Below are 57,671 nucleotides of genomic sequence, written 5' to 3' on the forward strand. Positions count from 1 at the left end.
GCCGGACCCGACAGCCCCGCCATTGAAACCAGTTTCGCCTTCCAGGAGGCTTTTTCGCCCAAGGAAACCTTTGCCGATCTGCCCGATATCCTCGCCTGCGCTGGGGGAGAGCCGATCCGCATTGCGCTTTACGAGCGCAAGGACGGCGCGCGGCGCATCCTGTCTCTGAAGATCTTCCATGCCGGGGGCCATCTTGCCCTGTCGCGGCGTGTACCGCTTCTGGAAAATCTCGGCTTCCAGGTGGTGAGCGAGCGCACCTTCGACCTTATGCTGACGCAAGGCGGCACGCGCATCGTGCTGCATGACATGGAGCTTCAGCTTCATGACGATCGCTCGATCGATATGGAGCGCGAGGCGCCTTTGGTGGAGGAAGCCTTCCTCTCGGCCTTCGATGGCTCCGCCGACAATGACAGCTTCAACCGGCTTGTTCTCCTGACCGGGCTCTCCGTGCGCGAAGTGACCGTGCTCAGGGCCTATGCGCGTTACCTGCGCCAGACCGGCATCGTTTATTCGCAGGCCCATATTGCCGATACGATGGTGCGCTATCCTGAAATCAGCCGCGATCTGTTTGCCCTGTTCAGCGATGGGTTCGATCCGAAGCTTGGTGACAGCGAGCGCGAGGCGCTGCTCACCCGCCATCATGCCGCCATCGAGGAGGCCTTGACGGCGGTTCCCAATCTCGATGACGACCGCACGCTGCGCCGTTATGTCAATGCCATCGATGCAACGTTGCGCACCAACTATTTCCAGACCGGTGCCGATGGCCTGCCCAAGCCGATGATTGCCTTCAAGCTCGATCCCAAACTGCTCGACGGCCTGCCGGAGCCAAAACCCTTCCGCGAAATTTTTGTCTATGGCACGGAAGTGGAGGGCGTCCATCTGCGCTTCGGCAAGGTGGCCCGCGGCGGGTTGCGCTGGTCGGATCGCGGTGAGGATTATCGCACGGAAGTGCTGGGGCTCGTGAAGGCCCAGCAGGTGAAGAACGCTGTGATCGTGCCGGTTGGCGCAAAGGGCGGTTTCTTCCCGAAAAAGCTGCCGTCGCCCGCCCAGCGCGATGCCTTCTTTAATGCCGGCCGCGACGCCTACAAGACCTTCATCCGCACGCTCCTGTCGATCACCGACAACATCGTCGGCGGCGAGATCGTCGGCCCCGCTGACACGCTGCGGCTCGATGGCGACGATCCCTATTTCGTCGTCGCCGCCGACAAGGGCACGGCGACCTTCTCTGATACGGCAAACGGCCTGGCGCAGGAGGCCGGTTTCTGGCTGGACGACGCCTTTGCCTCCGGCGGTTCGGCAGGCTACGACCACAAGAAGATGGGCATTACCGCCCGCGGCGCCTGGGAGGCGGTCAAACGCCATTTCCGCGAGATGAACGTGGATATTCAGACCACGCCGTTTACCGTGGCCGGCGTCGGCGACATGTCGGGCGACGTGTTTGGCAACGGCATGCTGCTGTCGCGGCATATCCGCCTGATTGCCTGCTTCGACCACCGCGACATCGTCATCGACCCGGATCCGGATACGGAAAAGACCTTTGCCGAGCGCGAACGGATGTTTGCCCTGCCGCGCTCCAGCTGGCAGGATCTTGACCGCTCGGTTCTGTCCAAGGGTGGCATGGTCATTCCACGCACGGAAAAATCGGTGAAGCTGACGCCGGAGGCGAAGGCTGCCATCGGGATCGACAAGGATATCGCGACACCCTTCGAGATCATCACGGCGATCCTCAAGAGCCCGGTCGATCTCCTGTGGTTCGGCGGTATCGGCACCTATATCAAGGCCATGTCCGAAACGGATGCGGAAGTCGGTGACCGCGCCAATGATCCGATCCGCGTCACCGCCGGTGAAGTCCGGGCGAAGGTTATCGGCGAGGGCGCCAATCTCGGTGTCACCCAGAAGGGCCGCATTGCCTATGCGCTCTCAGGTGGACGGTGCAACTCCGATGCCATCGACAACTCGGCCGGCGTCAACTCGTCCGACGTCGAGGTCAATATCAAGATTGCGCTCAGCCCCGCTATGCAGGATGGCCGCCTGCCGCGCGACAAGCGCGACATTCTCCTGGCCTCCATGACGGCGGATGTCGGGGCGCTCGTTTTGCGCAACAACTACCTGCAGTCGCTCGCCATTTCGCTGACGACCCGGCGCGGCGTGCGCAACCGCGAGGAACTGTCGCGGCTGATGTCGGCGCTGGAAGGGCGCGGCGAGCTGAACCGCAAGGTGGAAACGCTGCCGGATGATGCCGAACTTGCCGAACGTTATGCGGCCAGCAAACCGCTGACGCGCCCGGAAGTGGGCGTGCTTCTCTCCTATGCCAAGATCGTGCTCTTCGATGCGATCGTGGCAAGTGACCTGCCGGATGATCCCTATTTTGGCGCTGTGCTGACGGCCTACTTCCCGGGCCCCATGCAGGCGGCTTATGCAAATGACATTGCTCACCACCGTCTGCACCGCGAAATCATCGCAACGGTGCTGGCGAACGAGGTGATCAACCGCGGCGGTCCGGGCTTTGCCCAGATGATGAGCGATATCAGCGGTCGCGCGCAGGTGGATGTGGTGAAGGCCGCCTTTATTGCCCGCGATGCCTATGATCTGCCAAAACTCTGGGCGGCGGTCGATGCGCTGGATGGCACGCTGGATGGCGAGGTGCAGAACGATCTTTATGAGCGTATCGGCGAAATCTTCTTCGGCGCCACCATCTTCATCCTGCAGACCGGCATTGTTGCTGCTCCGGTGGAAGATGCCATCAAGCGCATCCGCGCCGGCATCGACGGCTTGCGCAGCACCATCCGCAGCACGGCGGCAGGCGAGGGTGCCGCCCCCATCGAGGGCGTGCCGGCCGCGCTTGCAGGCGAACTCGACCTTCTGCCGAACCTGGTTCTCGTGCCGGAAATCATGCTGATTTCCGAGCGCAGCGGGGCCCCGCTGTCACGGGCAACGGAGGTTTATTTCCACGCCACCGACACGTTCCGGGTCAACCGCTTCCTGGAGGCGGGCGAGCGGTTCGGCACGGCCGATCATTACGAAAACCTCGCTATCATCCGCGCCCTGCAGCAGATTGCGGCGGCGCGGCGCGATATCGTCACCGTGGCGCTAAAGACCCATGGTGCCGACGACAAGCCGCTGGAAGCCTGGCTTGCCGACGACCGGGTTCGCCTCAACCGCATCAGCAGCGAATTGCTGGCCTTGAGCGAAGGCGGCGATACGACATTGGCCCGGATGATGGTGGCGGCCAGCCTGTTCACGGACCTTGCCCAGACCGGGGTTCGGTGATCCAATGGCGCTCTGAAACGGGAGGAGCGCCGTGACGTTTGAAAACTCCGGGACGGTGCCCAAGGTGCCGTCCCGCGGAATCTGGGGCTGGATGCTGTTCGACTGGGCAGCCCAGCCCTTCTTTACTGTTGTCACCACCTTCGTCTTCGGGCCGTATTTTGTCGCCCGCCTGACAGAGGATCCGGTGGCAGCCCAGGCCATGTGGAGCAACATGGCAACCGTTTCCTCCATCGTGATCGCGCTTCTGTCGCCGGTCCTCGGTGCGATTGCCGATCAATCCGGTCCGCGAAAGCCGTGGATCGCCTGTTTTGCCGTGGTGAAGATTGCATCGCTTGCGATGCTCTGGTTTGCAGCGCCTGGTTCAGCCCTCGTCTGGCCGGTTACCTTCATGATCCTTGCCTCGATCGCGGCGGAATTTTCCATCGTGTTCAATGATTCGATGATGCCGCGGCTGGTGCCGGCAAGCGAGGTGGGCCGTGTCTCCAACACCGCCTGGGGGCTGGGTTATCTCGGCGGCATGGTGGTGCTGATCTTCGTCGTCGGTTTTCTGGCCGCCGATCCGAAGACGGGCGTGACGATCCTCGGCATGGCGCCGCTCTTCGGGCTCGATCCGGCGCTCGGCGAAGATGCGCGCATCACGGGACCTCTGGCTGCCGGCTGGTACCTTCTCTTCATCCTGCCGATGTTCTTTTTCACGCCGGATGCCAAACGCGGCGAACCGATGAAAAAGGCGGTTCTTTCAGGCGTGCGCGAACTGTCCTCCACGCTTTCCGAACTTTTCACGCGACGCAGGACCATCCTGCGATTTCTCATCGCCCGCATGCTGTACCAGGACGGCGTGAACGGTCTTCTGATCCTCGGCGGCGCCTTTGCGGCGGGCATGTTCGGCTGGGCGACGCTCGAAATCGGCCTGTTCGGCATCCTCATCAATGTCGTCGCGATCTTCAGCTGCCTTGCTGCCGGCCACATCGACAGGCTGTCCGGCTCAAAAACCGTCGTCATCCTCAGCCTTGTCCTGTTGCTCATCGCAACGCTCGGCATCATCTCGACGGCGCCCGGTTACATCCTGTTCGGGCTTGTACCGCTGTCGCCTGTCGATACCGGCGGGGTTTTCTCGACCTCGGCCGAAAAGGTTTATCTGCTCTTCGGCGCACTCATCGGCATGGCGTTCGGACCCGTGCAGGCCTCCTCGCGCTCCTATCTGTCACGCAGCGTGCATCCGGATGAGGCCGGGCGCTATTTCGGCATTTATGCGCTGTCCGGCCGCGCCACGAGTTTCATGGCAACGCTCTCCTTCTCGCTCGTCACCTATGCCTCAGGCTCGGCGCGGCTCGGTATGGCCATGCTCATTCTGTTTCTTCTCGCCGGCCTCGTTCTTCTGATCGGAACCCGTTATCCGGCCGTGGAGCGCCCGGAAGAGCGCTGATCCTCAACGAAAAATGCCCGGGCGTAACCCGGGCATTTTGCAGGATGGTTTGAGGCTCGACCGTGATCAGTGGCGGAAATGGCGCATGCCGGTAAACACCATGGCAACGCCGTGTTCGTCAGCGGCCGCAATCACCTCTTCGTCGCGCATCGAGCCGCCCGGCTGGATGAGGGCGGTGGCACCGGCGGCAATCATCGACAGAAGACCATCGGCAAACGGCAGGAAGGCTTCGGAGGCAACGGCGGAGCCTTGCGTCATCGGTGCCGCCCAACCCATCACCTTGGCGGCCTCTTCGGCCTTCAACGCGGCGATGCGGGCGGAATCGACGCGGCTCATCTGGCCGGCGCCAATGCCGGCGGTCTGGCCGTCCTTGGCATAGACCACGGCGTTCGATTTCACATGTTTTGCCACCTTGAAGGCAAACTTCATGTCGATCAGTTCCTGCTCGCTCGGCGCGCGCTTGGTCACGACACGCAGATCGAGGTCTTCCACCATGCCGTTGTCGCGGGTCTGGACGAGAAGTCCGCCAGAGACGGTCTTGGCGGTGAGGCCCCGCGAGCGCGGATCCGGCAGGCCGCCGGCCACGAGCAGGCGCAGGTTCGGCTTTTTCGCAATGATCGCTTTTGCTTCTTCCGAGGCATCCGGAGCGATGATGACTTCGGTAAACAGCTTGATGATCTGTTCTGCCGTTGCGGCATCCAGCATCTGGTTGAGTGCGATCACACCGCCGAAGGCAGAGGTGCTGTCGCAGGCAAGCGCCCGGCCATAGGCATCAACGAGCGAGGAACCGATGGCGACGCCGCAGGGGTTGGCATGCTTGATGATGGCGCAGGCAGCACCCATCTCGGCCGGAAATTCGCTGACCAGCTCATAGGCGGCATCGGTGTCGTTGATGTTGTTGTAGGAAAGCTGCTTGCCCTGGATGAGGGTTGCCGTGGAAACGCCGGGGCGCTTGTCGCCGGTGAGGTAAAAGCCGGCGGACTGGTGCGGGTTTTCGCCGTAGCGCATTTCCTGGGCGAGAATGCCGCCGACGGTGCGGTAGCGCGGCATCTCGATATCGAGCGCTTCGGCAAACCAGTTGGAAATCATCGTGTCATAGGCGGCCGTGCGGGAATAGGCGCGGGCCGCAAGTTTCTGGCGGAAGGCGTAAGCCGTCTTGCCCTCGTCGGCGCGCATCGCCTCGATCAGCTGCGGATAATCCTGCGGATCGGTGACGATGGTCACATAGGCATGGTTCTTGGCGGCGGCGCGGATCATCGCCGGACCGCCGATATCGATGTTTTCGACCGTCGTCGGATAGTCGCGGCCGGCAGCCCGGACTTCTTCGAACGGGTAGAGGTTGATGACGGCAAGATCGATCGCGCCGATCTTGTGCTCTTCCATCGCCTTCACATGCTCGGCATCGTCGCGGATGGCAAGAAGCCCGCCATGCACACCCGGATGCAGCGTCTTGACGCGGCCGTCCATGATTTCCGGAAAGCCGGTGACATCAGACACATCGGTCACATCAAGGCCCGCCTCACGGATCGCCTTGAACGTGCCGCCGGTCGACAGAAGCTTCACGCCGTGATCTGCAAGCGCGCGGGCCAGCTCCACGATGCCGGTCTTGTCGGAGACCGACAGAAGCGCCGTGCGAATTTTCACTTTGTCGGGGGCGGGGATCATCTTGGAAACGACGGCCATCGGGGAACTCCGTGCTGGGTAACTTGGCCCCGTCTGCGGCGGGCGCCTCAATCCGCGCCGCGTTAGCACAGCTTGGCGCCGGAGGAAACGGCTGGCGGCCGCCTGACGCGCGCAGACGGTCGTTTTGCGCTCAAACCTGCTGCTTCAGCATCCAGCGCAGGTCGCAGGTGTCCGGCAGGGAAAACTCGACGACCAGCTGATGGCTGCCCCGTATTCCAGAGACATCGGCGAAGAACACGTCTTCCTCGATGGCGACCGTCTGGCCGGGCACGGAAAACAGCCAGGTTTCTCCATCGGGGGCTGCCATGCGGATCGTATCGGCCTGCAGCCTCTGCATGAGGATGGCGGGATGCACGTGGAAGCGCAGCGTGCCCGGCACGGAACGACCGGCCTTGCCGCCCGCGCCGTCTGGCATGAAGAAGTGATCGTGCCCCTTGATCTTGTTGCCCTTCGCCGCAAGGCCGATTTCGCGCTGGTGGATGTAGCCGAAGTTTTTCAGATACCCATCATGGGAGGCCTTCACCCAGTCATTGCCATAGGCATCGTCCCAGCGCCGTGCCTCCACGGTCTCCAGCCCATCCACCATCATCGGCCCGAGAAAACTTGAGGTGAGGATGCGCGCCGAGGAGGTTTCGCCAAGCGTTGCAGTGGAATGAGCCGCCGTCGAGCGCGACAGCAGGCGAAAATCGCGGCCCGAAAATTTTGGCGCCCCGGCATTGACGATGAAACGGTTGCGCCCGGCTGACATCTCAAACGACAGGCACCCGGCATGCGCCGACCGCGACAGTTCCGGCGAGGTCGGCTTTCCGGCATCGATGAGAAGGATCGTCTCTCCGGCGGTCAGGCGGTGATACTGGCTGTGGGGCAGGGCCTTGAACGGCTTTCCACCGGTTTCGTCATAACGCAGCACCGACATCAGCTCGGTGGCGGGCGTGGCGCTTGCGCCATTAAACAGGGCGAGATCACCGTCCTGGTGGCGAAAGAAACGCAGCGCCGGAAAGATCCGGTCGATCGTCGGGATGAGCTTGCCCGGCACGTCCTGGCCAAGATTGATATAGGTCTGGCGCAGCGGCAAGAGGTCGAGCAGCAGTTCGAGTGCCGCACGCGGATTGCGCGAGGCGTGCCCGCCATCGGCAAGGATCTGGCGCTCAAGCTCCCGGTCGAGTTTGTGGCCCTCGCGGCGGATGGCCTTGTCTGTCGAGGGAATGGCAAGCGAGGCCATGGCGAGCGCGATATGGATGCGCAGCCGTGTTTCGCTGTCTCCAAGGCAGCCGGCCACCTTGCTGAGGTAACGGCGGTGGACGGCAAGGCTTTTCATGAAGCGCCGGTAAAAGCCGCTTTCAGCCCCCTGCAGCACAACCGGCGAATGACAGAGAAAGGCAATCATCCGTTCGGTTGCCACTTGCGGTTCCCAGGCAATGCCGGAAATCTTGCGGTTGTGCAGGTTCATCCAGGACGAGACGAGGCTGCGGGCGCGCGTGCGCGCCTGGGGCGTGCGGATCGCGCGCATATGGCGCAGGAAGGCGAAGGAATGCAGGCGATCGGCAAAGGCGCGCGAGGGAAGTTGCATCAGGAAAGGAGAGATGTCGCCGGCCTCCAGCAGCTTTCCGGCGAGCGCAAAGCGCCCTTCCATGATTTCCTCGGCAATATAGGGATCGACGGACCGCAGGTCGGTGGGGGCCACCACCAGCCGGTCCGGCACGTCGAGCAGCACGCGGCAGCGCGCCATGCCAAGCGTGGTCATGCGCCGGCAGAGGCGCCTGCGGGCCTCCGTCGTCCAGAGAGCAACATGGTGTCGGCGCTCTGCCATGAGCATCGTCAAATCCGGAAATCCCTGATGGACCCCTCCCGCCTGCCACTTCTCCTGAAACGGCCGCAGTCCATTACAAGTCCCGAATGTGCGCGCTTATGGTGAATAAATCCTTACCCGCGCTGCAGAACGCAGGCGAAAAACCCGTCCATGCCACCGGCATGGCCTTCGCTCGGCAAGATCATGGCAGGCGTGGTGCGGAATTCGCCAAGCGGGTTGATCGCCTCTTCCAGCCCCGGCCAGTCCTCGCGCCGGATCGGCACGCGCTTGACGGAGGCATCGTCGCGCAGCAATTGCGCCACCAGCTGTTCGCCTTCCAGCGGATCGAGCGAGCAGTTGGAAAACACCACCAGCCCGCCGGGCTTCACCAGCGTCAGAGCATGGCGCAGCATGCGGGCCTGCAGTTCCGCCAGCTTTTCGATGTCCTTTGCGTCCTTGGTCCAGAGCACGTCCGGGTGCCGACGGGTGGTGCCGGTAGACGAGCAGGGGGCATCGAGCAGCACGCCATCCAGAAGCTCTTCCGGCTTGAAGTCGAAGAGGTTTGCCTGAACGATCTCGGCGGACAGATTGAGGCGGGCGAGGTTTTCTGTGAGACGCACAGCACGATTGCCCGACATCTCGACCGCAATGACTTGCGCACCGAGCGCGCAGAGCTGCGCCGTCTTGCCGCCGGGTGCGGCGCAGAGATCGGCAATGCGCTTGCCCGAAATCGGGCCGAACAGCTGGGCGGGAATGCTGGCGGCGGCATCCTGAACCCACCAGGCGCCATCCTCGAAACCATCGACAGCGGGGATGCCGCCCTCAAAGGCTGCAAGCCGCAGGCTTCCGGTCGGCAGAAGGCGAGCGTTGAGCCGCTCGGCCCAGGTTTTCGCGTCGGCCTTGACGGTGAGGTCGATTGGCGCTGGCGTCAGTTGCGCCTCGGCAATCCGCCGTGCCTCAGCCTCGCCATAGGATTTGACGAGGCGGGCGTAAAACCAGCCGGGCACCGGAGAGATAGCCTCGCTTGCGATAAGGATTTCGTCGCGCTCGCGCACCATGCGGCGCAGAAGAGCGTTCACCAGCTTGGCAAAACGCCGGTTGCGCGGATCGCGATGCGCCTGCTCGACGGCAAGGTCGACGGCGGCATGCGAGGGAATGTCGAGATAAAGAATCTGTGCGGCTGCCGTCGTCAGAACGTGCTGGAGCGCACGTGCGCCCTCCGGCAGTGGCTTGTCGAGCATCATCGACAGGCTCTTTTCGATGCGCGGCAGATGGCGAAGCGTGGTGTTGAGGATGGCGCGCAGCAGTGACCGGTCCGCCTCGCTCAAGGCCCGGTAGGCCGGATTGCCGTGGCCGGCATCCAGCATGCCATCGAGCGGCGTCTTTTTGTCGATGACGGCGGCGATGATCTTGGAGGCGGCGATGCGCACATCAAGGCCCGGCTTGTCGGCAAACACCGGATGTCTTGGCGCTCCGTCTTCGCTCGGGCGTGGCGTGGAGGGCTTCTGTCGTTTCTTCTTGTTGTCGTCTGCCGTCAAGACCAGGGACCTTTGCGCGGTTCGTCATCGTTGCGGCGTGCCGGACCGGTTGTCGGCACGGAACGCGATGTGCGCGTGGGTCTAGCAGTCGTTGCAGGGCGCGTCGAGGTCATGGGCATGCTCGATGCCATGGAATGCAGGGCGGCGATGCGGTTTCCAGTGTCGGGATGGGTCGAAAACAGGTTATCCATCCGTTCACCCGACAGCGGATTGATAATGAACATGTGGGCTGTGGCCGGATTGCGCTCGGCATCCTGGCTGCGGATCGTCTGGGCCGCACCGGCGATCTTGCCAAGCGCCGAGGCAAGCCAGAGCGGATTGCCGCAGATTTCAGCGCCACGTTTGTCGGCCGAATATTCGCGCGTGCGGCTGATCGCCATCTGCACGAGCATGGCCGCAAGCGGCGCCACGATCATGGCGACGAGCACGCCGATGAAACCGAGCGGATTGTTGTTCTCGCGGTTGCCGCCAAAAAAGAAGGCGAAATTGCCGAGCATGGAAATCGCACCGGCAAGCGTTGCGGTGATCGTCATGGTCAACGTGTCGCGGTTCTGGATATGGGCAAGCTCATGCGCCATCACGCCCGCCACTTCCTCCGGCGAAAGCCGTTCCAGAAGGCCGGTGGAGGCGGCAACGGCGGCATTTTGCGGGTTGCGGCCGGTCGCAAAGGCGTTCGGCTGGGCATTGTCATAGATATAGACGCGCGGCATCGGAAGTCCGGCATTGGCCGAGAGATCGCGGATCATATAGTAGAATTCCGGCGCATTGTTCGCGTCAACCTCTTGCGCGCGATACGCCGAAAGCACCATCTTGTCGGAATTCCAGTAGGAGAACAGGTTCATGCCGGCAGCGACCACAAGCGCGATCATCATGCCGGCGCGGCCACCGATCAGGAAGCCGACGCCCATGAAGAGAGCCGTCATGAAGGCCAGAAGCATGGCGGTGCGGATCATGTTCATCGTCGGTTCTCCGAGGAAGGGGATCGCGGCGCTTCATGCGCGCCGCATTTTATCGTAAAGGCGCATTGATCGTAGAGGAATGTGGTTATCCGGGGCGTGTTTTCAATATTCCCCGCAACGCAAGGACGTTTTGCCATGCAGATGCCGGACAACGACAATATCGAAACCGAGACCACGGCGGACCCGGCTCCGAAGGTGCTTTCGCCCGCCGCACAGCGTGCGCTTCAGGAAGCCGAGGAGCGGCGCGCCCGCGAAAAGCCGGTGGAGATGCCGGCAGAGCGCGGCGGGCGTGGCGGTGCCGATCCGGCTCGGTTCGGTGACTGGGAAATCAACGGGCGCGCCATCGATTTCTAAAGGCGCTGCGACCGGTGCGGGTTCAGGAGTGCGCGACGACACGCGCCTCCGGTGGGCGTTCGGCCGAAGCGTCGGGCTGAAGCTGTCGCGCGCCATCGCCCGGTTCGGCCATCTCTGCGGCCTCGTTGACGCGCAGCCAGCGTTGAAGGGCGGAAATGACCATAAGCCGGATGCTGGCCTTTCGAATAAGCGCGCGGGCCAAAGCCGTGCCCTGTCCGGCAAAGCCCATTTCGGCCATCACCTCGGACGGCCCGATGCGACGGGCGATCATGATCTTTTCAATGCGGGCAACCGTCAGCGGCAGCAGGTAGCGGCCGTTTGCGATCATTTCGTCGCTAATATCGGGGCTGTTCTGGAAGGTCTCACTGGGCTGCGCACCATCCAGGTCGCCCCCTTTCCCGTAGACGCCGGCAAGAAACGTCCGGCGCTCGTCGGCAGTTGCTCTTTGCCAGTGCTTCTGGAGTTTTTCGAGCGCGCTGCGCTTGTGTTTCTTCGCCATGCCTATCCATTTCCGGCGCCTTGGCCCCTGCCGGGTCCCGGCGATTCGATCTGCCGTCATCCTCATGGCAGTCATGGGACGAAAGCAAGGGTTGCGGCTGACCTCTGTGCGATAGGGGTATGGTGTCCGGATCAGCCGGTCGTATCGGAGGGCAGCGGATCGAGCATGGCTCTCAACTCGTCCGGCTGGCGGATCCCGAACAGATACCAGTCGATCAGCGATCGCCCGATGGCATGGGCCTCGTCGCCGTCAACGGCGAGCGCCCGCTCAGCACAGACCTCTTCCAGCACGTCGCGGAGGATACGCAGATCCTTCGTCTCCAGCGTGTCATAGGAGGAAAACGGCATCTCGCCTCCGTTGGATTACCATGGCTTACAATAGGTGCTCGGATGGCGGCGGTCAAAGCAAAGCCTGCCTTGCAGACGTCCGGGACGCTGCGGGTGTTGTCGTGCAGCCACGGTCAAACTGTCATGAAATGAACACCAGTATTTGCGGATCCTGTTTCGGGACCGATCTATCGTTGCACTTCAAAGCAAGAGCCTGCGTCTAACCTGATCCAGTATCAAACTGTTAACGGTTTACTGCCTAACGTGGCGCAAGTGTGCCTTGAACGGCATGAAACCTTTGCAGCATGACCATGTCTGCCGCCGATCTGCCGGCCGTCGATATGATATCGGAATCCAGAATGCCCCTAATTGCGATTCTCGATGACCAGGAAACCAACCGACGCATCTTCGAGAGGCTAGCATCCTCGATCGAAGATGCCGTGGTTATCCGCGTCTTTGCGGATCCGGAAAGCGCCATCGCCGCCTTTGAGGCGGGGCTGGTTCCGGATCTCATTGTCACCGATTTCAAGATGCCGGTCATGGACGGCGCCGGTTTCATTCGTGCGGTGCGCGCGCTGCACGGTTTTTCCGAGATCCCGGTGATTGTCATCACTGTTTATGAGGAGCGCAGCTTTCGCATGCGCGCGCTGGAGGCCGGCGCCACCGATTTCCTGCAAAGCCCCATTGATCATCAGGAATTCATCACGCGGGCACGCAACCTGCTGAAGCTGCGCAAGCAGCAACTGCTGCTGGAAAGCCGCGCCCGCTATCTGGCCGTCGAGCTTGCATCAAGCGAACAATCGCGCCAAGCGGTGCTGCGCGATTCCAGCGAAAGGCTGGCGCAGGTCATCGATACGGTGCCGGCCATGGTCAGTGCCTGCGATCCGGAGGGCCGCATCCTCTTCGTCAATGCTTTTGTTGGCGAATTCATGGCGCGCGATCCGGCAAGCCTTGTCGGCAAGAGCAGCGACCTTCTGGTCGATGCGGAAATTGCCGGGCCGAACCGCATGCTGGATCGCAAGGTCATTCTCAGCGGCCAGCCCCTGCAAAGCTTCGAGCGCGAGATGACAAGTGCCATCGGCGACAGGCGGGTTTTCCTGACGACCAAATCGCCGCTTCGCGACAGCAGCGAGACCGTTGTCGGCGTCGTCACCAGCGCACTCGACATCACCGAGCGCAAGCGGGCCGAAGAACATCTGTTGCATGTGGCGCGCCACGATGCCCTGACCAACCTGCCCAACCGCAACTTCCTGCTGGACCGGTTGCGCCGGGAGGTTGCCCGCGCACGGCGTGGCGATCGGTCCTTTGCCCTGCATTTCATCGATATCGACGAGTTCAAGAGCATCAACGAACTCCTCGGGCACGATGCCGGCGACGAATTCCTGAAGGAAGTCTCCCGCCGCCTGCAGCATCTGGCAGGGCCGGACGATATGGTGGCGCGGCTTGGCGGCGATGAGTTTGCCATGCTGCAATCGATCGGCAGCGGCGATCCGGATGCCACCGCCCGTGCCCGTCAGGTGATCGAGGCCCTGGGCCAGCCGTTCACCAGCGAGGGGAAACGGTTTTCCTGTGGCGCAAGCATCGGCATTACCGCGCATCCGGTCGATGGCACCGATGTCAGCAAGCTCGTCAAGAATGCCGAGCTTGCCATGTACCAGGCCAAGGAAAATGGCGGCAACCAGTTCCGTTTCTTCGAAACGAACATGGCCGAGCGCATGCGCAACAACGCCATTCTTGATGGCAAGCTGCGAACCGCAATCGATGAGGGGCAGTTTGTCATCTATTACCAGCCGCTGATTTCGGCCGCCTCCGGCACAGTGATCGGCGCTGAGGCGCTGCTGCGCTGGCAGCACCCGGAACAGGGACTGGTGACGCCGGGCAGTTTTCTGCCGCGGGCGGAAGAAAACGGCCTGATCGTGCCGATCAACGAATGGGTTTTGACCGAGGCTTGCCGGGAGGCCCGCAACTGGCAGCGTCTGGGGCTTTCAGACCTGCGGATCAGCGTCAACCTGTCGCCGGTCCAGTTCCGTCGGGTCAACGTGGCCGACCTCATCATGCGGTCGCTTGCTGCCGCCGACCTGGATCCCAGCTTTCTGGAGATCGAGATCACCGAGAACATCGTCATCGAGAACACTGCGAGCGTCGTATCCGCGTTAAAGCAGATCGGCGCCTCGGGGGTCGGTATTTCCATCGATGATTTCGGCACCGGTTATTCGTCGCTGAACTATATCAAGCAGTTTCCCATCGATCGCATCAAGATCGACCAGTGTTTCGTCCGCAACATGGTGGAGGATCCGAGCGACCATGCCATCGTGCGCACGGTTGCCAATCTCGGTCACAGCCTTGGCCTCACCGTCGTTGCTGAAGGTGTCGAGACGGAGGCGCAGGCAACGCTGCTGAAGGTCGATGGTTGCGATGTCATGCAGGGTTATCTCTTCGGGCGCCCAATGCCGGCTGCGCAGTTTATCGATCTGGTGCGCGGGCAACAGAGCCTTGATCCGCAGGGGCTGGGAATCAGTGCATGAGGCAGGCCCTTCCCCTTGATCCCCGCCGGCTGTTTGGCCAGCCGCTCTCGGTCTCGCTGCGTCATTTGCGGGCAATGCTGCGGTCACGCCCGGATACCGAGCATGAGCTGACGACAAACCGCCTGATTCTCTCCTCCGGTATCATCATCTATCTGGTGCTTGCCCAGATCTTCGGGTCTGATGCCGCCTCTTCAGCCCTCGACGTGGCGGCCGCACCGGTCGTGTTGTTCGAGATTTTTGCCTTCGGCCTTTTTCTGCATATCCTGTTTTACCCGGGCGTCAGCCATTATCGCCGGGTCGCCGGCATCGTTGCGGATGTCGGGGCGTTTTCCTATGGGCTGCATGTCAGCGGCGAAGCGGGCGCTGCCCTGTTTCTCGTCTATTTCTGGGCCGTCCTCGGCAATGGTTTTCGTTTCGGCATCGTTTATCTGGCCATTGCGGCTGTGGCGGCCGTCACCGGTTTTCTGGCCGTGGTGCTGACCACACCCTATTGGCAGAACGAGATCAACCTCTCCATCGGCCTCATCGGCGCGCTCATCGTCATTCCCGCCTATACGGCAAAGCTCGTGCGCAAGTTATCCGAGGCAAAACGCGAGGCGGAAGAGGCAAGCCGCGCCAAAAGCCTGTTTCTGGCCAGCATGAGCCACGAACTGCGCACGCCCCTCAACGCCATCATCGGCCTCAGCGATCTCCTGATGGGCATGGCGCTGAAGAGTGAGCACAAGGATATGGTGCGCACCATCAGCCGCTCGGGCCGCTCGCTCCTGTCGCTGATTGAAGCCCTGCTTGATCTCTCCCGTATCGAGGCGGGCCAGGTGAAGATCCTGCCGGAAAAGGTGGACCTGCCGCGCCTGTTGCAGGACGTGAAGGCCATGGCTGGCGTGGCAGCCCATGCAAAGGGCCTCAGGCTTTCCCTGCATGTCGGCGCCAACACACCGCAATTTGTGCTGGCCGACCGCCGGCATCTGGAGGAAATCCTCCTCAACCTTGCCAGCAACGCCGTCAAGTTCACCGAAAGCGGCCATATCCGGATCGAGGTGGACTATAAGTCCACCGCGGATGGCGCAGGCCTGCATGTGGAGGTCGCCGATACCGGGATCGGGATCGATCCCTCCGCCCATGGGCGCATCTTCGAACGCTTTACACAGGCGGATGGCACGATCATGGACCGCTTCGGCGGCACCGGGCTTGGGCTTGCCATCGTGCGCCAGCTGGTCCGCGCGATGGGCGGCGAAATCGGGGTTGTCAGCGCACCGGGCGAGGGCAGTTCCTTCTTCTTTCACCTGCCGGTCGAGGCCGTGTTCGAAGAACAGGAAGAGATCACGCTTCCGGTCTTTGTGTATCTCGGGTCGAGCCCGCTGTCGGCTGGGGCCTATCAGGATGCGCGGCGGGTTTCGACCGTCGAAGCGGCGGTGGCGGCGGTGCGGACATTGCAGGGCGAAGGGGTGAGGCGACCGCTTGTGCTGGTCGATTCGCAGATCCGCGATCCCTCGCCGGCGCGCGTGGCGCGGCTGCTGCTCGATGCCTTCCCGCTCGACGATGCCCCGCTTCTGGTTCTCGTCAAGCGCCAGCCAGCGGACGTGCGCCTGACGCCCGTCATGCGCCACCTGTTTTTCTCCGTCGTCGCGCCCGACGAGCCAAACAACCTGTCCCTACTCCTGGCCATGACCAGGGAAAGCGCTGACAGGCAGGCCGAGATGCAGGTGCCGGTACGCACCGGGCGGCGTTTCAGGCTGCTGATTGCCGACGACAACAAGACCAACCAGATGGTGCTTGGCAAGATTTTGGAAACCAGCGGTCACCATTACGAAGTGGTGGAAAACGGCGAGGCCGCCGTCGAGCGCATGCTGAAGGGCGATCTCGACCTCGTGCTGATGGATCTCAACATGCCGGTGATGAACGGTATCGAGGCAGTGAAATTCTATCGTTTCGCAGCGCTTGGCACGAAGGAAATCCCGGTCGTTGCCGTCACCGCCGATGCCACGGACGAGGCGCGCGAGCGCTGCCTTGCAGCCGGCATGGCGGAATGCCTGACAAAACCCGTCGAACCAAGGCGCCTCCTCGAAACCATTGCGGCGATCATCGGCGACACCATGCCCGAGGTGGTTGCCGAAGTGGTGGACGCGCCCGTCGCTTCGCCTGTCGCGGCTGACCGTCCGATCATCGATGCGGCCACCTGCGAGGCGCTGGAGCAGTTGGGTGGCACGGAATTCGTCGATCAGTTGCTGGAACAGTTCGTCAGCGATTCCGCCGATGCTCTGAGCGAGCTTGCCCATGCGGTTGCGGAGGAAAACGTCCAGAGCTTTCGCAACTGCGCCCATGCCCTGCGCAGTGCCGCTGCCAATGTCGGGGCGGCGCGCATCTACCAGCTCTGCCTGGAATGGCGCGAGATCAACGATCCAGAGCTTAGCCAGCGCGGCGAAATCCACCTCAACCTGCTCAACAGCGAGTTTCAGCGGTTTCAGCGGGAAGTGCAATCGCGCCTTGCTTCGTAATACGCCCCGTTAACCGAGGCTCGCCTCGATGCGCTTGGTCTGGGCACCGCGCAACCGGTCGATCTTGCGCAGATCCGCATCTTCAAGTGCCATGGCCGCATCCACCCAGAGATCGACCACATCGATCAACTCCTGATGGGTGAGCGGATTTACCCGGCGGCGCACATCGCGCATGGTGCGCTGGATGGCGTGCTTGCGGCTGTTGCGGGCGATGTATTCGCGAACGCCCTCTTCGCCCTTGCCATCCTCCACCACCATGTCGACGAGACCCATCTCGAAGAGATCGTCGGCGGTATAGATCTGCCCGCCCATGATCATCTTCGTGGCGCGCGTCGGGTCGAGGCGTCGTGACAGGAAGCTGTAGGCGCCCATGCCCGGGAAGAGGTTGAACAGGATTTCCGGCAGGCCGAACTTTGCCTTGCGCTCGGCAATGATGATGTCGGAGGCAAGCGCTGCCTCGAAGCCGCCGCCGAGCGCATCGCCCTGCACCAGCGAGATCAGGAAGATCGGCAGATCGAGGCTCTGCGAAGAGGAATAGACGAGGTCGACGCAATCGAGTGCATAACGGCGAAGGCCCTCACGATCCCTCCTGCGGATATGCTCGGCAAAATAGCCGAGATCGCCACCGAGGTTGAAGATGTTCGGCTGCTTGGAGCCGTTGACCAGATAAAGCAGCGGCAACTCGTCGCCCGGGCGCTCGAACAATTGCTGGATGCGGCCACGAAGGCTGCTCAGATCCTTGAGAAGGGCAGGCGTGTAACTTGGCGCCTGCGTCGGGCGCATGAAATACCAGAGGGTTTTCTGGGCAGGATCAAGGCGCACCTCAAGCTGCTCATAGGAGGCCGTGGCAAAGCTCAGCTCGATCGGCAGGGCGTCACCGCCTCGCGGCAAGATCTGCCGTTCCGCACTGACTTTGGAGGGATGCTGAACGACAATGCCGCCGGGCGCCTCGCGTCCGTCGCCTGCCTGTCGCGTCCGCTCCGTTACATCCACCATAGTCTCGACCCCGTTACCAATAGCCGACAGTGTATCAAACTGTGTTGCGGTGCGAAGGGGGCGAACGCGAAGTTTTTAAAATCTGATTAAGAATTACAGTTAATGAACTTTATTTTATTTAGCTAATGCAATAGTTTGTGTGCCTGGTTTGGTGATAATCCACCAGGCACACATCCCTGTGAGGGCTCAGACGATGCCGCCGGAGCCTCCTTTGACTGCAGGACGCTGGGCTGCAACTGCCGCGCGATAGCCGCTTAAACGATAGGCTGCGATGGGATCTATCGCCCCGCCGGCCCGCCGACGCGCTTCTGCGAGAATAGGCTCGACATCGGTGCGATAAGCGCGCTTCAGGGTGTCGCTTGCCATCAGCGCATCGCTTTCCTCCTGAAAACCGTCAAGGCTGGCACGGTCCACCAGCAAGGCCTGCGCATAAGCGCGCCGGATCTCGTTCGCCGAGGAGATCAGGCTTTCGATCGGATCGGTGACATTGTGGCTCTGGTCGATCATGTGGGCGGGGTGGAAACCTTTCACGCCGCGATGATCCGCATCCACAAGCTCATTGAAGACGAGGAACAGGCGGTAAGGATCTACCGAACCGGCATCCAGATCGTCATCGCCATATTTCGAATCGTTGAAGTGGAAGCCGCCGAGCTTTTTAAACTGGATGAGGCGGGCGACGATCATCTCGATATTGGTGTTTGGCGCATGATGACCGAGATCGACGAGGCAGAAGGCCTTGTCACCGAGCGTCTGGGCGATCAGGTAATTGGTGCCCCAATCCTGCACGACGGTCGAATAAAAGGCCGGCTCGTACATCTTGTGTTCGGAAAACAGCCGCCAGTCCTCCGGCAGCGCCTTGTAGATCTCGCGCATGGCATCGAGATAACGCTCGAACTGACGCGTGAAATTCGTCTGGCCCGGAAAATTGGAGCCGTCGCCGATCCAGACAGTGAGCGCCTTGGAGCCGAGCGCATCGCCGAGTTCGATACATTCGATGTTGTGCTCGATCGCCTGCGCCCGCGTTGCCGCATCCTTGTGGCTAAGCGAGCCGTATTTGTAGGAATGCGCCTGATCGGCGGCGTCCGAAAACGTGTTCGAGTTCATCGCATCGAAGCCGAGGCCAAGAGACGCCGCCTTGTCCTTCAGGACTTTTGGGTCCGCCTTGTCCCAGGGGATGTGGAGCGAAACGGTGGGCGTTGCCCGCGTCAATTGCTGGATCACGCCGCAATCGTCGAGCTTGTCAAAGATGTGTCGCGGTTCGCCGGGGCCCGGAAAACGGGCAAAACGCGTGCCGCCGGTGCCGACACCCCAAGAGGGAACGGCCACGAAAAACTCGGACACCTTTTGCGTGATGGCATCGATATCGATGCCACTGCGCGCGAGCTTTTCGCCCAGTGCTGAATAATCAGAAGCGAGCGCGGCTGCGTGTTGGTCATTGTGTTCGGCGATCTGATCGCTCGAAATTGTCGGTTCGGTCATTGTGTTTCCTCCCAAAGGATTGCGTCCCCTCATCCGGTAGCCTCCCTCTCCCGTCTTGACGGGGAGAGGGGCTTAAGGATCAGGGAAGCAACGCCCTTATCGCGTAAAGCTCTGCGCGTTGCCGGCGTCCACGTTGATGATATTGCCCGTCGATTTCGCCGAAAGATCCGACGCGAGGAAATAGATCGCCTCCGCAATGTCTTCCGGAAACACGTTGAGCTTCAGCATCGAGCGCTTGCGGTAATGTTCTTCCAGATCGTCCACCTCGATCTTGGAGGAGGCTGCACGCTGTTCGCGCCATTCGCCGTTCCAGATTTTCGAGCCGCGCAGAACCGCATCGGGATTGACCGTGTTGACGCGGATGCCGGCGTCTGCACCTTCCAGCGCAAGGCAGCGCGCCAGATGGATTTCGGCAGCCTTTGCGGTGCAATAGGCAGACGCATTGGGAGAGGAGGCAAGGCCATTCTTGGAGGCGACGAAGACGACGTTTCCACCGAGCTTCTGGCGGCGGAAAAGACGAAATGCTTCACGTGAAACAAGGAAATAGCCGGTGGCGAGAATGCTGATATTCTTGTCCCACATGGCAAGCGTGGTGTCTTCCACTGGTGCCGAAGAGGCAATGCCGGCATTGGAGACGAGAATGTCGACGCCACCGAATTCGACGGACGCTGCTGCAAAGCTGTCGATGACAGCAGTTTCCTGCGTCACGTCAAGCTTTACCGAACGCACGGAATCGGCGCCGTGGCGTTTGGAGAAATCGGCAAGCGTCGAGGAAAGCGCGTCCGCATCGATATCGGCCAGCACCACGCAGGCGCCTTCCGCCACCAGCCGTTCCGCTGTTGCGCGGCCGATGCCGCCGGCACCGCCGGTCACAAAGGCGACCCGGCCGGCAAGGCTTTTGGGCTTCGGCATACGCTGCAGCTTTGCCTCTTCCAGCAGCCAGTATTCGATATCGAAGGCTTCCTGCTCCGGCAGGCCCTGATATTCCGACACGGTTGAGGCACCGCGCATCACGTTGATGGCGTTGACATAAAATTCGCCGGCAATACGGGCCGTCGCCTTGTCTTTCGCAAACGAGAACATGCCGACGCCGGGAACGAGGAAGATCACCGGGTTCGGGTCGCGGATCTTTGGCGAATTGTCGTGTTTGCAGGCCTCGTAATAGCGGGTGTAGTCAGCACGGTAGTCTTCAAGCGCCTGGTCGAGGCCGGAGAGAACCGCGTCGACATCCGGCTGTGCCGGATCGAAATCAAGAATCAGCGGGCGGATCTTGGTGCGCAGGAAATGGTCGGGGCAGGACGTGCCGAGCGCGCCGAGCGGCTTCAGGTCGGCGGAATTGACGAATTCCAGAACCGCATCCTGATCGTCGAAATGGCCAAGCTTGCGCTCAAGCTTGCCGATGCGGCCGCGGATCTCCGGCATCAGGCGGGCGGCAATCGCGCGGCGTTCTTCGGCCGGCAGGCTATGGGTGACGGCGCCACCGAAGATCAGCTTGCCCTCAGTTTCCTTGGCAAACCACTCGATCGCCTTGTTGATGATCTCGAGCGTCAGCAGGTAGCAATCCTTGGCGTCGTTTGCCCAGGTAAACAGGCCATGGCTTTCGAGCACGACGCCCTTTGCCGTCGGATTGGCCTTCACGAAGGCTTCGAGATCGAGACCCAGCTGGAAACCGGGGCGGCGCCAGGGCAGCCAGCCGATATCGGCGCCAAAAATCTGTTGCGTCAGTTCCCTGGAATTTTTCGAGGCGGCAATGGCGATGATCGCATCGGGATGCATATGGTCGACATGGGTGAACGGCACAAAACCGTGCAGCGGCGTGTCGATGGAGGCCGCGCGCGGATTGAGGTTGAAGGTGCAATGCGGCAGGAAGCCCACCATGCGGTCCTCATCCTCGACACCCTTGTAGATGCCCTTCAGCGCCTCCAGCTTCTCCTGGTACAGCGTTGCAAAACCATCCAGCTTGATCGTGCCCACATCGCCGCCGGAGCCCTTGACCCAGAGGACCTGAACCTTTTCACCGGTCAGCGGATCGGTTTCCATGACCTTTGCAGACGTGTTGCCGCCGCCGTAATTGGTGATGCGCTTGTCGGCGCCCAGAAGGTTGGAGCGGTAAAGAAGCTTGCCCGGCTCATCCAGGTTTGCCGCATGGGCATCGTCCCAGCGGCTTTCGAGAAGGTGTGTTTGGCCCGTCATGGAAATCCTCCCAGATCTGTTGTTCAAGGCCGCTCATTCCAAGCCACCTCGGTTGGCTTCAGGATATCGCGCAGGCACATCACGATTGTCAATCAAAAACGATCATAAGTTTTCATTGTGCGGCGCAACATAGAGATTTGTGATTGATTATGATTGACAGCGATCTTTTGCTAAGACTATATCGACAGCAAGGAGGACCCCATGCACGAACGTGAACGCCATCGCATCATCTTGAGCGCGATCCAGGAAAAGCCTGTGATCACGGTGCAGGATATTGCTGAATTAACGGAGGCTTCCGAGGCGACGATCCGGCGTGACATTGCGGCCCTTCATGTGCAGGGAAAGCTGCGCCGGGTGCGCGGGGGGGCGGAGGCCATGCATCCGCCGCAACTCGGCAATCTGGCGGCGCGACCGTTTCGCGTGTCGGAATCAGTCAATATCGATAAGAAACGCGCAATTGCGCGCGCAGCCGTCGAACTCTGCGAAGAAGGTGATTCGATCATCATCAACGGCGGCACCACGACATTCCAGATGGTGCATTTCATGTCGGCCCGCCGACTGCAGGTGATGACCAACTCGTTCGCCATTGCCGAACATCTGGTGAAGCAATCGAAATGCACGGTGACGGTGCCGGGCGGCGCGATTTATCGCGACCAGAGCCTGATCCTGTCGCCCTTCGAAAACGATGCGATCCGCAATTTTTATGCGCGCCGCATGTTTGTCGGCGCGCAAGGCATTTCGGCGCTTGGCGTGATGGAGCCGGATGCGCTGGTCATCCAGAGCGAGCAGCGGCTGATGCGCCAGGCGGATGAGCTGATCCTGCTGGTCGACTCAGGCAAGTTTGCCCGGCGCTCCAGCATGATCCTCTGCCCGCTGGAAAATGTTTCGACCATCATCACCGACGACGGCATCACCGATGAGGCGGCCGCGATGGTGGAAAATGCAGGCGTGAAGCTGATCACGGTCAAACCCGTGGCAGCCGCCGGCAGACAGGATACTTCTTCGGTCGCGTGAGGAGACGACCGGCCGAAGAAGGGGAGAGAACGGTCTTTAATTGGGAGGAATGAACATGAAATTATCGAGAAGACATCTGGGTACGGCAGCGCTTGCGCTGGCAGCCTCCGTTTCCATGGCAGGCTTTGCCTCTGCCGCCGACATCAAGATCGCGCTGGTGGTGAAGTCGCTCGGCAACGGCTTCTTTGAAGCCGCCAACAAGGGCGCCGAAGAGGCCGCCAAGGAACTCGGCGGTGTCAAGATCATCTATACCGGCCCGACCACGACGACGGCCGAAGGCCAGATCGAAGTCATCAATTCGCTGATCGCGCAGGGCGTCGATGCCATCGCGATTTCCGCCAACGATCCAGATGCCGTGGTGCCGGCCCTGAAGAAGGCGGCCCAGCGCGGTATCAAGGTTATCTCTTGGGATTCGGGCGTGGCACCGGCCGGGCGCATCATGCACCTCAACCCGTCGTCCAACGAGCTGATCGGCAAGATGTGCCTGACGCTCGCCAAGGACCATCTGCCCGGCGGCAAGGGCGATTTCGCCATCCTCTCTGCCACCACCACCTCGACCAACCAGAACATCTGGATCGGCGAGATGAAGAAGCAGCTGAAGGATTTCCCCGGCCTCAACCTCGCAACCACCGTCTATGGCGATGACCTCGCTGACAAGAGCTACCGCGAAGCGCAGGGCCTCCTCACCTCGCAGCCGAACGTCAAGGTGATCGTTGCCCCGACGACGGTTGGCGTGCTCGCTGCCTCGCAGGCGGTAAAGGATGCCGGCAAGATCGGTCAGGTCTACGTGACAGGCCTTGGCCTTCCTTCCGAAATGGCCGGGGCCATCAAGTCGGGTGCGACCAAGGAATTTGCCATCTGGAACCCGATCGACCTCGGTTATTCGGCAACCCAGATCGCCTATCACCTCGTCAAGGGTGATGCGACCGGCAAGCCGGGCACCGAAGTGAAGACGGGCCGCATGGGCTCGGTCAAGATCGGCGACAATGGCGAAGCGGCAATGGCCGATCCCTTTGTCTATGACGCAAAGAACATCGACCAGTTCTCGAAGATCTTCTGATCCTCGAATCTCTCTTGAACGGCGGGCGTATTCCGCCCCCTCATCCGCCTGCCGGCACCTTCTCCCCGCTGGGGAGAAGGGACGTTCCGCAATGCCCGACTTCACCTCTCCCCTTGGGGAGAGGGTGGCCGAGCGTAGCGGAGGCCGGGTGAGGGGGCGCTACGCCCGACGCGATCAACCTTCATTGAAATGGCCAGGCATTATGAACGGCGCACCTCAGATCCAAGACAGCCCCCGTCGCGCGACGCTGCCGACCGATGCCAAGCCCGTTTTGGAAATGCGCGGCATCAGCCAGATCTTTCCCGGCGTCAAAGCGCTCGACCAGGTCTCGATCAGCCTTTATCCGGGGCAGGTGACGGCGCTGATCGGTGAAAACGGTGCGGGGAAATCGACGCTCGTCAAAATCCTCACCGGCATTTATCGCCCGAACGAGGGCGAAATCCTGATCGACGGCAAGCCGATCAGTTTTGCCAGCGCCCAGGCCGCGATCGATGCGGGTGTCACCGCCATCCACCAAGAAACCGTGCTGTTCGATGAACTGACGGTCGGCGAAAACATCTTTCTCGGCCATGCGCCGCGCGGCCGTTTCGGCACCATCGACTGGCGCACCATCCATGCCCGTTCGCGCGACCTGCTCAGCCAGCTGGAAAGCGATATCGATCCGACGATCCGGCTGAAGGATCTCTCGATTGCCCAGCGCCATCTGGTGGCGATTGCCCGAGCGCTGTCGGTCGAAGCGCGCATCGTCATCATGGACGAGCCGACGGCGGCGCTCTCGCGCAAGGAAATCGATGATCTCTTCCGCATCGTGGAAGGCCTGAAGCGCCAGGACAAGGCGATCCTGTTCATCAGCCACAAGTTCGATGAGGTCTACGAAATCGCCGAGAACTTTGCGGTGTTTCGCGATGGCAAGGCGGTCGGGCAGGGGCGCCTGAAGGAAACGCCGCAGGCCGAAATCGTCCGGCTAATGGTCGGCCGCGATGTTCATGACGCCTTTCCGAAGATCGCGGTCGAGATTGGCCAGACGGTGCTTTCCGTTCAAAACTACTGCCACCCGACCGAATTTAACGACATTTCCTTCGAGCTGAAGCGCGGCGAGATCTTGGGTGTTTACGGCCTCATCGGCGCCGGACGTTCAGAGCTTTGCCAGTCGCTGTTCGGCATCACAAAACCGTCCTCCGGCCGCTTGTCCCTCGAGGGGAAAACCATCGAGATCCGCTCGTCAGCAGAGGCGATTGCAGCGGGCATCGTCTACGTGCCGGAAGAGCGTGGCCGCCATGGGCTGGCGCTGCCCATGCCGATTTTCCAGAACATGTCGCTGCCATCGCTTGCCAAAACCTCACGCTCCGGCTTCCTCAATGCCGCCAACGAGTTGAAGTTGGCGCGCCAATATGCCGAGCGGCTAGACCTGCGGGCGGCCGCCCTTTCCGTGCCGGTTGGCACGCTCTCGGGCGGCAACCAGCAGAAGGTCGTCATCGGCAAGTGGCTCGCGACGCAGCCGAAGGTGATCATTCTCGATGAACCGACCAAGGGCATCGACATCGGCTCGAAGGCCGCCGTGCATGGTTTTATCTCCGAACTTGCCTCCCAGGGCCTCTCCATCATCATGGTCTCGTCCGAACTGCCGGAAATCTTGGGCATGTCGGATCGGGTCATGGTGATGCGCGAGGGGCTGCAGGCGGGAATTTTCAAGCGCGCCGAAGCCTCAGCCGAAGTGCTGGTGCGCGCCGCCACCGGCAATGCGTGAGGGATAAGCGATGACACGATTTCTAAAAAACCGCGAGATCCTGCTCACCGGCATTATCGCGCTGATGATTGCAGGCTTTGCCACTCGCGCGCCCGGTTTTGCCGAGCCGGGCAATCTCGTCAACATTTTTAACGACACGTCGATCCTCATCATCCTGGCGCTTGCGCAGATGACGGTGATCCTCACCAAATCCATCGACCTGTCGGTGGCGGCAAACCTTGCCTTCACCGGTATGGCGGTCGCCATGACCAATGCCGCCTTTCCCGATCTGCCGCTGGTCATCCTGATCGTCATGGCGCTTGGCATCGGCGCGTTTTTGGGGGCGATCAACGGCTTTCTCGTCTGGATCCTGCAGATCCCGCCGATTGTCGTCACACTCGGCACGCTCACCATCTATCGCGGCATGGCCTTCGTGCTCTCAGGCGGAAGCTGGGTCAACGCCCACCAGATGACGCCGACCTTCCTCAACGTGCCCCGCACGGTTCTGCTGGGGCTGCCGGTTCTCTCCTGGGTGGCGGTGCTCGTGGTGCTGCTCTTCTGGTTCGTGCTGACCCGCACACCGTTTGGCCGCGCAGCCTTTGCTTCCGGCGGAAACCCGGTGGCCGCCGTTTATGCCGGCATCGATATCGGCGCCACGCGCTTTCTCGCCTTCGTGCTGTCAGGCGCCATGGCGGGGCTTTGCAGCTATCTCTGGGTGTCGCGTTATGCGGTGGCCTATGTCGATATCGCCAACGGCTTTGAGCTGGATAGCGTCGCGGCCTGCGTGATCGGCGGCATCTCGATTGCCGGTGGCATCGGCTCTGTCGCCGGTGCCGTGCTCGGCGCGCTGTTTCTCGGCGTCATCAAGAATGCCCTGCCGGTCATCGGCATATCCCCCTTTGCCCAGATGGCAATCTCCGGCGTGGTGATCGTGCTGGCCGTAGTGTTCAACGCCCGTGCCGAAGCCCGCAAGGGCCGCATCATCCTGCGCAACCGCGAAAAGACCGAGGTGACGGCATGAGCGATCTTGTAAACACTGCCCCCGCTCGCCGTACGATCCCCGACCGGCTCGGAACACCCTTCACCCGCATCCTTGCCAGCTGGGAAGTGCTGCTGTTTGGCGTGGCGGTACTGATCTTCATCGCCAATTCGCTGGCCTCGCCCTATTTCCTCGATGCCTGGAACCTGTCGGACGCGACGTTCAACTTTACCGAAAAGGCGCTCGTTGCCTTTGCCATGGCGCTTCTGATCATCGCCGGCGAGATCGATCTGTCGGTTGCCGCCATCATTGCGCTTGCCTCCACCGCCATGGGGGCGGCAGCGCAGGCCGGCATCGGAACGCCGGGGCTTGTTGCCATCGGCATCGGCACCGGACTTCTCTGCGGTGCCTTCAATGGTTTTCTGGTCTCGGCGCTGAAGCTGCCCTCCATCGTCGTCACCATCGGCACGATGAGCCTGTTTCGTGGCATTTCCTACATCACGCTGGGTGACAAGGCCTATGGCGGTTATCCGGAAAGCTTTGCCTATTTCGGCCAGGGTTACCTTTTCTGGGTCTTCTCCTTCGAATTTGGCCTGTTTCTGCTGTGCGCTGCGCTGTTTGCCATTCTCCTGCACAAGACGAATTTTGGCCGGCAGGTCATGGTGATCGGCAACAATGAGTTTGCAGCGCGTTTTTCCGGCGTGCCCGTCGAGCGGGTCAAATTCATCCTCTTCCTGCTGACGGGTCTGATGAGCGGCATCGCGGCAGTCTGCCTCACCTCGCGGCTCGGATCCACGCGTCCCTCCATCGCGCAAGGCTGGGAGCTGGAAGTGGTCACCATGGTCGTGCTCGGCGGTGTCTCCATTCTTGGGGGTTCCGGCACGATCCTCGGCGTTGTCATTGCCGCCTTCGTCATGGGCCTTGTCACCTTCGGCCTCGGGTTATTGAACGTGCCCGGCATCGTCATGTCGATCTTCGTTGGCCTTCTCCTCATCGTCACCATCGCGCTGCCCATCCTGGCGCGCCGTATCAAACAGGCAAGACGCGCATGAGCCTTGAGAAACACGCCTTCAAGATGAAGCTTTTGCCAGGCATGGAGGCCGAATACCGCAAGCGCCACGACGAAATCTGGCCGGACCTGGTGGACCTCCTGCACGAGGCCGGTGTCAGCGACTATTCGATCCATCTCGACCGCGAGACCGGCACCCTCTTCGGTGTCCTTACCCGTCCTGCCGATCACACGATGGCAAGCCTGCCGGAGCATCCCGTGATGAAGCGCTGGTGGGCGCATATGGCCGATATCATGGAAACCAATCCGGACAATTCGCCTGTCGCCATCGATCTCGTCACGGTGTTTCACCTGCCATGACGGGGTTTTCGCGCATCGCCGTTCTCGATGTCGGCAAGACCAATGCCAAGGTTGCCATTCTCGATTGTGCAAGCGGTGAGGAACTGGATGTGCGGCGCGTGCCGAACCGGGTTCTCGCCACGCCGCCCTATCCGCACTATGATATCGATGCCCTCTGGGCGTTTTTCCGTGAAGCCCTGAAGGCGCTTGCGGGCACCACGGGTTTCGATGCGATTTCGATCACCACCCATGGCGCCTCGGCAGCCCTTGTCGATGCGTCGGGAGACCTCGCACTTCCGGTGCTCGATTACGAACATCGTTATCCGCAGGCCATCGAAGAGGCCTATGCGGTGCTGCGCCCGCCTTTTTCGGAAACCTTTTCGCCGGCCCTTCCCGGCGGCTTGAACCTCGGCGCGCAACTGCATTTCCAGAAGACGGCCTTTGCGGATGAATTTGCCCGCGTGGCCACGATCATGACCTACCCGCAATACTGGGCTTTCCGGCTGACGGGCGTTGCGGCAAACGAGGTGACCTCGCTCGGTTGCCACACCGATCTCTGGCGCCCGCGCGAAGGGCAGTTTTCCAACCTTGTCGATGACCTCGGCATCCGCTCCTTGATGGCGCCGGTGCGGTCCGCCTTTGATCGGCTGGGGGATCTCCTGCCGGATCTTGCTGGAGAAATCGGGCTTTCGGCACCGGTGCCGGTGTTTTGCGGCCTGCACGATTCCAACGCCTCGCTGCTCTCGCATCTGGTGGGCCGTGAACCGCCGTTTTCGGTGGTTTCCACCGGCACCTGGGTGGTCAGCTTTGCCGTCGGCGGCGATCTCGATCACCTCGACCCGGCCCGTGATACGCTGGCCAATGTCGATGCCTATGGCCGCGCGGTTCCCTCGGCGCGGTTTATGGGTGGGCGCGAGTTTGAAATGCTCGCGGCAGCGCTTGGCCCGTTTCCTTCAGATGGCGTTTCCTCGGCGCTGCCGGGTGTCCTGTCGAGAGGCTTGATGCTTCTGCCCAACGTGGCGGAAGGCTCCGGTCCGTTTCCCGGAAAGCGTCTTCGGTGGATCGAGGCAGTAACTGTGCCCAGCCCCGATCGCCACGAGCGCTGGGCGGCGGCCTCGCTTTATCTGGCGCTGATGACCGAGGCCTGCCTTGAGCTTATAGGCGCTGGCGGGCCGGTTCTGGTCGAAGGGCCGTTTGCTGCAAACGAAACCTATCTTTCGGCGCTGGCCGGTCTTCTTCGCCGTCCGGTTCTGGCGCTGAAGGGCTCGACCGGCACCACGCATGGAGCAGCCCTCCTCTGCGGCGCGCATCTGCCCGCTGAAAGTGGCCGCGCGGTTTTGCCGTTTGAGGCAGACGGGCTCGGCGAATACCGCGCCCTCTGGCGCTCGCATCTCACCTGAACCATACCGTCAGGAACTATCCTTTGCGTTGCCGGTTAGTTTTCCAGCAACCCAAGGAGGCTCAGACATGGCAGATGCCAATGAGACACGTACGATTTTCGTAACCGGGCTGAAGAACGCCCACGCCATGGAAAACCAGGCGCTTTCCATCATGAAGCCGCAGGTATCGCGGATCGAGAATTACCCAGAAGTGGCCGATCGGCTGGAAGCCCATATCCGTGAAACAGAGGGCCAGATCCAGCGGCTGGAGGAAATTCTTTCGGGGCTATCGGAAAGCAATTCCACGCTGAAGGACATGGCATTGTCCATGGGCGGTGCGATGGCCGCCATCAGCCACAGCATGGCCGGCGATGAGATCGTGAAGAACTCGTTTGCCAATTTCGCTTTCGAAAATTACGAGATCGCCGCCTATAAATCGCTGCTGACAGTTGCGGAACTGGGCAATTTTCCAGCCGCCACGGCAGGCCTTAAAGCCAATCTCGATGAAGAAGTCGCCATGGCAAACTGGATCGACCACAACCTGCGCAGCCTGACGATGAAGTTTGCCTCTCTTAAGGAAGCCGGCGCCTCCGCAAAAGTCTGATCGACATTATTCCAGCTGTCACCAAAGCCCGCGAAAAAATTGTCGCGGGCTTTTCGTGTTTGCAGCACCGGGCCTCATCTGTTTTTCGACCTGCTGTCATCGGTGCGATCTGAAGCGCCGATGTCTCCGCCCACTGATCTTTCAGTGGGCGGCAACGCGTGACGAGCGGTTATTCGGCCGCTTCGCTTTGCATCATGCCGGCCTTGGGAAGCTTACCCATCAGAACCTCTTCGGCTGTCGCCTTGTGGTTCTTTACCGAACTCGTCCACTGGCCCCAGACACTCGGATCGATCTTGTCGCCATTGCGACCGAGATTTTGCAGGCGCCTTGTCTCCTCGTCCGTCAGCACCTGCTTCGGAAGCGGGCCGAGATGGGTGATATCACCGACCGTAATTCCAAGCTTTTCGGCGACACGCCGACCATATTCGTCATGCACCATGAAGAAATGCCAGACCATGCGCTCCTGCACATCCCGCTGACATTGCGACAGGAGATCGCCCATGTTGAAGATCAGGTCGTCGCGCTCCCAATCCATCATGGTGCAGAAGCGGCCGCGGGCCTGCACATAATCGTTGCGCCGCTCCAGCACTTCGCGGGTCAGGCGGCCGTGAACTTCGGGCGGATGGTTCGGCTCCTCGCGCGGGCTCTCCTGAAGCCCATCATGGATCGACGGCTCATAGTTGACATGAGGGTTCTGACCGGGCGCCAGATCGCGCTGGAAACTCATCTGCCCGCCAGAGAGATTGGTGGAAACCTTGGCGTTCTTCGGCAAGTTCACCGGCAGTTGCAGATAATTGCTGCCGACGCGGTAACGTTGCGTATCGGAGTAGGAGAAGGTGCGCCCGACAAGCATCTTGTCGTCGGAAAAATCCAGCCCATCCACGAGAACACCGGTGCCCATGGCGATCTGTTCGTTCTCGTTGAAGAAATCCTCGACATTGCGGTTGAGCGTCATCGTGCCGACATGGCGCAGCGGAAACTGGTGCTCCGGCCAGATTTTTGTATCGTCGAGCGGGTCCCAGTCGAGTTCGGGATGGTCGTGATCTTCCATGATCTGCACGAACATGTCCCATTGCGGATAATCGCCGCGCTCGATCGAGGTGAAGAGATCCTTCGAGGCCGAGCCAAAATCCTGGCCCTGCACCTTGGCGGCTTCTTCAGCCGTGAGGCAGGCAAGGCCGGCGCGTGGATGAAAATGGTATTTCACCAGCACCGTCTCGCCCTTGTCATTCACCATCTTGTAGGTGTTGACGCCAAAACCTTCCATGTGGCGATAACTTGCCGGAATACCGCGCGGGGAAAATAGATGCGTCAGCATATGCATGCTTTCCGGCGTCTGGCTCATGAAGTCGAAAATGCGGTTCGGTTCCTGCCGGAAGGTCACCGGATCCGGCTTCAGCGAATGGATGACGTCTGGAAACTTGATCGCATCGCGGATGAAGAAGACCGCAAGATTGTTGCCGACCAGATCCCAGTTGCCATCCTCGGTGTAGAATTTGACGGCAAAACCGCGGGGATCGCGCGCCGTTTCAGAGGAATCGCGGCCGCCGATGACGGTGGAGAAACGAATGGCGAGCGGCGTCTTTTTGCCCTGCGTCTGGAAAAGCTTGGCGCGCGTATATTTCGATGCGGGCTCGTCACCGATCTTGCCGGTCACTTCCAGTTCGCCGTAACAGACGAAACCGCGCGCATGCACGACCCGCTCCGGAATGCGCTCACGGTCGAAATGGCTGATCTTTTCAAGGAACTGGTAGTTCTCAAGCGTTGCAGGCCCCCGCGCGCCCACCGTGCGCTGCGACTGGTTGTTGGTGATCGGATGGCCTTGCCGGTTGGTCAGAACCTTGTCATCCGTGCCTGATGGCATCGTGCCGGATTTCCTGTCGTCCATGGTCATCCCTCCTGTTTTTGTGAGACATAGGTACGCTGCCGCCATTTTGGAAAGCGGCAGCATTCGGTCCCGAACTGCGGGATGGGAGACTTGTTCCCGCATGTTTGCGATCCGGTCCGGCAAAGGGGAACCGGGCGTCATGGTTGACGTTTAAGCCAAACATCGGAGGGAGAGGATCATGCAGGAAAATAAGATGGCGGAGCATCTCGGCAGCCAGCCGGAGCTGAAGCGCGTGATGGGGCCGGGACTTCTCCTCCTCTTCATCGTCGGCGATATCTTGGGGACAGGCATCTACGCACTCACGGGCCAGGTGGCGGCGGAAGTGGGTGGTGTCGTCTGGCTGCCCTTCCTCGTCGCCTTCATCGTCGCGCTGCTGACAGCTTTCAGTTATCTGGAACTGGTGACGAAATATCCGCGCGCTGCCGGTGCCGCACTTTATACGCACAAGGCCTTCGGCATCCATTTCGTGACATTTCTCGTGGCCTTTGCCGTCATGTCTTCCGGTGTCACCTCGGCGGCCACAGCCTCGCGGGCCTTTGCGGCCAATTTCGCCGCCTCCACCGGCTTTGATGCCGGCGCCTTCGGCGTTACCGGCGTGGCGCTCGCCTTCATGGCGCTGGTTGGTATCGTCAACTTTCGCGGCGTCGGGGAAAGCGTCAAGGTCAATGTGGTGCTGACCGTCATCGAGCTATCCGGCCTGCTGCTCATCATCGGCATCGGTTTCTGGGCGATTGCCGGCGGAGAGGGCGATGTCTCACGCGCCTGGACATTCCAGCCGGCGGGTGATCGCGGCGCCATCTGGTCCGTGGTCGCGGCAACCACGCTCGCTTTCTTCGCCATGGTCGGCTTCGAGGATAGCGTCAACATGGCGGAAGAATGCAAGGAGCCGAGTCGCATCTTTCCAAAAGTGCTGCTGGGCGGTCTGGTGCTGACCGGTATCATCTATGTGCTGGTTTCCATCTCCGCGATCACGCTGGTTCCGGCCGCTGAACTGGGTGAGGGCGAAACGCCGCTGCTGAAGGTGGTGCAGGCGGGGGCGCCGGGCTTTCCGGTTGGCATTTTTGGCCTCATCACCATGTTTGCAGTGGCCAATTCGGCGCTCATCAACATGATGATGGCAAGCCGGCTCATCTACGGCATGTCGCGGGAAAACGTGCTGCCACCGGTGTTGGGCAAGGTGCATAAGACGCGCCATACGCCTTTCGTCGCCATCCTCTTCACCACACTCATTGCAGGTGCCCTGATCACCTTTGCCGGCGGCGTCCCCGCCCTTGGCGGAACTACGGCTCTACTGCTGCTCTGTGTCTTCACCATCGTCAATGTCGCAGTCCTGGTGCTGCGCAAGGACAAGGTGGAGCACAAGCATTTTCGCACGCCGACAATCGTGCCGGTACTGGGTGCCGCCAGTTGCGCCTTTCTCGCCGGTCCGTGGACGGGGCGAGATCCGGTGCAATACACGATTGCGGGCGTGCTGATTGCGCTGGGCGTTGTGCTGTGGTTCGTCACCGTCACCGTGATGAAGCGGCAGGCGCAGCCGGCGGTTTGAGATCAATCCACCCGGTCGCGCCAGGCTTTCTGCGCCTCTTCGACCGGAAGCGCCGTTGCCTCGAACACGCCGCGTGCGACCGCGCGGGCAAAGGTGAGCGTTGCCAGATGGCATAGCATCATGAAGTCGAGCGGGTCCTGAAGCGCGTGTTTGCCGGTTGACGCGGCAAAAACCGTATCGCCATCGGCCGGCAGATGGGCGGGCAGGATGGCACGCGCCAGCCCGTCATGCGCCATGATCGACAGGCGATGCGCCTGCGCCTTGGTAAGGATTGCATCGGTGACTACAAGGCCGATGGTGGTGGCCTTAAGGTTCACGCCCTTGAGGCGCATGGATATATCGCCGGCTGTGAATGTGGCGGGCAGGCCAAGACCACCGAACTCTTGCCCCTCTTCGAAGGGGGCTGCCCAGAAATGCCGGCCGTCTCCCACCGTTGCCGAGCCGAGCGCATTGACGGCCACCAGCGCTGCAATCCGGTGTCCGCTGGCCGTGATCGCGCTTGCCGAGCCAAGCCCGCCCTTGAAGGTTGCCGTCGTGGCGCCCGTGCCGGCCCCCACGGTTCCAAGCGCAAAAGATCCCTTGGCCGCCGCCTTGAAGGCATCGTAGCCCATGTTGCGATAGGGAGAATGCAGACCCCAATCCTTGTTGCCGCCGTTCAGCAGATCCATGAGGATCGCCTGCGGCACGATGGGCACCCGCGTGGTGCCGACCTGAAGCCCGCGACCGATTTCGCGAAGTCCCGCCTGCACGCCGCCGGCTGCATCGAGCCCAAAGGCCGATCCGCCTGACAGCACCAGCGCATCCACCTTTTCAACTGTCAACGATGGATCGAGCAGCGCCGTATCGCGTCCGCCCGGCGCACCACCCAAGACGATGCCGGAGGCAATGGCCGGTTCATCAAAAACCACGGTGGTAACGCCGGAGCCAAGCGCGAGGTCAGTAGCATGGCCAACGCTCACGCCGTCGATGTCGGTGAGGAGATTGAGGGAGGCGGTCATGGGGTGGGGTCCTTTTACGTCATCGGCGATTCGGCCCGAAGACTAACGCGTTGCGCGGCCCCTGTCGTGGAGGGGGCAACGGCACCGCCGCTGCCCCATCGATTTGCACTCAGGCGATATCGAACTTCACGCCCTGCGCCAGCGGCAATGTGCGGCCGTAGTTAAAGGTGTTGGTGGCCCGGCGCATATAGGCCTTCCACGAATCAGAGCCCGATTCGCGACCGCCGCCGGTTTCCTTTTCGCCGCCGAAGGCTCCGCCGATTTCAGCGCCTGATGGGCCGATATTGACATTGGCAATGCCGCAATCGGAGCCGCGGGCGGAAATGAAGGTTTCGGCCTCGCGCATGTCATTGGTGAAGATCGAGGAGGACAGGCCCTGCGGCACGTCGTTATGGAGGGCCAGCACCGCGTCGAAATCGGAATATTTGACCACGTAGAGGATCGGCGCAAACGTTTCCTCGATCACCGGGCCGCATTGCGAGGGCATTTCGACGATGGCCGGGCGCACGTAATAGGCCTCAGTTGCTTCATCGGCTAAGACGCGATCTCCACCGGTCACGCTGCCACCTTCGGCCTTTGCGGCCTCCAGCGCTCCCTGCATCTTGTCAAACGCTGCCTTGTCGATCAGCGGTCCCACAAGATTGCCGTCCACCATCGGGTTGCCGATGGTGACCGACTGATAGGCTTTTTGCAGGCGCGGCACGAGGTTGTCGTAGACGCTTTCATGCACGAAAAGACGGCGAAGCGAGGTGCAGCGCTGGCCGGCGGTGCCCATGGCCGAAAAAGCGACGCCGCGCAGCGTCAGGTCGAGATCCGCCGTCGGGGTGACGATTGCAGCGTTGTTGCCGCCAAGTTCCAGGATGGCGCGGGCAAAACGCTTGGAAAGGCGCGGGCCAACGGCACGTCCCATGGCCGTGGAGCCGGTAGCCGAGACGAGCGGCACCTTCGGATGGTCGACCAGCACTTCGCCGATCTCGCGCCCGCCGATCAGCAGTGTCGAGAGATTGGCCGGAGCCTTGCCGCCTTCTGCGATGAAGCGAGCGAGCGCCTTTTCAAAGATTGCCTGCGTGGCAACTGCTGTCAGCGGCGTCTTTTCCGATGGCTTCCACACGGTGGAATTGCCGCACACAATCGCCAGCGCCGCATTCCATGCCCAGACGGCAACGGGGAAGTTGAAGGCGGAAATAATGCCGGTGACGCCGAGCGGGTGCCAGGTTTCCATCATGCGGTGTTCGGCACGTTCGGTGGCGATGGTGAGGCCATAAAGCTGGCGCGACAGGCCGACAGCGAAATCGCAGATGTCGATCATTTCCTGCACTTCGCCGAGGCCTTCGGAGGTGATCTTGCCCACTTCGATGGAAACGAGGCGGCCGAGATCGGCCTTTGCCGCACGCAGTTCCTCGCCGAGCAGGCGGATCAACTCGCCGCGCTTCGGTGCCGGCACCTGGCGCCATTCCAGAAAGGCCTGATGCGCGGCATCGATGGCCTTTGTCGTATCGGGCGCGGAAATTTCCGGCAGGCGGCCGATTTCCGTGCCTGTGATTGGCGAGCGAACGGCAAGCGTACCGCCGGTATAGGCGGTCGTCTCGACGCCGAGCTTCTGGAGAATGGCAGCGGTTTCGGCGCTAAGGTTGAGCGTGGCGAGGGTCATCTTTGTCCTTCTCGTCTTTCTGTAGGGGTCATCTTTGATATCTGTCCGGTGCTGGTCGAACCCTTAGGCTCTAGAACCGGTCACCGGTAAAATGGGCAATCTGCGCGCCCGCTTCATAATAGGCTTCCTTCAGCGTGCGAAAGGCCGGGTCCTTCGGCGCGCTGAGAGGCAGGGGAAGATCCTCTTCGCCCATCTCGCCCAGCACATGGCGCGAAAGGACCTGGCCAAACACGGTGCCGGGTGAAATTCCACGCCCGTTATAACCGGAAAAACCGATGACGCGATCAGCGAATTTGTGGAAGCGGGGGAGCGCATTGTCGGTCATGCCGATCTGGCCATACCATTCCGCCTCGAACGCCACGTCGCCCAGTTGCGGAAACAGCCGGGCAAGGGCGCGCTTGGCCCAGTTGCGGTGAATGGCAGCGCCGGTGCCGCGAAGCGCACCGACCGAGCCGAACACCAGCCGCCCGCGCGCATCCATGCGGAAGGAGGATAGGATTTCCTTCGTATCCCAGCACCCTTCGCGCTCCGGCAGGATGGAGCGGCGCAGATTGTCGGACAGCGGCACGGTGGCGAAATTGAAATAGGGCAGATGCACCTGTTCGGTGCGCACCGCCTTGAACGGGCCGGTCGTATAGGCATCGGTGGCGACGATCACCCAGTCGGCGATGACGGACCCCTCAGGCGTTTCCACCGTGTGGCGCCCTTGCGCCTGACGCCAGCCGATGGCCGGGCTTTGCGTGTAGAGGGCGACACCCGCCTTGACGGCGGCATGGGCAAGCCCGCGCGCATAGGCCAGCGGCTGCAGCGTGCCCGCGCGCATATCGAGAAGCGCACCATGATAGGCGCGGGTGCCGATCCGCCGTTCGGTTTCTGCTGCATTGAGCACGCTGACCGGCGCGCCGCGCACCTGCCACTGGCGGGCGCGGTCTTTGATTTCCGTCAAGCCCTCCTCGCCGACAGCGCAATGCAGCGTTCCGGTGCGCGTCAGTTCGCAGTCGATGCCATGGCGGTCGATCAGCGCCATCACCGCCTGCGGGCCGTTGCCGAGCAGATCGAGCAGCCGCTCGCCATGCGTTTCACCCAAAACGCCCGGAAGATCGTCGGGCATCACCCACATGCCGGCATTGATCAACCCGACATTGCGCCCGGCACCGCCAAAACCGATTTCCTTTGCCTCCAGAAGCACCACCGTGCGCCCGGCTTCAGCCAGATGAAGGGCTGCCGAAAGACCGGTATAACCGCCGCCGATGATGACCACGTCAGCATTGGCCGTCCCTTTGAGGACGCGGGTTTCCGGCGGGGCGGGGGCGGTCTTTTCCCAGAGGCCATGGGAGCGGGGATCGTTGAGCATGGGGGATGTCCGGATGAGGCGGGCCGGAGGGTTCCGGAAAGCCGCAGCTCGTATCTTTACAGCCGGCTTCTGCCAGTGAATATCGAATTCTTCTCAACAGTTCATTCTCTGGAGGAATGACCATGCTGCCGCCCCGGCGTTTCCTGCCATCCTTTTCGCTGCTGGCCGCGTTCGAGGCCGCTGCCCGCACCGGTAGCGTTACGGCGGCGGCCCAGGAACTCGGCCTCACCCAGAGCGCTGTCAGCCGCCAAATCTCGGCGCTTGAAAAGCAGCTGGACGTAGCGCTGTTCCTGCGTGAACGCCAGACGATCCGCCTGACGATTGCCGGCGATACCTATGCCCGCGAGGTGCGCGAGGCCTTGCGGCGCATTTCCAACGCCTCGCTCAATCTGCGTGCCAATCCATCCGGCGGCACGCTCAACCTTGCCATCCTGCCCTTTTTCGGCACGCGCTGGCTGACGCCGCGCATGCCGCACTTTCTCGATGCCTATCCGGGCATGGTGGTGAACCTCATCACCCGGCTCGAACCGTTCGATTTCCGCTTCGACACGCTGGATGCCGCCATTCATTTCGGTCCGCCGCGCTGGCCGGGAGCAACGCTTGTGACGCTGATGGGCGAAGAGGTGGTTGCAGCCTGCAGCCCGGATTTTTTCGCCCGGTACTGCCTTAAAGGGGCCGGCGATCTGCTGAAGGCACCGCTCCTTCATCTGAACTCGCGCCCCGATGCCTGGGAGATGTGGTTTCGCCAGCAGGGCGTCGCGTTCGATGCCCTGCACGGCATGCTGTTTGACCAGTTCATCACCATGGCGGAGGCGGCAACCGCCGGCCTTGGCGTGGCGCTTTTGCCGCGCGTGCTCATTGCGCGCGAACTGCAGCTTGGCCAGCTGGTCGAGGCAGTGCCCGACACGGATATGCGCACGGGAGATTATCACCTGGCCTACCCGCCGGACCGGGCAAACTATCCGCCGCTGGTGGCGTTTCGCGATTGGCTTCTCAGCGAGATCGGCAAGGACCGGCTTGCGCGCTCTGACCGCATCGGCCAATAGTCGGCAACCATCACCAGATCGTCAAAGCCGATCCGAGGAGAAAAACCTGCCATGAAGCCGATTTTCGTTCAGTTGCGCTGTGCGCCGGGAACCACTTACGAAGTGGCGGATGCCATCTACAAGACCGAGCTTGTGTCCGAGCTTTATTCCACCAGCGGTGACTGGGATCTGCTGTTGAAAATCTATCTGCCGGAAGGCGAGGAAATCGGCCGCTTCGTGAATGAGAAGATCGCCACCATTCCCGGCATCGAGCGTTCGCTGACGACGCTGACCTTTACCGCCTTCTGAAAGCCCGCAGCACCCATGAAAAAGCCGCCCGGGCCAGAGGCTGGGCGGCTCGATTTTGGCCCCATCGGGTCAGTCTCAGGCGACCGCAGCAGTCGCGATCGCTTCGCTCTGGGCACGGACATGGTTGCGGATCGCAAGACGAACCTCGTCTGCGGACGCAAACCGTTGTTCGTCCAGATCGATGACGTGAAACTTCACGGCGATGAACTTCAGGCGGTCCTGATCGGGCACGACGATGCCGACAGGCTCGCCGCCGTATTCGATAACCTGCTTTTGCATGGTCATACTCCTGGTGTGGCTGTTCAAGACAGCACGACGAATTGACTTTTCAGATCCTTGGAAGGTGAAGCGTCACATTCGACAGCACGGGGTGGAGAAAATTCCCGCGCGTTTCACATCATGCGCACGCCAACGAAGGGCAGCACTGCGGACGGATTTCGACATGTCACTCTCCCTGTTGGTGTTGCGCTCTTCCGGACGAGCGAAATTTCAGCTTGTCCTTGATGGCGGACCATATGTGAGTCGATCGGCAACTTCAATCGAATTCCTGTCTACCTAGAATTTTTTTCCGTTTGATGACAGGAGTAAGGCGGATTTGAGAAATCCTGTTCGCCGATCTGCCGTGTTTCACGGATGGCTCACGCAGGCTCCGCCTCTGGGGCGGCGGCCTTCTCGTCGACTGCGTCGAAAGACCCGGCTTCAGGGCGAAGCTTCAGAAGCACCGCCACAAGCGCTTCCGTCAGCCGGTCGGCACTTTTGCGCGTGAGACAAAGCGGTGCTGCAAGTTCCAGTCGATCGCCACTATGCGGGCGTGGCACAAGAATGCCGTGGGCAGCCAGTTGCCGCGCGAGATCGAAGGAGGAGAGCGATTCGTCGGGTAGCAGCAAGTCAACCGCCAAGCCCTCGACCTCGACAGTCAACAGGTCCGGCATCCAACTGCCGATCTTTTGAAGCTGCTCGCCGAGATAAACTGCCGTGGCGCCCGCCCGTTCACGGATTGCGCCATCGCCGAGGGTGTCCAGTACGGCGCAACCCACCCGGCAGGCGACGGCACCCGGCAAAACGGCTGCCGGCGGGGTTTCAATGGCGGCATATGCGGCCTTCACTATGACCGCAGCAAGCGCTTCTCCCGGCACCGGCGAGCCGGTCACGATGATGTCAGGCATTGTTTCCTCGCGCTCGAAGCGCCAGAGGGGCGTTCCCAGCCGGCCAAGGCCGTGGCGACGTTCATCCGCGATAACAAGCATTTTGACGTCATCGGAAAATTGCGCGGCAAGCGTCTCGGCCATGGCGATGGCCGAGGCTTCGTCGGTCAGGGTCAGAATTTCAAAACCATCGGGCAGCAGGCTGCGCAGGGCCGCACGGAAATCCGCCTCGGCTTGTGTATCCTGAAGGCCGGCAAGCGTCATCCATTGGCGATAGGCCGCCTCCGCCATGTCGGCATTGCCGTGGCCCAAAAGTCCGGCGGCACCGGAAAGATCGACGAAGGAACGGCCCTGGCCGTCAAAAACGGCATCCTGCCAGCCGCGTGCCAGCGGTTGCCGGCTGGCGGAGGGCGCATCGAGATCACGCCCGAACAGGAGCGAGGGAGACAGCACGAGCCGGCTCCACAGCCGCGCATAGCGGGCAGGGGCAAACAAAGGCGGCAGAAGGTCGGCGGCGCGGCAGATGCGGATGCGAAGCCCCCCGACAGCACCGTCGCTGCCGGCGACCACGCCGAGCCTGTCTCCGGCAAACAGCGCCGTGCCATCGACAAGCACGCTGTCCAGCCCCTCAAGATAAAGGCTTGCCTCCTTGGCCACCAGCACCAGCCTGTTCTCAACGAGATGCACGATGCCACCCATCGGCGCCACGGCGACGATGCCTGCCGGCACGCAGAGATCCACGTGCAGCGCATAATTTTCGGCTTCCTGACCGCCGGCTGCTTCGGCGCGCGAAAACCTGTATTCGCCAAACCGGGTTGCCCCCATGCGGCTATCCCAGGCAATGCGGGCCAGAAGCCGCCAGTCGATATCCGGGTCCTGCCAGTTGCCCTCGGCAAACAGCGGGCTTGTCACGGAGAGATCAACGACGCGGATCGCATCGGCATCGATCTCCGGCAGCAGCAGGCCCAGTTCCGGCGCGGCCTCGCGTGGCCATTCCACCGCATCCAGAATGGCGGCGTCCATGAAGGCGGGATGCACGGCGGTTGCACGGGAAAACAGGTCGCGCGCTTGCTGGCGGGCGCTGAGCGTCTCGTCACTTTCGGCAAACACGGCCTCGTGTTCCGCCTTTGCCCGCAACAGGCCGATGCGAATCAAGGTCAATGGCCACAGCGCCTTCAGTTCCTCCTCGACAAGCGGCAGTTCCTGATGGAAGCCGGCGACGGCGGGCAGGAAGTCCAGAATATTGGTGTCGCCGGAGACGATCAGATCTGCACAGAGTGCGGCAAGCGATGCGGCGATCCAGCCTTCGCCCAGTGCATCGGCACTGGTGAAGGAGGTCGGGCGCCATCCGCCATCCAGGTTATCCCCCAGCAACTCGGCGCGCACCGGCTGGTGATGCACGATGCGGATGCGAAGCTGCGGGCCGATCGGCTGGATCTGGCGCAGCGCCGCCACCATGGTTTTTGCCACCGGATCGCGCACAGACGAATCCCCCACCGCGCGTAAAAGCTTGACCACGGTCGGGCCGGCCTGGCGAAGATCGCGGGACGAGGTGAGAGAAGGCGGCTGTTCGCCATCTTCGCCGGATTTGTCGGTTTCGAGCGCAAGGATAAGCCGTGCTGCAAACTGGCCAAGTGCGCGGGCCTCTGCGGGGGACGGCGCCCGCCTGGTCGGAAGGGCTTGGCCATCCGGCAGACGCAGAAGCCGTGCCCAGCAGGGTGTTTCGCCCTCTTCCGTTTGGAGCGACACGACGAAGGCGTCATAGGTGTCGCGGATGGGCAGCGGACCCTGGACCAGGTCCTGACGCTCGATCAGGCTATCGAGCACATCCGCCTGATGTTGGAAGCGCGCCCGTTCAGCCTCATCGTCGGTGAAATCCAGACGATAGGAAAGGTCGTCATAGGCAAACGTAAACGCTTGAGGATTGCCGACGATCGGCATGATCTCACCGGAGAGCCCGTAAGACCGCGCCAGTACATCGTCCGGGTCGGGAAAAACGGGCTGTTCGATGACGTCTTGCGCCTGATCTGGCTGAACGGTGACCATTCGCGTCTCCCCACGGACGATTAAGGGGGAGAAGATTAGCGCGCTGGCAGGGTCCGTCCATAGGTTTCGTAATAAAATTGGGCATTTAGCGGTTAAATTGAAGCCCGCCTGTGCCAAATGTGGATCATGTCGGTGCCGCGGGCAGCCGCGGGCGTTGGGGCGCGGATGTCTGGCTCTCCCGAATTTGATCGTCCAAGGGGGTATTGGTGGAGGACGCAGGCCGCGTATCGCTCTATGTGGGATCGCTAAGGCCTGCGATGGTATTGCTGAACGTGGCCGTGTTGCAAAGATGAACAGAGGGAAACCAGTATGCACCCTAGCCGTGGCCTGATGAATCGGGCAGCTCTGTTTTTCGTTGTTCTGGTGTCTTCCGGTGCTCAGGCATGGGCGGGCCAGGCGCGCATTCTGGTCGATGCCGCAACCGGGGCCGTCATTGCCTCTGACAATGCACAGGCGTTGAACAGGCCGGCCTCGCTCACCAAGATGATGACGCTGTACCTCACATTCGAGGCGATTTCCCGCGGCAAGCTTGGCTGGGACGAGCAGATCCCGATGTCACGCCACGCAGCCTCCACCGTGCCCTACAAGCTGAATGTTCAGCCGGGCGGAACGGTCAGCGTACGCGACGCCGTCACCGGCATGATCGTGCTGTCTGCCAATGACGCGGCCATCGCCATGGCCGAGCGGCTGGGTGGCAGCGAGGATGCGTTTGCGCAGATGATGACCGAGAAGGCACGGGCGCTTCGCATGACGAACACCACGTTTCGCAACGCCACGGGGCTGACGGCGGACGGGCAGTTTACGACGGCGCGCGACATGGCGGTTCTCGGCATGGCGCTGATGCATCATTTCCCACGTGAATTTTCGCTGTTCAGTACGCGCACGGCGCAGTTTCGCGGCAAACCGCTGAAGGGGCACAACTTCATGCTCGACCTCTATCCGGGCGTCGATGGCATCAAGACCGGTTATACCAGCGCTTCCGGTTATAATGTCGTGACCTCCGTGCAGAAGGGACGCCAGCGTTTTATCGGCGTGGTGATGGGGGGAGCGACCGCCGACGCGCGCGACCAGCAGATGGTGCAACTCTTCCAGCAATATCTTGCCAATCCCGCCCCGACGACACCGGGCGCCGGCGCAACGGTCGGTGCCGCCATCGGGCTTTATTGACGGAAGCGGCGCCTGTGGCGTCAGACCTTGGGCGGGTAAAGATGCTCCTCGCCGCGAAAATCGCTCACCGAATAACAGCCCTCGCCGAGCGGGCGAATGGCGCTGCGGCCGATATCCGCCTTGCCATAGCCGCCTGGAATATCCAGCACATAGGTCGGCTGGCAAAGGCCGGAGACATGGCCGCGAAGGGCCGCCACGATGCGCTGGCCTTCGGCAATGTCGAGGCGAAAATGGCTGGTGCCGGGGGCAAGGTCCGGGTGATGCAGGTAATAGGGTTTGACGCGGGCCTCGACAAAGGCGCGCATCAGATCCGCCAACACTTTCGGGTCGTCGTTGATGCCCTTCAGCAGCACCGTCTGGCTGACCATGGCAATGCCGGCCTCGACCAGCCGCGCACAGGCGGCGCGGGCACTTTGCGTCATCTCGCGGGGATGGTTGGCGTGCAGCGCCACATAGGTCACCTTGCCGCTGTCTTTCAGCGCGCCGATCAGCGCGTCATTGATCGCTTCCGGATCGACCACCGGCACGCGGCTGTGAAACCGGATGATTTTGACATGCGGGATGTCTTTGAGACCGCCAAGGATTTCTGACAGCCGGCGCGGTGACAGAACCAGCGGATCGCCACCGGTCAGGATCACCTCCCAGATTTCCGGGTGCGCGCGAATATAGTCGAAGGCCTGGCCAAGCTCCGGCGCAGACAGTGTGCCATCGCCGGAGGGGCCGACCATTTCACGGCGAAAGCAGAAACGGCAATAGACCGGACAGACATGCACCGCCTTCAGGAGCACGCGGTCGGGATAACGATGCACGACACCCTTGACCGGCGAATGGGCGCCATCGCCGATCGGGTCCTCGCGCTCTTCCGGCATGATATCGAGTTCGCGAAGATCGGGCAGGAACTGAAGGCCAATGGGATCTGCCGGGTCGGCCGGATCAATGAGGCGCGCCATGGCAGGTGTGACGGCCACGGCATACCGGTCAGCAACTTGATGCGCTGCCTCAACCCCTTGAGCGTCGAGGAGGCCCGCGCCGGCAAGATCTTCAGGTGTTTTCAGCGCGCGACGGCTTGTCATGGGCCGGTATCCGCCACGGGCGCCCACATCACCTGCTCGATATGCGTGGCCCCTGTCGCCAGCATCACCAGCCGGTCGAAGCCGAGCGCAATGCCGCTTGCCTCCGGCATGATAGCAAGGGCTGCGAGAAAATCCTCGTCTAGCGGATAGGTCTCGCCATAGACCCGCTGTTTTTCCGCCATTTCCGCTTCGAATCGCAGTCTTTGTTCGCCAGCATCCGTCAGCTCGCCAAACGCATTGGCAAGCTCCACGCCGCAGGCATAAAGCTCGAAGCGTTCGGCAACGCGGGCATCGTCGGCGGCAGGCCGCGCAAGGGCTGCCTCGCAGATCGGATAACGGTCGAGAATGGTGGCGCGGCCATCCCCCAGGTTCGGCTCGATCTTTTCAAGAAGTACGCGGCTGAACAGGTCCGTCCAGGTGTCATCTTCGGCGGTGCGGATGCCGGCTTTCAGAAGCCCGGCGCGCAGATGTGCCCGGTCTGTCTCGCCGTTTTCCGAAACCGAGGCGAGAAGATCGATCCCGGCAAAACGCTCGAACGCGTCGGCAACGCTCAGCCGCTCCGGTTCGGCAAACGGATACATTTTCCGCCCGCGAAACTGAAATGACCGCGTGCCGGCGGTTTCGGCGGCAAGGGCGATGAGCTGTGCGCTGTCTTCCATCAGGCGTTCATAGGTCTCACCGGTGCGGTACCATTCCAGCATGGTGAATTCCGGGTGGTGCAGCGGCCCGCGCTCGCGGTTGCGATAGACATGGGCAAAGCAGGCGATGCGACGTTCGCCGGCGGCCAGCAGCTTCTTGCAGGCAAATTCCGGCGATGTGTGCAGGTGCATCCGGGTCGCCTCACCATCCGTCGTCAGGGCATCCGTTGAAAAGGCATGCAGATGCGCCTCGTTGCCGGGGGAAACCTGAAGCGTTGCCGTATCGACCTCGACGAAATCAGCCTCTTCGAAGAACCGGCGGAACCGTGCCTGGATGCGATTGCGGCCGATCAGCAGCGGACGGCGATCGGCATGGATGTCCGGTCGCCACCAGGCAGGGCGCGAAGGAGGAGAGGCGTGGGGCAAATCTGGCTCCATGGACGGGCTTTATTCCAGGCCTTGACGTGCGAAGGCTTTCTATTTCCGCCAATTTAAGGTAGTTGCGCCCGGGAAAACAGATCAAGCGTGTCAGAGGCCGGCGGAAGGCTGGACCTCTACGACGCATTCTGCGAACTGACAAGCCAAGGCAGTCACAAGGAAATCCAATGGTCAAGGTAATCGCCTCTTCCGTCCGCAAGGGCAACGTCCTCGATGTCGATGGCAAGCTCTACGTCGTGCTCACCGCCGAAAACTTCCACCCCGGCAAGGGCACGCCCGTGACGCAGGTCAACATGCGCCGCATCGTCGATGGCGTGAAGGTGTCGGAGCGCTGGCGCACGACCGAACAGGTGGAGCGCGCCTTCGTGGAAGACGTCAACCACCAGTTCCTCTACCAGGACGGCGAAGGTTTCCACTTCATGAACCCCGAGAATTACGACCAGGTGGTCGTGGATGTCGAAACCATGGGTGACCAGAAGGTTTTCCTGCAGGAAGGCATGACCTGCATCCTGTCCATGCACGAAGGTATTGCGCTTGCCCTGCAGCTGCCGCGCCATGTGACGCTCGAAATCGTCGAGACCGAGCCGGTCGTCAAGGGCCAGACGGCATCGTCGTCCTACAAGCCTGCCATTCTGTCGAACGGCGTGCGCGTCATGGTGCCGCCGCATGTCGACGCCGGCGTTCGTATCGTTGTCGCAACGGAAGACAATTCCTACGTGGAACGTGCCAAGAGCTGAGTTTTTGTGACAGGGCGGACGTTGCCGAAAGGCTGCGTCCGGTTCGTATCTCTTCAGAATGCACCGGCCATGAAAAACCCCGCAGCTTCGATGAAGCTGCGGGGTTTTTGTTTTGTTTTGTTGAAGCGGATGCGTTTCAGCGCTGCGGTGCGTTGGCTGCGGCAACGACAGTCGGGCCCTTGCCCCAGGCATAACCGCCACCAATGGCAACGCTCAGTGTCACGTAATCCTGCGCCTGCTGCTGGATGGCAGCGGCAAGACTGGCCTGTGCGGTGGAAACCTGGCGTTGCGCGTCGAGAACGTCGAGCAGCGAGGAGGCACCATCGCGGTAGCTTGCGGTGGAAAGCGACAATGCTTCTTCGTAAGAGCGCACGGTATCACGCAGAGCGGCCACGGTGCGGCCGTCGCGGGTAATGGCGGCCAGTGCGTTTTCCACTTCCTCGACGGCGCTGAGCACCGTGCTCTTCCAGGAGAGATAGGATTCGCGGGCCTGCGATTCGGCCGAACTCAGGTTGGCGCGCAACTGGCCACCATCAAAGATCGGCAGGTTCAGCGTCGGGCCGAAGGACCAGCTCAGGCGACCGGCTTCTGCGCCGGAAATGCGCGTATAGCCAGGGGTGATCGAGCCGCCGAGGCTGATGCTCGGATAAAGCTGGGCTTCGGCAACGCCGATGGAGGCAACGGAAGCGGCAAGTGTGCGCTCTGCTGCGCGAATGTCCGGGCGGTTGCGGATGAGGTCAGCTGGAATGCCGGACTTCGGATTGACGCGTGCGACCGGCTGTCCGCCACCCTTCTGCAGGTCTGCCACCAAGGATGAAGCGGGAAGCGCCAGAAGCGTTGCAACGCGGTGCGACGCCTGGCGGAAGCTGGTTTCAAAGCCCGGAATATCGGCAAGCGTCGAGTTGACCAGACCTTCGGCCTGCACGACGTCGAGACGCGAGGCGGCGCCGGCTTCCAGCTGAAGCTTGGTCAGATCCAGCGTCTCGCGGCGGGACTTGAGGTTCCGCTGGGCGATTGCGATACGCTCCTGGTAATAGCGCACATCGATATAGGCCGAGGCGACCGACGACAGCAGCGACAGGCGCGCAGTATCAACATTGGCATAGGCGACGTCGAGCGAGGCAAGCGCACTTTCCTTGTTGCGCTTGTAGCGACCGAAGAGATCAAGCAGCCAGGAAACATCGAGTGTTCCGGAGGCTGACGAGGTGGGCGAAGTGTTCGCCGTGTTGCGGAACCCCTGGGCGCCGCTACGCTCGGCCTGCGAGGAAAGCGTCAGGCTTGGCAGGGCGGATGCGCCGGCAACCACCACATTGGCCTCAGCCTGATTGATGCGTTCAAGCGCCTGAAGAATGGACAGGTTCTGATCAAGACCCTGCTTCATGAAGCCATCAAGGCGGCGGTCGCGGAACGCTGTCCACCAGGCTTGCTGGGAAAGGTCACCGTTGCTTGCCACGCCACCTTCGGCGAATTTCACCGGAAGGGTAATTTCCGGCGCCTTGTGGTCTGGCCCGAGCACGCAGCTTGAAAGCAGAAGCATGACGAGGGGAGCTGCTGCGCGAATGGAAGTCATGAGTACACCCTGTTTGGCGATGATTGCTTTCATCGAACTCTTATTTTGATGCCCCCGGCCTTTCGGCCGGAGACGGTACCCGCGATTCGGAATGATTAATGCCCCGCGGCATAAAAGGTTAATTCGCCGTTTTTTTACCGCGTGAAAGCTTCCTGACCACCACGAAAAATGAGGGTACGAAGAAAATTCCAAGGAGTGTTGCAGAAAGCATACCCCCGAGCACGCCGATGCCGATGGAGTTCTGCGCCGCCGAGCCTGCGCCGGTCGCAATGGCAAGCGGAACCACGCCGAGGATGAAGGCAAGCGACGTCATGATGATGGGACGCAGGCGAAGTTTTGCCGCCTCAAGCGTTGCCTCCATCAGGCCGATGCCGGCCATCTGTCGGTCCTTGGCAAACTCCACGATCAGGATCGCGTTCTTTGCCGCAAGGCCGATTGTGGTGAGCAGGCCCACCTTGAAATAGACGTCGTTCGACTGGCCAAACAGGGTCGCTGCCGCCACGGCACCGAGAACGCCGATCGGCACCGCCATGATGACGGAGAAGGGGATCGACCAGCTTTCATAAAGGGCTGCAAGGCAAAGGAAGACGACGAGAAGCGACAATGCGTAAAGCATCGGCGCCTGCGAGCCGGACAGACGTTCCTGATAGGATATGCCCTGCCAGGCGACGGTGTAGCCACCGCCGAGATTGGCCGTCAGGTTCTCCATGGCGTCCATCGCCGTGCCGGAACTGACGCCGGGGCCGGCGGAACCTTCCATGGAAATGGCGCTGACGCCGTTGAAGCGGCTGAGGGTAGGCGCTCCACTGACCCATTGTGGCTTGATGAAGGATGAGAAGGGCACCATTTCGCCGCTCTCGTTGCGGGCATACCAGCTGTTGATGGCATCCGACTGCATGCGATAGGGCGCATCACCCTGCACATAGACCTTCTTCAACTCGTTGTTCAGCGTGAAATCATTGACGTCGCTGCCGGCAAAGATCGTCGACAGCATGGAATTGACCGTGGCGATGTCGAGGCCCATGGCCCCCATCTTCTCCTGGTCGAGCAGGAATTTCAGCTGGTTTTCCGCCGGCGGGCTGTTGGATCTGAGCGCCGTGACGGACGGATTGCTGTTGCCTGCCTGAAGAAGTGTCTGAGAGGCCGAGGTCAATGCATCGACCCCGGTTTTACCGCTGTCGACGAGATACATCGAAAAGCCGCTGGAATTGCCAAGGCCTGGGATAGCCGGCGGTTGCAGCGGGAAGACCCGGGCATCGCGAAGGGTGAAAAAATAACCCATGGCGCGCCCGACAACGGCGGATGCGGCAAGCTTCGGATCGGTGCGTTGGTCGAAATCCTTCAGCTTTGCAAACACCATGGCATAGTTCTGCCCGGAGCCGGTGAACGAAAAGCCGTTGACCGCAAACACGTCCTGGATCGCATCCGGTTCCTTGTCGAGATAATAGTCCTCGATCTTCTTGACGACTTCTTCGGTGCGCGCCGTCGTTGCGCCGTTCGGCAATTGCGCGATGGTGAACAGAACGCCCTGGTCTTCCTGTGGCAGGAAGGACGTGGGAAGCCGCAGGAAGAACCAGGCGCAACCGCCGATGATGACGGCAAACATCAGCATCACGCGGAGCGGCCGCTTGAGGAAATAGCCGATAGTGGCGACATATCCGCCCGTCGTTCGGTCGAAATTGCGGTTGAACCAGCCGGCAAGCCCGCGTCTTGGGCCGTGATGGGCCGGCTTCAGCATGGTGGCGCAGAGCGCCGGCGTCAGCACGATGGCAACCAGCGCCGACAAAAGCATGGCCGACACGATGGTGACGGAGAACTGGCGGTAGATGATGCCTGTCGATCCGCCGAAGAAAGCCATCGGAATGAAGACGGCGGTCAGCACAAGCGCGATGCCGACAATCGCGCCGGTAATCTCGCCCATGGATTTTTCCGTCGCCTCCAGCGGCGAGAGCCCCTCCTCGGTCATGATGCGCTCGACGTTTTCCACGACGACGATGGCATCATCGACGAGAAGACCGATGGCGAGCACCATGGCGAACATGGTGAGCGTATTGATCGAGTATCCGGTGAGCGCCAGGATCCCAAACGTGCCGAGAAGAACCACGGGCACGGCAATCATCGGGATGAAGGTTGCCCTGAGGTTCTGCAGGAAGACCAGAAGCACGACGAAGACGAGGATGATCGCCTCGATCAGCGTGTGCACCACTTTTTCGATCGACAGCTGCACGAAGGGCGAGGTGTCGTAGGGATAGGTGATGATGACGTTTTCCGGCAGCGACGGTCCAACGGATTCCAGCGCGGTTTTGACGCGGGATGCGGTGTCGAGCGCATTGGCGCCTGTCGCCAGATTGACGGCAAAGCCGGTGGCCGGGTTCCGGTTCGACCGGGTGCCGGTGGAATAGCTTTCCTGGCCGATTTCGATGCGGGCGACATCCGACAGGCGCACGGTTGCCCCGCCCGTTTCGGTCTTCAGGATGATGGCCCGGAAGTCTGCCACGGTCTGCAACTGGCTCTGCGCGGTGACCGTGACATTCAGCTGCTGGCCTTCGACCACCGGCTGGGCGCCGATCGAGCCGACGGACACCTGCGTATTCTGGGCGCGAATGGCAGAGGTCACATCGGTCGGGGTCAGCTGAAACTTGTTGAGCTTGAACGGATCGAGCCAGACACGCATGGCATAACCGGTGCCGAACACCTGCACGCTGCCAACGCCTTCCAGGCGCTTGATCTGGTCTTCGATCTGGGTGGAGAAGATGTCGCCAAGCTCGACGGGCCGGCGCTTTCCATCGGTGGAGACAAGCGCTCCGACGAGCAGGATGCTGGAGGTGGTGCGCTCGACGGACAGGCCGTTGGTCTGCACCACATCCGGCAACTGCGATTGCACCAGCTGCAGCTTGTTCTGCACCTGCACCTGGGCGATGTCAGGATCGATCGTGTTGCCGAAGGTCAGCGTTACCGTCGCAGAACCGGTGCTCGACGAGGATGTCATATAGGTGAGGTCGTCGAGACCGGTCATGCCGTCCTCGATGATTGTTGTCACCGACTTTTCCACCGTTTCGGCGCTGGCGCCGGTATAGGTGGCCGAGATGCGAACGGTTGTCGGCGCAATTTCCGGATACTGCGCGATGGACAGCGTGGAGATCGCGAGCCCGCCGCCGAGCATGATGACGATTGCAATCACCCATGCAAAGACCGGGCGTCGGATGAAGAACTTGGCCATTGGTTATCCCTTAACGCCTGAATTTCCGTGCAGACAACCGGTCATGGTTTTACTGCGGGGGTGGCGGCAGGGGCCGCGGCGGCTTCAACGACGAAGCCCTTTTCATCGACCTTGGCATCGACGGGCGCAACGGTCGCGCCCTCGGCAATCGACTGGAAGCCATCGACGATCAGCTTGTCGCCCTCTTTGATGTTCTCGGTCACCAGCCAGTTGTTGCCGGATACCTGGCTCTGCTCGAAGGTTCGCGTTTCCACCTTGTTTTCTGCCGTTACGAACTTTGCCGAAAGCAGGCCGGTGGCACTGCGCGTTGCGGCGCGCTGTGGGATGAGGTAGCCGTCTTCATATCCGACCGTGACCGTCGCACGCATGTATGTGCCGGGCAGGATCAGATTGTCCGGATTGTCGAAGACGGCGCGGATCTGGTAGGTCCCGGTGGTTTCGCTGACGGCGAGTTCTGCCATGTCCAGCTTGCCGGTCTTGTCGTAATTCGTCCCATCTTCCAGCGTCAGCTTGATGTCGGCCTGGGTGGGATTGCCCTTCAGGCGACCGGCTGCGATGGCCGAGCGCAGTTCCAGCAGATTGGCGCTGGAATCGTTGAGGTCGACATAGATCGGGTCGAGCCGGCGCAGCGTCGTCAGCGCCGTCGTCTGGTTGGCGGTGACGATGTTTCCGATGCTGACGGTGGAGATCGTCGTTACGCCATCGAACGGCGCCTTGATTTCCGTATAACCGACATTGATCTGCGCCGATTGCAGCGCAGCCTTTGCCTGGGCCACGTCGGCCTGAGCCTGGAGAAGCGTCACGCGGGCGTTTTCGTACTCGATCTGCGTTGCGCCGCTGTTGACCAGCCGCTCATAGCGATTGAGATTGGCCTGTGCGCTCGGCACACTTGCCTCGGCCTTGGCAAGGGTCGCCTTCGCCTCTTCAAGCAGCGCGACATAGGTGTCGTCATCGATCTTGTAGAGGAGATCGCCTTGCTTGACCGCACTGCCTTCCTTGAAGGTGATCTTTTCGATCATGCCGTTGACGCGCGGACGGATCTCCGCGGTCTGGTAAGCGACGGCGCGTCCGGGCAGAACCCGTGTCACCGGCTGTTCGCCCTCAATCATCGTCACGACGCTGACCTTTGACGGTGGCCGCTGCTGGCCCGCTGCCCCGGCCCCGCCGCCTGCTCCTTGTCCGGATTTCCCCTGGTCACTGCACCCGGCGAGCGCGATGGACAACAGAAGCGGAACGATAATACGGCGTGCGGTCATGATGACATCCAGATTGGGGGCATGTGAAACGGTGCGTTGCAACGAAGTGTGGCGCGCACCTCCCGTTCCGGCAAGCCAAAATAAGCTCGAGCGGGTCGGGTATTCGCGACATTCATCAAGTGACGTAATTTAGATACCGTCACTTAGCAAGGGGATTTTGCAGTGCCGCATTCACGAGGCTTACAAGTTCCTCGCATTTCGCAGCGATTTCCGCGCGCGGGCGGCGTGTCAGGAAAACCGGATGCAGGACGCTGGCAAAGGCAGAGGCGGCCACGCGCCCGCTGCGCCCGGGGTCCTTGCTATAATAGATGCCCGTCTCGACACCGTATCGGATCAGGTCGGAGAACAGCGTCTCGATCATCTGTTCATACCGTTTGCCGCTCTCGATTTCGGCTTCCGACAAATGAAAGATCATCTCGAGCATGAAATGGTTCTCGGCAATTGCTTCGATATGCAGGTCCATCAGGCCGAAGGCCAGCGCCTTCAGCCTGTCCGGCGCCGGCCCTTCCAGATGGAACGCTTCCACCCGCTCGGACATGATGCTGATATGGCGCCCGCAGATCGCATCCGCGAGCGCCACCTTGGAATGAAAATGCTTGAAGACATTGGCGGGCGACATGGAGAGTGCCTGGGCGATATGGGCAATCGAGCAGCCGGAGACGCCACGCGTGCGAAACAGCGTCTCGGCAGTGTCGAGGATTTCCGCTCTTGTATCTTCTGCCCGTCGCCTGGGTCTGCGCACCATGTCCTCCTGCCGCTGCAAACGGTCTCCTCTCAACTGAAATAGGGCGCAAGGTTTGCGCGCACACGGGCGAGCACATCGGTATCTGTGCTGACCGGCGTGATCGTCTGCCCGGTGATGCTCTGAAAAGCCTTGCGGTAAACCTCTGCCGTCGCCTCCACCAGTTCGTCCGGAATAACCGGAATGTCGTCCTGATAGGGGTCGCAGCGCTCGGCAACCCATGCTCGCACGAAATCCTTGTCAAAGCTCTCCGGACGTTCGCCTGCTTCGAAGCGCGCCTGATAGGTATCGGCGATCCAGTAACGGCTGCTGTCGGGGGTATGGATCTCGTCGGCGAGAATGATGGTGCCGGCCTCGTCGACCCCGAATTCATACTTGGTATCGACGAGGATGAGGCCCCGCTCTGCCGCAAGCGCCTGGCCGCGGGCAAACAGCGCAAGCGCATAAGTGCTCACCGTCTGCCACTGTTCTTTTGTCAGAAGGCCCGCCTCGATAATCTCTTTCTCCGATAGCGGCTCGTCATGGCCACCATCGAAGGCCTTGCTGGTCGGTGTGATCACCGCCTGCGGCAGGACCTGATTGTCGCGCAACCCATCGGGCAGGGACAGACCATAGATGTCGCGACGGCCTTTCTTATAGAGTGTCAGCAAGGATGTGCCCGTCGTGCCGGCGAGATAACCGCGCACGACAATCTCCACCGGCAGGATATCGAGCCGCTTGCCGATGACCACATTGGGATCGGGATAAGACAGCACATGGTTGGGGCAGATGTCGGCGGTCTTTTCAAACCAGTAACGTGCCGTCTGCGTCAGAACCTGCCCCTTGTCGGGGATAACGGCGAGGTTGCGGTCAAAGGCGCTCAGTCGGTCGCTGGAGATGATGATGCGGCGCCCGTCCGGCAGATCGTAATTGTCGCGGACCTTGCCACGGTAATAATTCGGGAGTTCGGCAATGAAGGCTTCGGCAAGAACATGCACGGACTGATCTTTCCTATAGGAGGCCGCAGGGCGCGCGGCTGGGCGTTGGCAGACGTGAAGGCTGGAGGGCGTCTGTCGGGAAGGCCTTTCTATCGCATGGCATCCCCTGTCAGGACAAGCGGCAGGCTGTGAGGGCTATAAGGAGGTGCTGTCGGTTTCTCCAGGATCGCCTTTGACCTGCGAGCAGGACCCTCTTGTTCAGCCGTTTGTGTGGCATTTCGCACCAGGATGCCGAGGCGGTGGACGGGGATCACCGGCATCGGTGCTCACTCTCCACGCTATAGCCCGCTCCATTTGCGTCTCTGTGGTGTCTGGCCGGCCGGATTTCCCCCTTCCTTTAGGTAATGACGGGAGCGTGACGAAATTTCCCCCACGATTTCAATGCCTTCCTCGATTTTCTGGATTTCGCGAAACTTGTGTGTTGACGGTTCGGGGAGTGGGATCTATAAGCCACATCACTGACGAGGGCGGCGGCGCTGCTAGCGACGAAGTCCTTCGTTCTTGGGTTTCCGAGGAAACCTTGTGAGACATTCAAATTGAAATTGGCGGATTTGCTGATTTTGGGGCCGGGTTTCGGTTTGGCTCTTGGGTGTTTATCGACTGCGGGTTTTGGCTTTGTGGTCTGTTTTTTGACAATTGAATATGAGAAGAAAGAGAAACGTGGTCGGCGGAGTTTCGCGGACGGTTCGATAAGGACTGTCTTTGGATACGATTACAGACGGTCACGTTTTGATATGAGAACACCAGGTTATTGGCGCAGTGATGCGGTGATGACCGAGTGAGTTCTCGTCGATTCAGAACATAAAGTGATTAGTCTCGATTGAATTCTCAACTTGAGAGTTTGATCCTGGCTCAGAACGAACGCTGGCGGCAGGCTTAACACATGCAAGTCGAACGCTCCGCAAGGAGAGTGGCAGACGGGTGAGTAACGCGTGGGAATCTACCGTGCCCTGCGGGATAGCTCCGGGAAACTGGAATTAATACCGCATACGCCCTTTGGGGGAAAGATTTATCGGGGTATGATGAGCCCGCGTTGGATTAGCTAGTTGGTGGGGTAAAGGCCTACCAAGGCGACGATCCATAGCTGGTCTGAGAGGATGATCAGCCACATTGGGACTGAGACACGGCCCAAACTCCTACGGGAGGCAGCAGTGGGGAATATTGGACAATGGGCGCAAGCCTGATCCAGCCATGCCGCGTGAGTGATGAAGGTCTTAGGATTGTAAAGCTCTTTCACCGGAGAAGATAATGACGGTATCCGGAGAAGAAGCCCCGGCTAACTTCGTGCCAGCAGCCGCGGTAATACGAAGGGGGCTAGCGTTGTTCGGAATTACTGGGCGTAAAGCGCACGTAGGCGGATATTTAAGTCAGGGGTGAAATCCCGCAGCTCAACTGCGGAACTGCCTTTGATACTGGGTATCTTGAGTATGGAAGAGGTAAGTGGAATTGCGAGTGTAGAGGTGAAATTCGTAGATATTCGCAGGAACACCAGTGGCGAAGGCGGCTTACTGGTCCATAACTGACGCTGAGGTGCGAAAGCGTGGGGAGCAAACAGGATTAGATACCCTGGTAGTCCACGCCGTAAACGATGAATGTTAGCCGTCGGCAAGTTTACTTGTCGGTGGCGCAGCTAACGCATTAAACATTCCGCCTGGGGAGTACGGTCGCAAGATTAAAACTCAAAGGAATTGACGGGGGCCCGCACAAGCGGTGGAGCATGTGGTTTAATTCGAAGCAACGCGCAGAACCTTACCAGCTCTTGACATGCCACGATCGCTACGGAGACGTAGTTTTCCCTTCGGGGACGTGGACACAGGTGCTGCATGGCTGTCGTCAGCTCGTGTCGTGAGATGTTGGGTTAAGTCCCGCAACGAGCGCAACCCTCGCCCTTAGTTGCCAGCATTAGGTTGGGCACTCTAAGGGGACTGCCGGTGATAAGCCGAGAGGAAGGTGGGGATGACGTCAAGTCCTCATGGCCCTTACGGGCTGGGCTACACACGTGCTACAATGGTGGTGACAGTGGGCAGCGAAGGAGCGATCCTGAGCTAATCTCCAAAAGCCATCTCAGTTCGGATTGCACTCTGCAACTCGAGTGCATGAAGTTGGAATCGCTAGTAATCGCGGATCAGCACGCCGCGGTGAATACGTTCCCGGGCCTTGTACACACCGCCCGTCACACCATGGGAGTTGGTTTTACCCGAAGGTAGTGCGCTAACCGCAAGGAGGCAGCTAACCACGGTAGGGTCAGCGACTGGGGTGAAGTCGTAACAAGGTAGCCGTAGGGGAACCTGCGGCTGGATCACCTCCTTTCTAAGGAAGCCTGGAATGGTAAGACGACAGACACGATCTTCGGGTCGGCTCTGTATGAACCTTCCTCATGCTTTTTAGAACATAGATCGGACCAGTCAGGTCACGATCGCAAACGAAATACGCCGTCGGCTCTCGGGCTTACGGTATGGCGGAACCCGCCGTCCACGTTTCTCTTTCTTCAAAAGGATATTGACCATTGGTTTGCGCTCACGCGTCTGTTCGCCTGTCTTCGACAGGCTGACGCTCCGCGAGGGCGCCGGACGTCCGGCGACGGACTACCGTCCTGTACTGGCAATCTGATCTTTAGGCTTTCGGGTCTTGGGGTTTTTGTGCTGGTGCATTGAGATGGGCCCGTAGCTCAGTTGGTTAGAGCACACGCTTGATAAGCGTGGGGTCGGTAGTTCGAGTCTACCCGGGCCCACCAATTTTGGTCCTGAGGCTTTGGCTTTAGGGCGTTGGTTTGATGGTTTACCTGATCCTGGCGGCAAGTTCGTCAGGTGTTTGCGATGGTTGGGGCTGTAGCTCAGCTGGGAGAGCACCTGCTTTGCAAGCAGGGGGTCAGCGGTTCGATCCCGCTCAGCTCCACCAATCTCAATTTGGTGTCGAGACGAGCGTCTGGACGGCAATATCCTTTGAAGAAAAACGTGTTTGCACGCTGCTTTTGAGCAGATGTGCCTGTTCTGCCTATATTGTGAAGAGAAGATTGATCTGGAGGCTTCCAGGTGTTTTGGGTTTTTGACCCGAGATGTCCGATGCCGGTTCCAATGATGTCGTTGATGGCCTAGCCGGCCGGATACGAAAGAGGGATCGGAGAAGGTAGGAAGCTTGTCACTCTGGTCGTCTGTTGTTGGTGACGCAAGTCACCTCTGATGGATCACTGATGATCGTTGCCTGACCGCGCGATCCCGGATTTAATCTCGAGAAGCTGGTCTTAAGACAAGCTGCAAGCGAGCTGCTCGGCGTAGCTCCAATAAAGCAGACTTGTCGAACACGTCGATGGCATCTGAAATAGCCCGGTTGTAAAAGGTAACTGGGTTTGGTGAGGCAGTAGGAATTGGGCAGTAGGCAGTGGGGTTTAGATCCTATTGGCTAATGCCTATTGGCTATTGGCTTTCCATATGGATGAGCATTGGCAATGAGAACGATTAAGTGTCGTAAGGGCATTTGGTGGATGCCTTGGCATGCACAGGCGAAGAAGGACGTGATACGCTGCGAAAAGCCGTGGGGAGCTGCGAATGAGCTTTGATCCATGGATCTCCGAATGGGGCAACCCACCTTAAATGCTTGGGAAATCTGGTGCGCCGATGGCGCACAAGGCAGTAGGAATTAGGCAATAGGCAGTAGGGTTTAGATCCTATTGGCTACTGCCTATTGGCTATTGCCTGCGTCGAAGACGCTCCAGGTTTCCAAGCATTGTGATAAGGTATCTAACTCTGAATACATAGGGGTTAGAAGCGAACGCAGGGAACTGAAACATCTAAGTACCTGCAGGAAAGGACATCAACCGAGACTCCGTAAGTAGTGGCGAGCGAACGCGGACCAGGCCAGTGGCAATGTGAGCTAAAGTGGAACGATCTGGAAAGTTCGGCCGTAGCGGGTGATAGCCCCGTACACGTAAAATACGCATTGTCCTAGAGTAGGGCGGGACACGAGAAATCCTGTCTGAACATGGGGAGACCACTCTCCAAGCCTAAGTACTCGTGCATGACCGATAGCGAACAAGTACCGTGAGGGAAAGGTGAAAAGCACCCCGACAAGGGGAGTGAAATAGAACCTGAAACCGGATGCCTACAAACAGTAGGAGGGCGAAAGCCTGACTGCGTACCTTTTGTATAATGGGTCAACGACTTAGTGTATCTAGCAAGCTTAAGCCGGTAGGTGTAGGCGCAGCGAAAGCGAGTGTTAATAGCGCGTTCAGTTAGATGCATTAGACCCGAAA

Annotated in this window: 40 protein-coding genes, 2 tRNA genes and 2 rRNA genes (2 of these 44 cut by a window edge); 22 read left to right on the forward strand and 22 right to left on the reverse strand. The window is 60.8% G+C overall.

Annotated elements, in window-relative coordinates; translation table 11 throughout:
• Window positions 1–3,270, forward strand: partial view of an NAD-glutamate dehydrogenase gene (locus AC4CWH_RS16650; protein ID WP_491319590.1) — the 3' portion only. It extends 1,482 nt beyond the left edge of the window; only the last 3,270 of its 4,752 coding nucleotides appear in the window; its start codon lies beyond the left edge, outside the window; its stop codon occupies window positions 3,268–3,270.
• A gap of 91 nt (window positions 3,271–3,361) precedes the next feature.
• Window positions 3,362–4,696 carry an MFS transporter gene (locus AC4CWH_RS16655; protein ID WP_491321449.1) on the forward strand — a complete coding sequence of 445 codons (1,335 nt, stop codon included), beginning with the start codon at window positions 3,362–3,364 and terminating at the stop codon, window positions 4,694–4,696.
• A 66-nt stretch (window positions 4,697–4,762) separates the two neighbouring features.
• Here AC4CWH_RS16655 and purH read toward each other — a convergent pair whose 3' ends face one another.
• From purH to htpX, 4 genes are all read right to left on the reverse strand, one after another.
• Window positions 4,763–6,379 carry a bifunctional phosphoribosylaminoimidazolecarboxamide formyltransferase/IMP cyclohydrolase gene (gene purH, locus AC4CWH_RS16660; protein ID WP_491319591.1) on the reverse strand — a complete coding sequence of 539 codons (1,617 nt, stop codon included), beginning with the start codon at window positions 6,377–6,379 and terminating at the stop codon, window positions 4,763–4,765.
• A 130-nt stretch (window positions 6,380–6,509) separates the two neighbouring features.
• Window positions 6,510–8,195 (reverse strand): heparinase II/III family protein, encoded by a 1,686-nt coding sequence (locus AC4CWH_RS16665; protein ID WP_491321450.1) that lies wholly within the window; start codon window positions 8,193–8,195, stop codon window positions 6,510–6,512.
• Between the two features lie 107 nt (window positions 8,196–8,302).
• Window positions 8,303–9,712, reverse strand: coding sequence for an RsmB/NOP family class I SAM-dependent RNA methyltransferase (locus tag AC4CWH_RS16670; RefSeq protein WP_491321451.1), 1,410 nt, complete (start codon window positions 9,710–9,712; stop codon window positions 8,303–8,305).
• Window positions 9,703–10,665 carry a zinc metalloprotease HtpX gene (gene htpX / locus AC4CWH_RS16675; protein WP_491319592.1) on the reverse strand — a complete coding sequence of 321 codons (963 nt, stop codon included), beginning with the start codon at window positions 10,663–10,665 and terminating at the stop codon, window positions 9,703–9,705. Before htpX ends, AC4CWH_RS16670 begins: the two co-directional genes overlap by 10 nt.
• Before the next feature lie 135 nt (window positions 10,666–10,800).
• On the opposite strand from htpX, the gene AC4CWH_RS16680 reads away from it, so the two are divergent.
• A complete protein-coding gene (locus AC4CWH_RS16680; protein WP_491283181.1) occupies window positions 10,801–11,019 on the forward strand; it encodes a DUF1674 domain-containing protein in 219 nt (72 codons plus the stop codon).
• Between the two features lie 22 nt (window positions 11,020–11,041).
• Here AC4CWH_RS16680 and AC4CWH_RS16685 read toward each other — a convergent pair whose 3' ends face one another.
• On the reverse strand, window positions 11,042–11,518 hold the full coding sequence (locus AC4CWH_RS16685; protein ID WP_491319593.1) for a hypothetical protein: 477 nt from the start codon (window positions 11,516–11,518) through the stop codon (window positions 11,042–11,044).
• 131 nt (window positions 11,519–11,649) lie between these two features.
• A complete protein-coding gene (locus tag AC4CWH_RS16690) occupies window positions 11,650–11,865 on the reverse strand; it encodes a hypothetical protein (RefSeq protein WP_491283183.1) in 216 nt (71 codons plus the stop codon).
• Between the two features lie 338 nt (window positions 11,866–12,203).
• Between AC4CWH_RS16690 and AC4CWH_RS16695 the strand changes: the two genes are divergently transcribed.
• Both AC4CWH_RS16695 and AC4CWH_RS16700 read left to right on the forward strand, forming a co-directional pair.
• Entirely contained in the window at window positions 12,204–14,369 is a 2,166-nt protein-coding gene (locus AC4CWH_RS16695; RefSeq protein WP_491319594.1) for a putative bifunctional diguanylate cyclase/phosphodiesterase, read from the forward strand.
• Entirely contained in the window at window positions 14,366–16,864 is a 2,499-nt protein-coding gene (locus AC4CWH_RS16700) for an ATP-binding protein (protein ID WP_491319595.1), read from the forward strand. The genes AC4CWH_RS16695 and AC4CWH_RS16700 overlap by 4 nt, the downstream gene beginning before the upstream one ends.
• 9 nt (window positions 16,865–16,873) lie before the next feature.
• On the opposite strand, the gene AC4CWH_RS16705 is transcribed toward AC4CWH_RS16700, so the two are convergent.
• The 3 genes from AC4CWH_RS16705 to AC4CWH_RS16715 all read right to left on the reverse strand — a co-directional run bounded on the left by AC4CWH_RS16705 (window position 16,874) and on the right by AC4CWH_RS16715 (window position 21,532).
• Window positions 16,874–17,860 (reverse strand): crotonase/enoyl-CoA hydratase family protein, encoded by a 987-nt coding sequence (locus tag AC4CWH_RS16705; protein ID WP_491319596.1) that lies wholly within the window; start codon window positions 17,858–17,860, stop codon window positions 16,874–16,876.
• 186 nt (window positions 17,861–18,046) lie between these two features.
• Window positions 18,047–19,339, reverse strand: a complete 1,293-nt coding sequence (gene rhaI / locus AC4CWH_RS16710) for an L-rhamnose catabolism isomerase (RefSeq protein ID WP_491319597.1) — start codon at window positions 19,337–19,339, stop codon at window positions 18,047–18,049.
• 96 nt (window positions 19,340–19,435) lie between these two features.
• Window positions 19,436–21,532 carry a bifunctional rhamnulose-1-phosphate aldolase/short-chain dehydrogenase gene (locus AC4CWH_RS16715; protein WP_491319598.1) on the reverse strand — a complete coding sequence of 699 codons (2,097 nt, stop codon included), beginning with the start codon at window positions 21,530–21,532 and terminating at the stop codon, window positions 19,436–19,438.
• 201 nt (window positions 21,533–21,733) lie between these two features.
• Between AC4CWH_RS16715 and AC4CWH_RS16720 the strand changes: the two genes are divergently transcribed.
• From AC4CWH_RS16720 to AC4CWH_RS16755, 8 genes are all read left to right on the forward strand, one after another.
• Complete coding sequence (locus tag AC4CWH_RS16720) at window positions 21,734–22,546, forward strand: DeoR/GlpR family DNA-binding transcription regulator (RefSeq protein ID WP_491319599.1); 813 nt, start codon at window positions 21,734–21,736, stop codon at window positions 22,544–22,546.
• 55 nt (window positions 22,547–22,601) lie between these two features.
• Entirely contained in the window at window positions 22,602–23,606 is a 1,005-nt protein-coding gene (gene rhaS, locus AC4CWH_RS16725) for a rhamnose ABC transporter substrate-binding protein (RefSeq protein ID WP_491319600.1), read from the forward strand.
• A gap of 277 nt (window positions 23,607–23,883) precedes the next feature.
• Window positions 23,884–25,353 carry a sugar ABC transporter ATP-binding protein gene (locus tag AC4CWH_RS16730; protein WP_491321452.1) on the forward strand — a complete coding sequence of 490 codons (1,470 nt, stop codon included), beginning with the start codon at window positions 23,884–23,886 and terminating at the stop codon, window positions 25,351–25,353.
• A 10-nt stretch (window positions 25,354–25,363) separates the two neighbouring features.
• Window positions 25,364–26,353, forward strand: coding sequence for an ABC transporter permease (locus AC4CWH_RS16735; RefSeq protein WP_491283191.1), 990 nt, complete (start codon window positions 25,364–25,366; stop codon window positions 26,351–26,353).
• Window positions 26,350–27,363, forward strand: coding sequence for an ABC transporter permease (locus tag AC4CWH_RS16740; protein WP_491319601.1), 1,014 nt, complete (start codon window positions 26,350–26,352; stop codon window positions 27,361–27,363). Before AC4CWH_RS16735 ends, AC4CWH_RS16740 begins: the two co-directional genes overlap by 4 nt.
• Complete coding sequence (gene rhaM, locus AC4CWH_RS16745; RefSeq protein ID WP_491319602.1) at window positions 27,360–27,680, forward strand: L-rhamnose mutarotase; 321 nt, start codon at window positions 27,360–27,362, stop codon at window positions 27,678–27,680. Before AC4CWH_RS16740 ends, rhaM begins: the two co-directional genes overlap by 4 nt.
• Entirely contained in the window at window positions 27,677–29,059 is a 1,383-nt protein-coding gene (locus AC4CWH_RS16750) for an FGGY-family carbohydrate kinase (protein WP_491319603.1), read from the forward strand. Before rhaM ends, AC4CWH_RS16750 begins: the two co-directional genes overlap by 4 nt.
• Window positions 29,060–29,126: 67 nt before the next feature.
• A complete protein-coding gene (locus AC4CWH_RS16755) occupies window positions 29,127–29,642 on the forward strand; it encodes a ferritin-like domain-containing protein (protein ID WP_491319604.1) in 516 nt (171 codons plus the stop codon).
• A 169-nt stretch (window positions 29,643–29,811) separates the two neighbouring features.
• Here AC4CWH_RS16755 and AC4CWH_RS16760 read toward each other — a convergent pair whose 3' ends face one another.
• Complete coding sequence (locus AC4CWH_RS16760) at window positions 29,812–31,530, reverse strand: catalase (RefSeq protein ID WP_491319605.1); 1,719 nt, start codon at window positions 31,528–31,530, stop codon at window positions 29,812–29,814.
• 178 nt (window positions 31,531–31,708) lie between these two features.
• Here AC4CWH_RS16760 and AC4CWH_RS16765 point away from each other — a divergent pair, with 178 nt between their 5' ends.
• A complete protein-coding gene (locus AC4CWH_RS16765; RefSeq protein ID WP_491319606.1) occupies window positions 31,709–33,076 on the forward strand; it encodes an APC family permease in 1,368 nt (455 codons plus the stop codon).
• 2 nt (window positions 33,077–33,078) lie between these two features.
• Here AC4CWH_RS16765 and AC4CWH_RS16770 read toward each other — a convergent pair whose 3' ends face one another.
• From AC4CWH_RS16770 to AC4CWH_RS16780, 3 genes are all read right to left on the reverse strand, one after another.
• Window positions 33,079–34,074 carry a P1 family peptidase gene (locus AC4CWH_RS16770; protein WP_491319607.1) on the reverse strand — a complete coding sequence of 332 codons (996 nt, stop codon included), beginning with the start codon at window positions 34,072–34,074 and terminating at the stop codon, window positions 33,079–33,081.
• A 109-nt stretch (window positions 34,075–34,183) separates the two neighbouring features.
• Window positions 34,184–35,725: an L-piperidine-6-carboxylate dehydrogenase gene (gene amaB / locus AC4CWH_RS16775; RefSeq protein WP_491319608.1), complete on the reverse strand. Its 1,542-nt coding sequence runs from the start codon at window positions 35,723–35,725 to the stop codon at window positions 34,184–34,186.
• A gap of 70 nt (window positions 35,726–35,795) precedes the next feature.
• The gene (locus AC4CWH_RS16780) at window positions 35,796–37,079 is read right to left on the reverse strand and encodes an NAD(P)/FAD-dependent oxidoreductase (protein ID WP_491319609.1); all 1,284 of its coding nucleotides are present in this window, start codon (window positions 37,077–37,079) and stop codon (window positions 35,796–35,798) included.
• 116 nt (window positions 37,080–37,195) lie between these two features.
• On the opposite strand from AC4CWH_RS16780, the gene AC4CWH_RS16785 reads away from it, so the two are divergent.
• Window positions 37,196–38,125: a LysR family transcriptional regulator gene (locus AC4CWH_RS16785; RefSeq protein WP_491319610.1), complete on the forward strand. Its 930-nt coding sequence runs from the start codon at window positions 37,196–37,198 to the stop codon at window positions 38,123–38,125.
• Window positions 38,126–38,176: 51 nt separating this feature from the next.
• Window positions 38,177–38,413: an Lrp/AsnC ligand binding domain-containing protein gene (locus AC4CWH_RS16790; RefSeq protein ID WP_491283203.1), complete on the forward strand. Its 237-nt coding sequence runs from the start codon at window positions 38,177–38,179 to the stop codon at window positions 38,411–38,413.
• Window positions 38,414–38,488: 75 nt separating this feature from the next.
• Here AC4CWH_RS16790 and AC4CWH_RS16795 read toward each other — a convergent pair whose 3' ends face one another.
• Together AC4CWH_RS16795 and AC4CWH_RS16800 are read right to left on the reverse strand one after the other, a co-directional pair.
• Window positions 38,489–38,692, reverse strand: coding sequence for a hypothetical protein (locus AC4CWH_RS16795; RefSeq protein WP_491283204.1), 204 nt, complete (start codon window positions 38,690–38,692; stop codon window positions 38,489–38,491).
• 359 nt (window positions 38,693–39,051) lie between these two features.
• Complete coding sequence (locus tag AC4CWH_RS16800; protein ID WP_491319611.1) at window positions 39,052–41,604, reverse strand: aminotransferase class III-fold pyridoxal phosphate-dependent enzyme; 2,553 nt, start codon at window positions 41,602–41,604, stop codon at window positions 39,052–39,054.
• A 309-nt stretch (window positions 41,605–41,913) separates the two neighbouring features.
• Here AC4CWH_RS16800 and AC4CWH_RS16805 point away from each other — a divergent pair, with 309 nt between their 5' ends.
• A complete protein-coding gene (locus AC4CWH_RS16805; RefSeq protein WP_491319612.1) occupies window positions 41,914–42,771 on the forward strand; it encodes a D-alanyl-D-alanine carboxypeptidase family protein in 858 nt (285 codons plus the stop codon).
• A 20-nt stretch (window positions 42,772–42,791) separates the two neighbouring features.
• Here the strand turns inward: AC4CWH_RS16805 and AC4CWH_RS16810 are convergent, their stop codons facing one another.
• Window positions 42,792–43,844: a lysine-2,3-aminomutase-like protein gene (locus tag AC4CWH_RS16810; protein WP_491319613.1), complete on the reverse strand. Its 1,053-nt coding sequence runs from the start codon at window positions 43,842–43,844 to the stop codon at window positions 42,792–42,794.
• Window positions 43,841–44,908, reverse strand: coding sequence for an EF-P lysine aminoacylase EpmA (gene epmA / locus AC4CWH_RS16815; protein WP_491321453.1), 1,068 nt, complete (start codon window positions 44,906–44,908; stop codon window positions 43,841–43,843). The genes AC4CWH_RS16810 and epmA overlap by 4 nt, the downstream gene beginning before the upstream one ends.
• Before the next feature lie 179 nt (window positions 44,909–45,087).
• On the opposite strand from epmA, the gene efp reads away from it, so the two are divergent.
• Complete coding sequence (gene efp / locus AC4CWH_RS16820; protein ID WP_491319614.1) at window positions 45,088–45,657, forward strand: elongation factor P; 570 nt, start codon at window positions 45,088–45,090, stop codon at window positions 45,655–45,657.
• 136 nt (window positions 45,658–45,793) lie between these two features.
• Here efp and AC4CWH_RS16825 read toward each other — a convergent pair whose 3' ends face one another.
• The 5 genes from AC4CWH_RS16825 to AC4CWH_RS16845 all read right to left on the reverse strand — a co-directional run bounded on the left by AC4CWH_RS16825 (window position 45,794) and on the right by AC4CWH_RS16845 (window position 53,422).
• Complete coding sequence (locus AC4CWH_RS16825; protein ID WP_491283211.1) at window positions 45,794–47,227, reverse strand: efflux transporter outer membrane subunit; 1,434 nt, start codon at window positions 47,225–47,227, stop codon at window positions 45,794–45,796.
• 118 nt (window positions 47,228–47,345) lie between these two features.
• Entirely contained in the window at window positions 47,346–50,447 is a 3,102-nt protein-coding gene (locus AC4CWH_RS16830) for an efflux RND transporter permease subunit (protein WP_491319615.1), read from the reverse strand.
• Between the two features lie 41 nt (window positions 50,448–50,488).
• Window positions 50,489–51,703, reverse strand: a complete 1,215-nt coding sequence (locus AC4CWH_RS16835) for an efflux RND transporter periplasmic adaptor subunit (protein ID WP_491319616.1) — start codon at window positions 51,701–51,703, stop codon at window positions 50,489–50,491.
• Window positions 51,704–51,842: 139 nt separating this feature from the next.
• Window positions 51,843–52,445 (reverse strand): TetR/AcrR family transcriptional regulator, encoded by a 603-nt coding sequence (locus AC4CWH_RS16840; protein WP_491319617.1) that lies wholly within the window; start codon window positions 52,443–52,445, stop codon window positions 51,843–51,845.
• A gap of 32 nt (window positions 52,446–52,477) precedes the next feature.
• Window positions 52,478–53,422 (reverse strand): phosphoribosylaminoimidazolesuccinocarboxamide synthase, encoded by a 945-nt coding sequence (locus tag AC4CWH_RS16845; RefSeq protein ID WP_491319618.1) that lies wholly within the window; start codon window positions 53,420–53,422, stop codon window positions 52,478–52,480.
• Between the two features lie 829 nt (window positions 53,423–54,251).
• On the opposite strand from AC4CWH_RS16845, the gene AC4CWH_RS16850 reads away from it, so the two are divergent.
• The 4 genes from AC4CWH_RS16850 to AC4CWH_RS16865 all read left to right on the forward strand — a co-directional run.
• Window positions 54,252–55,732, forward strand: a 16S ribosomal RNA gene (locus AC4CWH_RS16850).
• Between the two features lie 347 nt (window positions 55,733–56,079).
• Window positions 56,080–56,156, forward strand: a tRNA-Ile gene (locus AC4CWH_RS16855).
• An 88-nt stretch (window positions 56,157–56,244) separates the two neighbouring features.
• Window positions 56,245–56,320: transfer RNA gene (locus AC4CWH_RS16860), tRNA-Ala, on the forward strand.
• Window positions 56,321–56,875: 555 nt separating this feature from the next.
• Window positions 56,876–57,671 (forward strand): 23S ribosomal RNA (locus AC4CWH_RS16865); it runs 2,087 nt beyond the window's last position.
• Together the 16S and 23S rRNA genes with 2 tRNA genes alongside form the textbook arrangement of a ribosomal RNA operon.

Source organism: Neorhizobium sp. PAMB6716, assembly GCF_058242805.1.

Bases quoted from the DNA above. Each gene is read 5' to 3' on its own strand.
- AC4CWH_RS16680 (WP_491283181.1), top strand. From the start codon at position 10,801: ATGCAGATGCCGGACAACGACAATATCGAAACCGAGACCACGGCGGAC.
- AC4CWH_RS16655 (WP_491321449.1), top strand. From the start codon at position 3,362: ATGCTGTTCGACTGGGCAGCCCAGCCCTTCTTTACTGTTGTCACCACC.
- AC4CWH_RS16690 (WP_491283183.1), bottom strand. From the start codon at position 11,865: ATGCCGTTTTCCTCCTATGACACGCTGGAGACGAAGGATCTGCGTATC.
- AC4CWH_RS16735 (WP_491283191.1), top strand. From the start codon at position 25,364: ATGACACGATTTCTAAAAAACCGCGAGATCCTGCTCACCGGCATTATC.
- amaB (WP_491319608.1), bottom strand. From the start codon at position 35,725: ATGACCCTCGCCACGCTCAACCTTAGCGCCGAAACCGCTGCCATTCTC.
- AC4CWH_RS16750 (WP_491319603.1), top strand. From the start codon at position 27,677: ATGACGGGGTTTTCGCGCATCGCCGTTCTCGATGTCGGCAAGACCAAT.
- AC4CWH_RS16825 (WP_491283211.1), bottom strand. From the start codon at position 47,227: ATGACTTCCATTCGCGCAGCAGCTCCCCTCGTCATGCTTCTGCTTTCA.
- AC4CWH_RS16830 (WP_491319615.1), bottom strand. From the start codon at position 50,447: ATGGCCAAGTTCTTCATCCGACGCCCGGTCTTTGCATGGGTGATTGCA.
- AC4CWH_RS16695 (WP_491319594.1), top strand. From the start codon at position 12,204: ATGCCCCTAATTGCGATTCTCGATGACCAGGAAACCAACCGACGCATC.
- AC4CWH_RS16770 (WP_491319607.1), bottom strand. From the start codon at position 34,074: ATGACCGCCTCCCTCAATCTCCTCACCGACATCGACGGCGTGAGCGTT.
- AC4CWH_RS16805 (WP_491319612.1), top strand. From the start codon at position 41,914: ATGCACCCTAGCCGTGGCCTGATGAATCGGGCAGCTCTGTTTTTCGTT.
- AC4CWH_RS16760 (WP_491319605.1), bottom strand. From the start codon at position 31,530: ATGGACGACAGGAAATCCGGCACGATGCCATCAGGCACGGATGACAAG.
- AC4CWH_RS16755 (WP_491319604.1), top strand. From the start codon at position 29,127: ATGGCAGATGCCAATGAGACACGTACGATTTTCGTAACCGGGCTGAAG.
- AC4CWH_RS16685 (WP_491319593.1), bottom strand. From the start codon at position 11,518: ATGGCGAAGAAACACAAGCGCAGCGCGCTCGAAAAACTCCAGAAGCAC.
- rhaS (WP_491319600.1), top strand. From the start codon at position 22,602: ATGAAATTATCGAGAAGACATCTGGGTACGGCAGCGCTTGCGCTGGCA.
- AC4CWH_RS16715 (WP_491319598.1), bottom strand. From the start codon at position 21,532: ATGACGGGCCAAACACACCTTCTCGAAAGCCGCTGGGACGATGCCCAT.
- rhaM (WP_491319602.1), top strand. From the start codon at position 27,360: ATGAGCCTTGAGAAACACGCCTTCAAGATGAAGCTTTTGCCAGGCATG.
- AC4CWH_RS16780 (WP_491319609.1), bottom strand. From the start codon at position 37,079: ATGCTCAACGATCCCCGCTCCCATGGCCTCTGGGAAAAGACCGCCCCC.
- purH (WP_491319591.1), bottom strand. From the start codon at position 6,379: ATGGCCGTCGTTTCCAAGATGATCCCCGCCCCCGACAAAGTGAAAATT.
- AC4CWH_RS16730 (WP_491321452.1), top strand. From the start codon at position 23,884: ATGCGCGGCATCAGCCAGATCTTTCCCGGCGTCAAAGCGCTCGACCAG.
- AC4CWH_RS16785 (WP_491319610.1), top strand. From the start codon at position 37,196: ATGACCATGCTGCCGCCCCGGCGTTTCCTGCCATCCTTTTCGCTGCTG.
- AC4CWH_RS16720 (WP_491319599.1), top strand. From the start codon at position 21,734: ATGCACGAACGTGAACGCCATCGCATCATCTTGAGCGCGATCCAGGAA.
- AC4CWH_RS16700 (WP_491319595.1), top strand. From the start codon at position 14,366: ATGAGGCAGGCCCTTCCCCTTGATCCCCGCCGGCTGTTTGGCCAGCCG.
- AC4CWH_RS16765 (WP_491319606.1), top strand. From the start codon at position 31,709: ATGCAGGAAAATAAGATGGCGGAGCATCTCGGCAGCCAGCCGGAGCTG.
- htpX (WP_491319592.1), bottom strand. From the start codon at position 10,665: ATGAACATGATCCGCACCGCCATGCTTCTGGCCTTCATGACGGCTCTC.
- AC4CWH_RS16790 (WP_491283203.1), top strand. From the start codon at position 38,177: ATGAAGCCGATTTTCGTTCAGTTGCGCTGTGCGCCGGGAACCACTTAC.
- AC4CWH_RS16795 (WP_491283204.1), bottom strand. From the start codon at position 38,692: ATGCAAAAGCAGGTTATCGAATACGGCGGCGAGCCTGTCGGCATCGTC.
- efp (WP_491319614.1), top strand. From the start codon at position 45,088: ATGGTCAAGGTAATCGCCTCTTCCGTCCGCAAGGGCAACGTCCTCGAT.
- AC4CWH_RS16835 (WP_491319616.1), bottom strand. From the start codon at position 51,703: ATGACCGCACGCCGTATTATCGTTCCGCTTCTGTTGTCCATCGCGCTC.
- AC4CWH_RS16800 (WP_491319611.1), bottom strand. From the start codon at position 41,604: ATGGTCACCGTTCAGCCAGATCAGGCGCAAGACGTCATCGAACAGCCC.
- AC4CWH_RS16810 (WP_491319613.1), bottom strand. From the start codon at position 43,844: ATGACAAGCCGTCGCGCGCTGAAAACACCTGAAGATCTTGCCGGCGCG.
- rhaI (WP_491319597.1), bottom strand. From the start codon at position 19,339: ATGACCGAACCGACAATTTCGAGCGATCAGATCGCCGAACACAATGAC.
- AC4CWH_RS16740 (WP_491319601.1), top strand. From the start codon at position 26,350: ATGAGCGATCTTGTAAACACTGCCCCCGCTCGCCGTACGATCCCCGAC.
- AC4CWH_RS16705 (WP_491319596.1), bottom strand. From the start codon at position 17,860: ATGGTGGATGTAACGGAGCGGACGCGACAGGCAGGCGACGGACGCGAG.
- AC4CWH_RS16665 (WP_491321450.1), bottom strand. From the start codon at position 8,195: ATGCTCATGGCAGAGCGCCGACACCATGTTGCTCTCTGGACGACGGAG.